Source organism: Mangrovibacter plantisponsor (assembly GCF_003182475.1).
GTDB classification, from domain to species: domain Bacteria; phylum Pseudomonadota; class Gammaproteobacteria; order Enterobacterales; family Enterobacteriaceae; genus Mangrovibacter; species Mangrovibacter plantisponsor.
Genome location: NZ_QGTS01000002.1, coordinates 325,420 through 383,090, shown reverse-complemented (window position 1 = coordinate 383,090; position 57,671 = coordinate 325,420). Strand labels below are relative to the sequence as shown.

The 57,671-nt window shown below is 50.3% G+C and carries 48 protein-coding genes, 1 tRNA gene and 3 pseudogenes (2 of these 52 only partly in view); 11 read left to right on the top strand and 41 right to left on the bottom strand.

Annotated features, from left to right (window positions below; genetic code table 11):
* From DES37_RS04415 to DES37_RS04400, 4 genes are all read left to right on the top strand, one after another.
* Nucleotides 1–77, top strand: the end of a protein-coding gene (locus tag DES37_RS04415) for a carbohydrate ABC transporter permease (protein WP_036112312.1). Its footprint begins 742 nt before the window's first position; the window shows 77 of its 819 coding nt (coding positions 743–819); its start codon lies beyond the left edge, outside the window; its stop codon occupies nucleotides 75–77.
* Between the two features lie 6 nt (nucleotides 78–83).
* Nucleotides 84–1,403 carry a glycoside hydrolase family 28 protein gene (locus DES37_RS04410; protein ID WP_425451685.1) on the top strand — a complete coding sequence of 440 codons (1,320 nt, stop codon included), beginning with the start codon at nucleotides 84–86 and terminating at the stop codon, nucleotides 1,401–1,403.
* A 115-nt stretch (nucleotides 1,404–1,518) separates the two neighbouring features.
* The gene (locus DES37_RS04405) at nucleotides 1,519–2,481 is read left to right on the top strand and encodes a helix-turn-helix transcriptional regulator (RefSeq protein WP_110024983.1); all 963 of its coding nucleotides are present in this window, start codon (nucleotides 1,519–1,521) and stop codon (nucleotides 2,479–2,481) included.
* Between the two features lie 116 nt (nucleotides 2,482–2,597).
* Nucleotides 2,598–4,745, top strand: coding sequence for a TonB-dependent siderophore receptor (locus tag DES37_RS04400; RefSeq protein WP_110024982.1), 2,148 nt, complete (start codon nucleotides 2,598–2,600; stop codon nucleotides 4,743–4,745).
* A gap of 64 nt (nucleotides 4,746–4,809) precedes the next feature.
* Here DES37_RS04400 and DES37_RS04395 read toward each other — a convergent pair whose 3' ends face one another.
* The 3 genes from DES37_RS04395 to DES37_RS04385 form a co-directional block, all read right to left on the bottom strand.
* Entirely contained in the window at nucleotides 4,810–5,661 is an 852-nt protein-coding gene (locus tag DES37_RS04395) for a 5'-nucleotidase, lipoprotein e(P4) family (protein ID WP_110024981.1), read from the bottom strand.
* A 228-nt stretch (nucleotides 5,662–5,889) separates the two neighbouring features.
* On the bottom strand, nucleotides 5,890–6,294 hold the full coding sequence (locus tag DES37_RS04390) for a DUF1090 domain-containing protein (protein ID WP_211320536.1): 405 nt from the start codon (nucleotides 6,292–6,294) through the stop codon (nucleotides 5,890–5,892).
* 49 nt (nucleotides 6,295–6,343) lie between these two features.
* A complete protein-coding gene (locus tag DES37_RS04385; protein WP_110025066.1) occupies nucleotides 6,344–7,783 on the bottom strand; it encodes an EmmdR/YeeO family multidrug/toxin efflux MATE transporter in 1,440 nt (479 codons plus the stop codon).
* A 208-nt stretch (nucleotides 7,784–7,991) separates the two neighbouring features.
* Here DES37_RS04385 and DES37_RS04380 point away from each other — a divergent pair.
* Nucleotides 7,992–8,067, top strand: a tRNA-Asn gene (locus DES37_RS04380).
* Between the two features lie 262 nt (nucleotides 8,068–8,329).
* Here DES37_RS04380 and DES37_RS04375 read toward each other — a convergent pair.
* Both DES37_RS04375 and DES37_RS04370 read right to left on the bottom strand, forming a co-directional pair.
* On the bottom strand, nucleotides 8,330–8,587 hold the full coding sequence (locus tag DES37_RS04375; protein WP_110024980.1) for a bacteriocin immunity protein: 258 nt from the start codon (nucleotides 8,585–8,587) through the stop codon (nucleotides 8,330–8,332).
* A 1-nt stretch (nucleotide 8,588) separates the two neighbouring features.
* Entirely contained in the window at nucleotides 8,589–9,266 is a 678-nt protein-coding gene (locus DES37_RS04370; RefSeq protein WP_110024979.1) for an S-type pyocin domain-containing protein, read from the bottom strand.
* A gap of 578 nt (nucleotides 9,267–9,844) precedes the next feature.
* Here DES37_RS04370 and DES37_RS04360 point away from each other — a divergent pair.
* Together DES37_RS04360 and DES37_RS04350 are read left to right on the top strand one after the other, a co-directional pair.
* Nucleotides 9,845–10,264, top strand: coding sequence for a bleomycin resistance protein (locus DES37_RS04360; RefSeq protein ID WP_064595502.1), 420 nt, complete (start codon nucleotides 9,845–9,847; stop codon nucleotides 10,262–10,264).
* 375 nt (nucleotides 10,265–10,639) lie between these two features.
* The gene (locus tag DES37_RS04350; RefSeq protein WP_110024978.1) at nucleotides 10,640–10,876 is read left to right on the top strand and encodes a hypothetical protein; all 237 of its coding nucleotides are present in this window, start codon (nucleotides 10,640–10,642) and stop codon (nucleotides 10,874–10,876) included.
* Between the two features lie 89 nt (nucleotides 10,877–10,965).
* Here the strand turns inward: DES37_RS04350 and DES37_RS04345 are convergent, their stop codons facing one another.
* The 17 genes and pseudogenes from DES37_RS04345 to yihU form a co-directional block, all read right to left on the bottom strand.
* Nucleotides 10,966–11,445, bottom strand: a complete 480-nt coding sequence (locus tag DES37_RS04345; protein WP_064594554.1) for a hypothetical protein — start codon at nucleotides 11,443–11,445, stop codon at nucleotides 10,966–10,968.
* A 245-nt stretch (nucleotides 11,446–11,690) separates the two neighbouring features.
* Nucleotides 11,691–12,002 (bottom strand): hypothetical protein, encoded by a 312-nt coding sequence (locus tag DES37_RS04340; RefSeq protein ID WP_064594556.1) that lies wholly within the window; start codon nucleotides 12,000–12,002, stop codon nucleotides 11,691–11,693.
* A 173-nt stretch (nucleotides 12,003–12,175) separates the two neighbouring features.
* Nucleotides 12,176–12,853, bottom strand: a complete 678-nt coding sequence (locus DES37_RS04335) for a DUF1963 domain-containing protein (RefSeq protein WP_110024977.1) — start codon at nucleotides 12,851–12,853, stop codon at nucleotides 12,176–12,178.
* Between the two features lie 380 nt (nucleotides 12,854–13,233).
* Nucleotides 13,234–14,844 carry a methyl-accepting chemotaxis protein gene (locus DES37_RS04330; protein ID WP_110024976.1) on the bottom strand — a complete coding sequence of 537 codons (1,611 nt, stop codon included), beginning with the start codon at nucleotides 14,842–14,844 and terminating at the stop codon, nucleotides 13,234–13,236.
* Nucleotides 14,845–14,954: 110 nt separating this feature from the next.
* Complete coding sequence (locus tag DES37_RS04325) at nucleotides 14,955–16,028, bottom strand: alpha/beta fold hydrolase (protein ID WP_110024975.1); 1,074 nt, start codon at nucleotides 16,026–16,028, stop codon at nucleotides 14,955–14,957.
* Nucleotides 16,029–16,614: 586 nt separating this feature from the next.
* A pseudogene (locus DES37_RS04320) lies at nucleotides 16,615–16,853 on the bottom strand (bacteriocin immunity protein); the annotation flags it as partial.
* Between the two features lie 305 nt (nucleotides 16,854–17,158).
* Nucleotides 17,159–17,416 carry a colicin E3-like toxin immunity protein gene (locus tag DES37_RS04315; RefSeq protein ID WP_110024974.1) on the bottom strand — a complete coding sequence of 86 codons (258 nt, stop codon included), beginning with the start codon at nucleotides 17,414–17,416 and terminating at the stop codon, nucleotides 17,159–17,161.
* A 7-nt stretch (nucleotides 17,417–17,423) separates the two neighbouring features.
* Nucleotides 17,424–19,031: pseudogene (locus DES37_RS04310) on the bottom strand (S-type pyocin domain-containing protein).
* Nucleotides 19,032–19,555: 524 nt separating this feature from the next.
* Nucleotides 19,556–20,248: a porin OmpL gene (gene ompL, locus DES37_RS04305; protein ID WP_110025063.1), complete on the bottom strand. Its 693-nt coding sequence runs from the start codon at nucleotides 20,246–20,248 to the stop codon at nucleotides 19,556–19,558.
* A gap of 66 nt (nucleotides 20,249–20,314) precedes the next feature.
* A complete protein-coding gene (locus tag DES37_RS04300) occupies nucleotides 20,315–21,736 on the bottom strand; it encodes an MFS transporter (RefSeq protein ID WP_110024973.1) in 1,422 nt (473 codons plus the stop codon).
* 41 nt (nucleotides 21,737–21,777) lie between these two features.
* A complete protein-coding gene (locus tag DES37_RS04295) occupies nucleotides 21,778–23,160 on the bottom strand; it encodes an MFS transporter (RefSeq protein WP_110024972.1) in 1,383 nt (460 codons plus the stop codon).
* A 45-nt stretch (nucleotides 23,161–23,205) separates the two neighbouring features.
* Entirely contained in the window at nucleotides 23,206–25,242 is a 2,037-nt protein-coding gene (locus tag DES37_RS04290; RefSeq protein ID WP_110024971.1) for an alpha-glucosidase, read from the bottom strand.
* 122 nt (nucleotides 25,243–25,364) lie between these two features.
* The gene (locus tag DES37_RS04285) at nucleotides 25,365–26,240 is read right to left on the bottom strand and encodes a sulfite exporter TauE/SafE family protein (RefSeq protein ID WP_110024970.1); all 876 of its coding nucleotides are present in this window, start codon (nucleotides 26,238–26,240) and stop codon (nucleotides 25,365–25,367) included.
* A gap of 100 nt (nucleotides 26,241–26,340) precedes the next feature.
* A complete protein-coding gene (locus DES37_RS04280) occupies nucleotides 26,341–27,234 on the bottom strand; it encodes an aldose-1-epimerase (protein ID WP_110024969.1) in 894 nt (297 codons plus the stop codon).
* A 68-nt stretch (nucleotides 27,235–27,302) separates the two neighbouring features.
* A complete protein-coding gene (yihS, locus tag DES37_RS04275; RefSeq protein ID WP_110024968.1) occupies nucleotides 27,303–28,544 on the bottom strand; it encodes a sulfoquinovose isomerase in 1,242 nt (413 codons plus the stop codon).
* 15 nt (nucleotides 28,545–28,559) lie between these two features.
* The gene (yihT, locus tag DES37_RS04270) at nucleotides 28,560–29,438 is read right to left on the bottom strand and encodes a sulfofructosephosphate aldolase (RefSeq protein ID WP_110024967.1); all 879 of its coding nucleotides are present in this window, start codon (nucleotides 29,436–29,438) and stop codon (nucleotides 28,560–28,562) included.
* 28 nt (nucleotides 29,439–29,466) lie between these two features.
* A complete protein-coding gene (yihU, locus tag DES37_RS04265; RefSeq protein WP_110024966.1) occupies nucleotides 29,467–30,363 on the bottom strand; it encodes a sulfolactaldehyde 3-reductase in 897 nt (298 codons plus the stop codon).
* Nucleotides 30,364–30,529: 166 nt separating this feature from the next.
* Between yihU and DES37_RS04260 the strand changes: the two genes are divergently transcribed.
* Entirely contained in the window at nucleotides 30,530–31,426 is an 897-nt protein-coding gene (locus tag DES37_RS04260; protein WP_110024965.1) for a sugar kinase, read from the top strand.
* A gap of 33 nt (nucleotides 31,427–31,459) precedes the next feature.
* Nucleotides 31,460–32,263: a DeoR/GlpR family DNA-binding transcription regulator gene (locus DES37_RS04255; protein WP_110024964.1), complete on the top strand. Its 804-nt coding sequence runs from the start codon at nucleotides 31,460–31,462 to the stop codon at nucleotides 32,261–32,263.
* Between the two features lie 53 nt (nucleotides 32,264–32,316).
* On the opposite strand, the gene DES37_RS04250 is transcribed toward DES37_RS04255, so the two are convergent.
* The 15 genes and pseudogenes from DES37_RS04250 to DES37_RS04175 all read right to left on the bottom strand — a co-directional run bounded on the left by DES37_RS04250 (nucleotide 32,317) and on the right by DES37_RS04175 (nucleotide 52,872).
* A complete protein-coding gene (locus DES37_RS04250; RefSeq protein ID WP_110024963.1) occupies nucleotides 32,317–33,354 on the bottom strand; it encodes a hypothetical protein in 1,038 nt (345 codons plus the stop codon).
* 164 nt (nucleotides 33,355–33,518) lie between these two features.
* Nucleotides 33,519–34,634 carry a zinc-dependent alcohol dehydrogenase gene (locus DES37_RS04245; RefSeq protein WP_110024962.1) on the bottom strand — a complete coding sequence of 372 codons (1,116 nt, stop codon included), beginning with the start codon at nucleotides 34,632–34,634 and terminating at the stop codon, nucleotides 33,519–33,521.
* Between the two features lie 106 nt (nucleotides 34,635–34,740).
* Nucleotides 34,741–36,090 carry a GntP family permease gene (locus DES37_RS04240; RefSeq protein WP_110024961.1) on the bottom strand — a complete coding sequence of 450 codons (1,350 nt, stop codon included), beginning with the start codon at nucleotides 36,088–36,090 and terminating at the stop codon, nucleotides 34,741–34,743.
* A 50-nt stretch (nucleotides 36,091–36,140) separates the two neighbouring features.
* A complete protein-coding gene (locus tag DES37_RS04235) occupies nucleotides 36,141–38,102 on the bottom strand; it encodes a YjhG/YagF family D-xylonate dehydratase (protein WP_110024960.1) in 1,962 nt (653 codons plus the stop codon).
* A 9-nt stretch (nucleotides 38,103–38,111) separates the two neighbouring features.
* On the bottom strand, nucleotides 38,112–39,020 hold the full coding sequence (gene dapA / locus DES37_RS04230) for a 4-hydroxy-tetrahydrodipicolinate synthase (protein ID WP_036112377.1): 909 nt from the start codon (nucleotides 39,018–39,020) through the stop codon (nucleotides 38,112–38,114).
* Nucleotides 39,004–39,810, bottom strand: a complete 807-nt coding sequence (locus tag DES37_RS04225; protein ID WP_051691460.1) for an IclR family transcriptional regulator — start codon at nucleotides 39,808–39,810, stop codon at nucleotides 39,004–39,006. The genes dapA and DES37_RS04225 overlap by 17 nt, the downstream gene beginning before the upstream one ends.
* Nucleotides 39,811–40,043: 233 nt before the next feature.
* Nucleotides 40,044–41,039 (bottom strand): alpha/beta hydrolase, encoded by a 996-nt coding sequence (locus tag DES37_RS04220; protein WP_245929979.1) that lies wholly within the window; start codon nucleotides 41,037–41,039, stop codon nucleotides 40,044–40,046.
* Nucleotides 41,040–41,523: 484 nt separating this feature from the next.
* On the bottom strand, nucleotides 41,524–41,826 hold the full coding sequence (locus DES37_RS04215; RefSeq protein WP_110024959.1) for a hypothetical protein: 303 nt from the start codon (nucleotides 41,824–41,826) through the stop codon (nucleotides 41,524–41,526).
* 9 nt (nucleotides 41,827–41,835) lie between these two features.
* Nucleotides 41,836–42,532: pseudogene (locus DES37_RS04210) on the bottom strand (RHS repeat-associated core domain-containing protein); the annotation flags it as partial.
* Nucleotides 42,533–43,173: 641 nt separating this feature from the next.
* Nucleotides 43,174–43,590: a hypothetical protein gene (locus DES37_RS04200; RefSeq protein WP_146211488.1), complete on the bottom strand. Its 417-nt coding sequence runs from the start codon at nucleotides 43,588–43,590 to the stop codon at nucleotides 43,174–43,176.
* 2 nt (nucleotides 43,591–43,592) lie between these two features.
* Nucleotides 43,593–48,158 (bottom strand): RHS repeat-associated core domain-containing protein, encoded by a 4,566-nt coding sequence (locus DES37_RS04195; protein ID WP_110024956.1) that lies wholly within the window; start codon nucleotides 48,156–48,158, stop codon nucleotides 43,593–43,595.
* 2 nt (nucleotides 48,159–48,160) lie between these two features.
* Nucleotides 48,161–48,580, bottom strand: a complete 420-nt coding sequence (locus tag DES37_RS04190; RefSeq protein WP_036112394.1) for a DcrB-related protein — start codon at nucleotides 48,578–48,580, stop codon at nucleotides 48,161–48,163.
* Nucleotides 48,577–50,502 carry a type VI secretion system Vgr family protein gene (locus tag DES37_RS04185; RefSeq protein ID WP_036112398.1) on the bottom strand — a complete coding sequence of 642 codons (1,926 nt, stop codon included), beginning with the start codon at nucleotides 50,500–50,502 and terminating at the stop codon, nucleotides 48,577–48,579. The genes DES37_RS04190 and DES37_RS04185 overlap by 4 nt, the downstream gene beginning before the upstream one ends.
* Before the next feature lie 382 nt (nucleotides 50,503–50,884).
* Nucleotides 50,885–52,180, bottom strand: coding sequence for a DUF1254 domain-containing protein (locus DES37_RS04180; protein ID WP_110024955.1), 1,296 nt, complete (start codon nucleotides 52,178–52,180; stop codon nucleotides 50,885–50,887).
* A gap of 209 nt (nucleotides 52,181–52,389) precedes the next feature.
* A complete protein-coding gene (locus tag DES37_RS04175; RefSeq protein WP_110024954.1) occupies nucleotides 52,390–52,872 on the bottom strand; it encodes a glutathione peroxidase in 483 nt (160 codons plus the stop codon).
* 350 nt (nucleotides 52,873–53,222) lie between these two features.
* On the opposite strand from DES37_RS04175, the gene DES37_RS04170 reads away from it, so the two are divergent.
* Nucleotides 53,223–53,678 carry a GNAT family N-acetyltransferase gene (locus DES37_RS04170; protein WP_110024953.1) on the top strand — a complete coding sequence of 152 codons (456 nt, stop codon included), beginning with the start codon at nucleotides 53,223–53,225 and terminating at the stop codon, nucleotides 53,676–53,678.
* A 118-nt stretch (nucleotides 53,679–53,796) separates the two neighbouring features.
* Nucleotides 53,797–54,534 (top strand): metallophosphoesterase, encoded by a 738-nt coding sequence (locus DES37_RS04165; RefSeq protein WP_110024952.1) that lies wholly within the window; start codon nucleotides 53,797–53,799, stop codon nucleotides 54,532–54,534.
* A 102-nt stretch (nucleotides 54,535–54,636) separates the two neighbouring features.
* Here the strand turns inward: DES37_RS04165 and alaE are convergent, their stop codons facing one another.
* The 4 genes from alaE to DES37_RS04145 form a co-directional block, all read right to left on the bottom strand.
* Complete coding sequence (alaE, locus tag DES37_RS04160; protein WP_245929975.1) at nucleotides 54,637–54,816, bottom strand: L-alanine exporter AlaE; 180 nt, start codon at nucleotides 54,814–54,816, stop codon at nucleotides 54,637–54,639.
* 122 nt (nucleotides 54,817–54,938) lie between these two features.
* A complete protein-coding gene (locus DES37_RS04155; RefSeq protein ID WP_110024951.1) occupies nucleotides 54,939–56,330 on the bottom strand; it encodes a formimidoylglutamate deiminase in 1,392 nt (463 codons plus the stop codon).
* A 24-nt stretch (nucleotides 56,331–56,354) separates the two neighbouring features.
* Nucleotides 56,355–57,131 carry an amino acid ABC transporter ATP-binding protein gene (locus DES37_RS04150; protein ID WP_036112424.1) on the bottom strand — a complete coding sequence of 259 codons (777 nt, stop codon included), beginning with the start codon at nucleotides 57,129–57,131 and terminating at the stop codon, nucleotides 56,355–56,357.
* Nucleotides 57,131–57,671: the 3' portion of an amino acid ABC transporter permease gene (locus DES37_RS04145; RefSeq protein WP_110024950.1), read on the bottom strand. 131 nt of this gene lie beyond the right edge of the window; only the last 541 of its 672 coding nucleotides appear in the window; its start codon lies off the right edge, out of view — the gene reads right to left on this strand; its stop codon occupies nucleotides 57,131–57,133. Before DES37_RS04145 ends, DES37_RS04150 begins: the two co-directional genes overlap by 1 nt.

The following is a 57,671-nucleotide window of genomic DNA, read 5'->3' as shown; positions in this document are numbered from 1 at the left end:
TTCTGCCGTTAGTGGCTGTGTTTCTGGTGTTCCAGCGCAAATTCATTAGCGGCGTAACACAAGGCGCGGTGAAATAAATGCAACTGACTTTAACGCTCCCCAAAGGCCACCCGGCCAGTTCCCCGGTAACCGGGATAATTCAGCAGGCCATAGATGAAGTAAACAACGCTGGCGGCGGAACACTGGTGCTCCCTCCGGGGCAGTATTTAACCGGCGCACTGGTTCTGCCTTCAAATTTCTGCCTGCATTTTGAGCCCGGTGCGGCACTGGTTGCCAGCAGCCAGTATGAAGATTACCTGGCGGGTGAAACCCTGAGTGTAGCCGAGCAATCCAACCGGGCGCTGATCTACGCCCGTAACCAGCACAACATCAGCCTGACTGGCCAGGGCCGCATTGATGGTAACGCCGATGCCTGGTTCTCTGCCACCAAAGACGCCATGGGCTACCGTATGCCTGCACAGGAGCGGCCACGCATTATTGTGTTTGAAGGCTGTAATAATGTGCGCCTGCAAAGTGTGCGGGTACATAACGCGCCGATGTGGACTGTTCACCTGGTTGCCTGTGAACAGGTATTTATCAGCCAGGTGGTTGTTGATAACGATATGACCATGGCGAATACCGATGCGCTGGATATTGACAGTTGCCGCTATGTGCATATCAGCGACAGCCATTTCAGTGCCGCCGATGATGGCATTTGCCTGAAAACCACTCGTAAACCTGCCCCACTGGCTGGCCCCACCCAACATGTCACGATTAGCGGTTGTACTCTGCGCTCCGCGAGCAGTGCATTCAAAATTGGCACGGAAACCGTTGATGATATTGAAGATATTGTTATGACCGGGTGCACCATCTACGACAGCAACCGTGGCATCGGGATTATCAGCCGTGATGGTGGAGCACTGCGCCGCCTGCGGTTCAGCGATATCACGTTTAACTGCCATCACGCTAACCCCTGCCACTGGGGGCGCGCAGACCCGGTGTTTATCTCCTGCCGCACGCGTGACCCGAAAGTGCCCCCCGGCACCATCAGCCAGGTCAGTTTTAATGGGATAAGTGGCACTGCTGAGGGGGCCATTAACCTGCACAGCGAGCACCCCGGAGGCATTGCCTGGGTACGGCTCAGCCAGGTTCAGCTTTGCCAGGTGGCATGTGGCGACCCGCAACAAGGCAGCTATGATATTCGCCCGCCCTGCAACCCCGAACGCCCTACAGGCACCGGGCTGGACAACGCATTTTTGATTAACCCGGCAAGCGGTGAGCCATGGGGTGTGGAACGTTACCCAGGCGGGATGCCGGCAATTTACGCCACTGGCGTGTTGCACCTGGCGCTGGATAACCTGTCCATTGAACGGCCTCACCCGCTCCCGGCTGGTTGGCACCCGCAGGCGGTTATACAATCATAGCCCTTCAGATAAATGCGAATAAGTATCATTTATTTTACTAAGCTAAAACACGAATGATACACTTGCTCCCTTCTGCGGCAGGCCAATGCCTGCCGCCAGTAACTGACAGGTGAGCATGAAAACGCAGCAACCGCTACCCCCGCAGCAACTGTTCTCCGTGGCGCATTTTCTCGACTTTGGCGCACGCTACAGTATTGATTACCACTTCCCGGGTCTTGGCATAACACCCGCGGCAAACTCTGCCCGCACCGTGATGCGCGGCTATGTGGATGAGCTCACCCTGCCATCGGGGATTCTTGCCACTTGCTCTGATTTACAGGTGATTGAACCCTGGCACTCCACGTCACTGGGGTGTGCACCGTTGTATATTTTGGTAGTGCTTGAAGGGAACGTGCAGCTAAACCTGAATGGCAAAGCCTGGCGAGTCCAGGCGGGTATGGCACTGGCGACCCACCTTGGGGAACAGCAAGTGTTGCGTGCCTGCCACCAAAGCGATGAGCGACTGGTGACTGTTTCACTGGCACTGCCAGCGGCAGGCGCTGCCGTCCACCCGGCAGTTGCCGCGCATGTATCCGCCTGGCAGCAACTGGGGCCACTCACTACCGCCTGGCCGGTAGCCAGTTATGTTCTGGGCGGGTTACGCCAGGCACTGCTGCACACCACCACGCCACTGGCCCGCCAGCTCACCCTGGAAGGCGCTTTGCTGCAGTTACTGGGCCAGCAAATGCATGAAAATGCCACCAACAACGCAAACCTGCGTGGCGAACGCCTGCGGCTGGAACAGGTGCGTATGATACTGGAAACCGCCCCGGAACAGCCCCATACGCTGGAGGCCCTGGCGCGCACAGCCGCCATGAGCACAGCCAGCCTGCGCAGTAAATTCCGCCAGGCTTATGGCGACTCGGTGTTTAATTACCTGCGCGACTGCCGACTGGCCCTTGCCCGGCGCTATCTTCTGGAAGGCGACAGTGTTCAGGAAGCCGCCTGGAAAGCTGGCTATGCCCATGCCACCAATTTTGCGACCGCCTTCCGGCGGCGTTACGGTATTGCCCCCAGTGATGTTCACCCGGTGCAGTAAGGCCAGGTTTTAGCATTGCGCATACACAGTCTGTCACCCGGCATAGCCCGTTCGGGCCATATAACCGTAATAATAATCACTTTCATTAAATAATAATTCAAGACAGGTTCAGATACATGGCAAGGTCAGGGGCATTCTCCTTTTCTTTACTGGCAGGCAGTATTGCCGCCAGTTTTTTCCCCGGCGCACAGGCTGCCACCACAGCGGCAGGTTCCCAGGAAAGCACCATAGTTGTCAGTGCCACAAATAGTGAGAGTAGTAACAGCGTGGCACCTTACACCAACAGCGCCACCAAATCCGCACTACCGGAAAACCGCACACCACAAACCATAGATACCATCAGCCACAGTGAAATGGCACAGCGCCACCCGCAGTCGCTCAATGAAGTGCTGCGCTATGCCGCCGGGGTTTCAACCGAAATGCGCGGTGCCACCACGTATATGAGCGAATATAAAATCCGTGGTTTTAATGCAGAGCATGAATACCTCGACGGGTTGCAACTGCCCTATAACGTGAGTGGCAACACCAAAGCGAATATCGACCCTATTCTTATGGAGCAGGTTCAGATCCTTAAAGGGCCATCTTCGGTGTTATATGGCAATGCTTCTCCCGGCGGGCTGGTGAATATTCAGAGCAAAATGCCCGAGAAAACACCTCACAACGAAATTGGCTTTAATACTGGCAACCGGAATTTAAAAGAAGGCTGGCTGGATTCCACCGGGCAAATTGCCAACAGCGACTGGGCATACCGGTTAATTGGCAAAGCCAGCGAAGGCGATGACCAGGCCCGCACCACCAAACACGAAAGCTACCTGATTGCGCCTTCTGCCACCTGGCAGCCTTCCGACCAGACCCGGCTAACTATTCAGGCGCTCTACCAGAACCAGCCCAGCCTGACTCCATCTAACCCGTTACCACTGGCTTACCTGCGCAGTGGCTATGCCTCGCGCCGGGATTTCGCGGGCGACCACTGGAATGGGTTTAAACAACGGGAAGGCATGCTGGGTTACACCTTTGAACACCAGTTTGATAACGGCTGGGGTGTGGTACAAAAAGCGCGTTATTTCAATGTGGATACCCACCAGCGCAGTATTTACTCTACCGGAGTTGGGGCCAGCAATACTCAGCTTTCCCGCTTTGGTTACACCACCGATGAAGACCTGGACAGCATCAATGTGGACAACCAGGTGAGCAAAACAGCCAACTGGGGCGACTGGCAGCACCACCTGTTAGCCGGGTTCGACTACCAGCACCTGAATTCCCATATGAAATACCGCTATGGCACAGTGTACCCGGGCATCGACATGCAACACCCGGATTACAGCCAGGTGACCAGTGACAACCTGGGGCTGTACACCGCCACGAAGCAACGCCTGAGTTATTACCAACAGGGCTGGTATTTACAGGACCAGGTAGTATTCGGCGGGCTGAACCTGGTCGCCAGCATTCGCTACGACAACTATCACTCCACCACTACCAATAATCTGGATAACGACAGCAAAAGCTGGGTGAGCCAGCAGCGTGTCACCAAACGCCTGGGCGCGCTGTACCAGTTCGACAATGGCATTGCGCCTTACGTCAGTTACTCCGAAGGGTTTTTGCCGGTTTCACCGCAGGGAACACTTACCGCACAGCAAGTTAAACCCACCACCAGCGAGCAACTGGAAGGCGGTGTGAAGTACCAGATAGCAGACTATGCCACCACACTGACCGCGTCTGTTTTCCGTATCCGGCAAAAAAACGTAGTGACTACCGACAACACCTACACTGCCGATTACCAGTTGAATTACTGGCAAACCGGGGAGATAACGTCGAAAGGGGTTGAATTAAGCGCTATCAGCCGCCCAACAGATAACATCAACCTGGTGGCAAATTACGCCTGGACCGACGCAGAAAACACCAAAGATGCGCTCTACCAGGGAAAACGCCCGACACAAGTGCCTGAGCATGCCGCCAACCTGTGGGCCGATTACCACTTCAGCTCCGGTAGCCTGAGCGGGTTAATGATTGGTGCCGGTGCGCGTTATACCGGTAAAACTGAAATCACCCCGGATAACAGCCTCCCGGCGCGGGGTGGCAATACACAGTACGATATGGCAGTAAGTTACGATATGGGGGTTATCAGCCCGTCTCTGGCGGGGCTGACGCTGAAAGCCAGCGGCCAGAACCTGACTAATAAACTCACCTGGACTTGTTATGACGCCAACTACTGCTGGATTGGGCGGGACCGCACCTGGCAGGTAGGTGCCAGCTACCAGTTCTGACAGCAAATAAAACGGGCCCGGCGCACAGTAAATGCACCCGGCCCGTTAATCATTATGCGGGGAATTACTGCCCGGACCAGGCGCGCAGGTTATTTTCGCGTACCTGCAATTTTTGCTCTGGTGTCAGTTTAAAATAACCCGGCGCCATGCCACTTTCCCAGTCGCCATACAACGGGTTCGGCAACACAATCAGCTCAGTGCCAAAGCGGGCATGGTTATCACTGACAAACTGGCGGCGAGCCGCGTTGTCTTTGTGGTATGTCGCCGCCCCAAAGTCATTGAGGTTGTCGCCAACATATAACACCACATGGTAGCCACTGGCTTTCACGCTGTCGAAGCGTGCCTGTTTATTCGAGCTGTCTGTTTTCAGCAACAGGGTTTTGTCATTAACGCCCGGGAAGCCCAGCGCTTCCATATTGGCTTTGGTCGCCGCGCTGTCTTTGGCATCACGGTTGGAAATATAGAACATCGTACCGCCATGGCTGTTCACGTAGCGGGCAAACTGTACCGCGCCAGGTACGGCCACTGCCTGTTTTGCCTGAGTCCACTCCGCCCAGGTTTTATCACTAAAAGGCTGCCCGTGTTTGGCCTGCCACGCACTGTATGCGCTGTTGTCCAGCATGGTTTCATCCAGGTCGACAATGACTGCCCGGCGGCCATGCACTTTATGGGCCGAGGCATCAAACGCCAGGCGCGCACTGTTAAAAGCCTGCCACGCCAGCGCCTGGTATTCACCAGACTGCTGGAACCAGTTCACCGCCAGCACAGACTGCCCGGCCAGTTGTTGCTGAGCGGTTTGTTGAATGGCTTGTTGTGACTGGGTTGACTGCTGTTGAGCACCTTGCTGTGGTGCGGCACACCCGGCTAAAGCCAGAATGATGGCCGCGCCAATACCCTGCAAAATCGGTTTTTTCATGGGGCTACCTTTATCCTTATTTTCGCCACGAGAAAGCACGTTTAGGTTATGGAAACACAGTTCAAAACTGTGCGCAGTTAACGTTAGCAATCTGTGCCAGGAAAACCAGTATGTTGTGCAGAAAATCCTGAAAAATCAGTAAGCATTTGTTCCAGAATGGCGGCAAACAGCACAACACCCATGGCAGTTTCCTGACACGGGTGTTGCGGGTTTACCAGAAAAGAGAGGTTACTTCGTGAGTTCCGCCCGGGCTTCAGCCAGTTCTGCCTGTGCCTCGGCCAGTTTGCGCTGGCGCTTGTTTATTTTATCTTGCTGGCCGGAAGCCTGTGCTTCCTGTAGCTCATGGGTTCGCACTTGTACTTCGCGTTCTTTTTGCTGTACTTTCGCCTGGCGTTTTTTCAGCAGGCCTTCGTCTGTACAGTGGTCTTTCACACTTTGCAGCGCTTCTTCAAGGCCCCTTGCCCGCCCGGCATTCCCCTGCTCCCTGGCATGCACTAATTGCTGTTCAATTTCGTGCTGCTTCGCGGCACAGCCGGTAAGTTGGCTGGTTGTGGCCTGCGCCAGCCCAGGGGCTGCAAGAGCAGGAACGGCCAGCATCATTGCGGCTACCCACGCGGTGGTTTTGTTACTCATTCTAAGCTCCTTATCGTTATTGCTTTACCGGCCAGTCATTGGCGACGGTTTACTGATTTTGTTCCGCAGGCTGCTGTTCAACCGCCTGCTTTGGTGGCCTGGGGTATTTCCACAGCCATTTGCCACTCGCCATACGCCAGTAGAAGCAGGCAGCGCGCACAGCCCAGTCGAAGAACATCCCCAACCAGACCCCGACCACACCAAACCCGAGCACAACGCCCAGCACGTAGCCCACCACAACCCTGGCGCCCCACATGCTGAACATAGAAATCCACATCGCAAAACGGGCATCGCGCGCCCCTTTCAGGCCCGCAGGCAACACCCAGGACGCCGCCCAGACTGGCATAAACAAGGCATTCAGCCAGAGCAGTATTTTCACCACATCTTTTACATCCTGCTCATGGGTGTAGAACGATGCCAGTAACCCGGCAAACGGCGCACTGCCCCAGGCAATAATGGTCAGCCCGAATGTCGCCAGCCAGAACACATGGCGCAACTGGCGCTCTGCCTGCCCTATCTGGCCTTTACCCAGCCGTTTACCAACAATAATGGTGGAAGCAGAGCCCAGGGCGTTACCTGGCAGGTTGATAATCCCGGCAATAGAAAACGCAATAAAGTTACCGGCAATGACATCCGTGCCCATCCCGGCGACAAAGACCTGAGTTAGCAACTTGCCGCCATTAAACAGGACAGACTCGATACTGGCCGGAATACCAATCCCCAGCACTTCCACCAGAATGCCAAAATTAAGTGGTTTGAAATAACTCTTCAGGCGAATACGAATGGCCGGAGTGAACCCCACCATCAGCACCCAAATAATGGCGAAGGCACCAATATAACGGGAAATACTCAGCCCCAGCCCGGCACCAATAAAGCCCAAACCATGCCAGGAGAAACAGCCGTAAATCAGTAAACTACTGATAATAATATTGAGGATATTCATACCGCCATTGATCAACAGCGGTATTTTGGTATTGCCTGCCCCACGCAATGCGCCACTGCCTATCAGGGCGATTGCCGCAGCCGGGTAACTCCAGGCGGTGAGTTGCAAATAGGTAAGCGCAAGTGCTTTCACCGAAGGAGCGGCTTCACCGGCAATCACATTAATAATGTGCTCGCCCATAAAGTGAATGACCACTGCCATCAGCACCGCAATAATGGTCATTAACACTAATGACTGGCGCGCTGCAGCCCGTGCACGCTTCCTGTCGCGTTTCCCCAGGCTGAAGGCCACCACCACCGTAGTACCGAGATCAACCGCAGCAAAAAACGCCAGAATAACCATGTTAAAGCTGTCTGCCAGGCCCACGCCTGCCATCGCTTCTTTACCCAGCCAACTAACCAGGAATGTGCTCAGCACACCCATCATCAGTACGCAGGTGTTTTCAATCAAAATGGGGATAGCAAGCGGCGTAACTTCCCGCCAAAACAAAACGCGATAACTCTTACGATTACGGTACCAGTGTGTTGCCACCACGCGCTGGTGCATTGCGGAAAGTACTTTCAAATTGGACTCACAAACAGAATGTTGAAACCCAGTTTTAAATGATGAGGGAGTATTCGTATTCCTGCAAAGGATTTTCGGGGTTATTTGTCTGATAATCCAGCGAGCTGCTGAGATAATCGCCACTTGGCGTGGATTTGGCGATTTAGGTTTGACAATTGTTTTTTCGCCGCTATGATTGCCTCCACACGATTCCTCTGTAGTTCAGTCGGTAGAACGGCGGACTGTTAATCCGTATGTCACTGGTTCGAGTCCAGTCAGAGGAGCCAAATTTGAAAAGCCTGCTTACGAGCAGGCTTTTTGCTTTTGTGGGCCTGGAGAGGTGTTCCGGGCTGGTTCCTGGAGCCGGTTAACGACTGTTGCAATTGGCTTATCAGGCGGAGATAAGGCATTACACCTTGTTACTTCAATAATGCATTGATCTTATTAACTTAAATCCAAAAAATGTATTGATGAAGGTTTATTGGGAGGTAATCATCAATAAAGCCGCGCACTCAGACGCGGATACATACTCATTTATAAGGCCAGAGACTAACTCTTAAAGCCCGATTTACCATGCGCTTGACGCCATTCTTTAACTTCTTTAACAACGCCTTCAGGGCTATCATCTTTCCCATCCTCTGGGTAGAAGATAAGGTCGGAGCCTGATGGATGTTCAGCAAGTCGCCTAAACTCCCTGACTCGGCGATTATCGTCCTCTTCTGTTGGCCCTTCAGCATTATAAATTTTACGAACTAAATCTAAAAATTCACTTTCTGTATAATCAGATAATAATTTTTTATCACCCATATTATTTACTTTGCCTCACTGAATGAATATCAATATGCCGTTTAGGTGAAGTTATGCCCATATTATCGACATTATAAACATCCCCACCTTTACTTATTGGAATAATATGATGGATTTCATAGCGCTCTCTTCCTCCGGCACGATCCTGTTCTCGTGTGAAAGGAGAGTTTCCATTGCGTATATGAATTTTGTTACTCCCCCGGAACTGGCTTGATACCTCAGGGTCTTTTGAAACCTCTAACCAAAAAGCCTTACGGAACTGGTCAAAATTTCCAAAGGTTCGCCCACGCAGCCTGTCAGCAATCTGACTTGGAACCGGGGAACCATTTCCTGTATTCGCATCCGACAACCAAATACCGCTAACTTTCTGGCCTTTCCCCGTGACCTGTCCAGCACTATTTCGAAAATATATATAAATCGGCGGAATATCCGATACTGGCAGGATAAGAATATAATCCGCAAATGTCTTTTCTTCCGGTGCCGGAGTGGTTGTCGCCTCAATACGGGTATTTTCCGGCAGCGGATCAACAATAACCGGGTTCGGTATCCTTTCCGGGTTCTGGTTGCCTGTATTTGACGGAACATTGACTCCTGAACTGTCTGGCGTCCAGATGATGGTGATACGCGGCTTTTCCTCTGTGGTGAACGTATACGCCTTCCCGTGCCCCCGCCACATCATACCAGCTCATCGTTTCATCCCCGGTCAGTATCTTTCCCCCGCAGGTAGTCGAATCGCCCACCCGCAGGTAAAACCCCGTCGCCCCCATTAGTCCGTTCTCCTGTTCTTAAAAACATGACCTGACCAAATACCGGAGGGAAGTTCACTGGTATATTGACGTCGCATTCCTTTTCCTTGTCATATTTGTGGTTAAACTGATGCAATACTAACCGATTTGCAGTTTGACTTAAAATCGTTGTTTGTTATTAGGTTAAGAAAATTGGAGGCGTAGCGACACATTCAGTTTATGGCATTTATGAAGTTATCATTTCTTCACTCATCTGGCTGAGTTCGGAAACGAATCCCCTGCAGTTATTGAGCATTCGTTCCCTGCCAAAATCACCTTCGATCTCTGTCAGAAAGTAATAACCGTTAGCCTTGCATGTAATTAAAATTGTGAAATTTCGCCTTGCCCGGTACCACTTAACTCCTGTTGATTCATTATCAGGGCTACCAGGCTCTGTCTCACATATGTGGAGTCACGAATCATACGCAGGTAATCTAATCTATTCGGCATGAGCCAAAAAAGAGTGGACATTATGACCGTTCTAAAAGAATCATATTGGAACCGTATGGTTCCTGAACTTACCGTAACAGATTTTCCTGCTTCCCTGCGTTTCTATACCGATGTACTGGGTTTTAACATTATGATAATGCGCAGCGAACCCGATTTTGCCTACATCAGCCTTGGCGAGGCACAACTAATGATTGAACAATACCATGAGGAAGGATGGAATACGGGAGAACTCATCAGGCCGTTGGGGCGAGGGATTAATTTCCAGATAGAAGTTGATGATATTGAAAATTTAGTGGCACGTATTCTTACTCACGAAATAACTTTGTATCGGGGACTACGCGATAACCACTACAACGTCGGTGAGCATATAGCCTGCCAGCGGGAGTTTCTTGTACAAGATCCAGATGGCTACCTGTTACGCTTCAGCCAGTACTTAGAATAAAGTATCCCTGCTCATTTCTGGTCAGACAAGCACAATACATGGTCAGCGAGAAGCGGTAGCTGGAGTGCAGGAGTCATCCTGAAATAGAATGGCGAGACAATTAAAGAGAGGCGCGGTGTTTACCCCAGAATTTATAAATGAAGAGCTCGGAGAGTTCATCCTTGTAGCCAACCACAACCTGGAATCCGAGGACCCTGTGCAACTCAGTATTGAGTATAATCTTGCCAGAATATCCTACGGGTTATCCCAACTTCCTGCTCACATTCGAACCTGCCAGGTTATTTATGATATCAGAGGGCAATCAATCCCTGACGCAGTTCTCGCTCTGGTCAGCCGGGCACTTGAGCATTTAGCCACTGTGGAGTTCAAACGCTGATGGGGCTTCAGTTAATTGTAAAAGCTGGCCGTAAGAAGATAGAAAAAGTGTTGGGTTCACTCACACCAGAATGTGAAATATTCCCCATTGCGGGAGGCCATTTTGGTATTTCAATTCCGGAGCAAAGCCTCTTGTTAGTGGGTGAAGATGTCGTTTTACGCAAACTGAGACAACTAACACGTTTTGACCTCTGGCAGGGATCCTGGCACGAATCTGAGCAGCGCTGGTTATGGTGAGTTTTTACTTTAAGCAAACAATTGAAGCCAGCCATCGCTCCCACTGCTGATTGCAGACTCCCCCGTGGCAGTGCCAGAAATGCTGCCACTTAATCGAGCTGGGGCACTGGCTCACCAATGTAAGTGTGTGTGCAGCAGCGGCAAGTCACCTGAACATCCTTCCCCGTAATCGACGGATTGACCTGTTGCAGAATTCCGTTCCCATCAACAAACAGACCTGGATAAAAGCTGCTCTCACCAATACAGACCAGTTCCCTACGCTGATGTTCATGCAATGCAACTAACCAGAATACCGGTTTGGTGGTATCAAGACGTCCACATACTTCGCTGAATATATCATCCCAGGATTTTCCAATCTGTTTGATCAGAAAGTGAAACAATGGTGTGTAGTCCCTGCCACGTTTTTGCCTGCCATGCATTGTCTCGCGCTTTGCCTGTAGCTCTTCACCCACCTTTTTACGATTACGTTCCCAGCGATACTCAGCACCAGGATTATTAGACCTATGCCGCGTAGTCGTGTTAACACTGCGATACAGCTTACTGGGCTTGTTAAGTTGATGAGTACGCATAGCCTACCCCTTGCATCCATTCTTTTGTTAGTCGGTAACGCCAGCCGAAGCCAGCTTCAATAGCTTGTGGCGGCATAAACAATGTTCACGCTTAAAGCAGACTTATTCTGCTGGAATACCGCCCCACAGACAACAGCCCAAAGTCCGCCCTTGTCATAAAACAGTTAGTCCGGTACCTGCAGACTATATTCGCTACCGGCACGAAGCAGCCCACAACAACTATTCCTGATTACCAAGAATGAGATTTAGTCAAATGTTGCAGATGGCTTTTCGTTCTCTGGTGACCAATAGCCACCACTGCCATGATATGTTTCAGCGCCTAATACAAACTGAGTACCGCAATGCTTACATACAAAATGATAATCAACTATATCACCCCATATCATCTTTTCAGCACACTCATTAAAAGTATATTGGTTCCAATCATCAGTTGCTTTGGTCTCGGTCAGAATCCCTTCATTGAGCGCATGCTTTGCAATACGAATAGCCTTACGTAAGTGTTCAGGATGACGGATGACGTATTTGACACATAGATCCTGGCAGTGTTCACAACTCATCAAAAGATCCCTCCACAATAATGATTTCTTGTCTAGGTTTAACCCGCTCACACAGTATTACACATGGTAATTGTTTCCTTCCTGAAAGACATTAACTATGTCCGCTCTGGCATAGAGCTACCAGGCAGGAAAGGTGTCATGTCTGCTCAGAGCAAGGCTCGGAAGTTGAACTTCTAGTAAAACTGACACGAAAACGTCCAGAGCCCCTCTGGTGACTTGTGAAAGTAGCCGATACCATTGTCTGCCCACATCCAGCTTACTTTTTCTTCTGACCCAACCTGAAAGACAAAATCTTGAATCCCCACACCATGCTGTATCTCCATCGGATATCCTCCGACCTTGGTTCCACTGTATCGGTTAAAATCACCATAGAAGCTGTCACTTGCCTCCTCATCATCATTTACGTCAGACAGATCAATAATGTCCCAGGCATCCTCCCATCCCGGAGAATCATCATTGACACTTAACCATCGAACCGGAAATGCACGATATGGAGTATCAATTACGGGCAATAACTCAAGCCCCTCAAGGGTGGCATATTCTCGTATTAGCCAACCCTCGCCATGAGGTTTATCAAATGGATGACTTTCCATATTGTGATAAAGCACCAGAAGTGCGACCCCCTTCAATTGTTCAGGAATCACGGGAAGCTCATCTATACGAATCTGAAGAAGCGGAAACATCGGCTGCCCCTGCCAAACTGGCAACCCTTCATCAGGTAGAGAGACTCCTTTCAAAAACCAGGATGTAATGGGATCTGCAGTGGGACGAAAACCACCGACTTGTGCTACAGATGCAGGACGTAATTTGGATCTGAGTTCTTCTAAAACTAACGCACCCTTGGGTTTCATAACCGCAACCTTGTGTATGCAAATACTCTTTGGATTTTGAAATAGTGAAGTTCTTATTCTATATCGTAATTATTAGCCAACAGACTTACATATTCCTGAACTTCCTCTTCAGAAGAGTAGCGAGGGTCCGCTCCTGGCACGGAGCAGACATTCAGGCTCTGGCGGAAGCCATTTTTTTAGCTTCGTAAATAAACGTTTCCATCTCTTCCAGAAAGATGCGTCTTTCGTAGCATGAAAAAGAGAACTAATGGGTTACACCGGAATAGAAGACTTCAGCAGTTTGCCGAAGCGGTGGTGTTCCAGCCTCAGACAATTAAATAGGGCGAGGTCTCCCCCCGCCCTATAATTATCTGAACATAAGCCTGATGAATCCAGTTGTATCAGCTGGCAAGCAGCCCCAGCTTTAATGGCTCGCTGGTTAACAAATGGCTGTCCTGTTCTGTATCAACCCGGAAGCGTGTAACAGATTGCTGTAAGTGCACCACCTGCTCCTGTAACGAACTGGCGGCAGTTGCCACTTCAGCAACCAGCGAGGCGTTTTGTTGGGTTACGCCGTCCATCTGGTGAATAGCAATGTTGATCTGCGAGATACCGCGAGTCTGTTCGCCAGACGCCAGCATCAACTCATCCATGATCTCCACCACTTCTTTAACATCCACCATCACTTCACTCATGGTGCGGCCGGCTTCTTTCACCAGGCCGGAGCCCTGTTCAATGCGGCTCAGGGAGTCATCTATCATGGTGCCAATTTCTTTGGCGGCAGTGGCACTACGTTGGGCAAGCGTGCGCACTTCAGAAGCCACCACAGCAAACCCACGGCCAGCTTCGCCTGCTCTGGCAGCTTCTACTGCAGCATTCAGTGCCAGCAGGTTGGTCTGGAAAGCGATACCGTCAATCACACTGACGATGTCACCAATTTTGGCTGAGCTCTTTTCAATAGACGCCATTGTGGACACCACTTCAGATACCACGTTAGCCCCACGTGATGCCGAGCTGGATGCTTTTAACGACAGTTCATTGGCTTTTTGCGTATTTTCTTCATTGTTTTTTACTGTCGCCATGATCTGTTCCATGCTGGAAGCTGTCTCATCAAGCGAAGCGGCCTGCTGCTCAGTGCGGCTGGACAAATCAATGTTGCCAGAGGCTATTTCTTCCACCCCGCTGCTAATCGCATTCGTACCCGTGTGAACACCACGCACCATGTTTTCCAGCCCGTCACGCATACGCTGCACAGAGGAAAACAGCCTTGCGATTTCATTTTTTCCCGTCACATCAATGCGCGCCCGCAAGTCGCCTTCTGCGATACGGTCAAAGACAGAAATCACTTTATTCAGGGGATTCACAATCAAACTGGTCATCACCGCCCAGGCAAGCCCCGCCAGCACCAGTGCGCAGGTGATAGAGAACCAGAGCACATACTGCATGCGCCTTACACGGCTGTTGGATTCGTCGTATGCGGTATCAATGCTTTTCAGTTTATAGGCAACGAGTGCTTTCGATGCCTTATCAAACGCGGCATACAACGCGGTTGATTTCCCGGCAGACTGGCGGTATTCATCCAGTTTACCGGCTTGCAGAGCTGCAATACCCGGGTTGATAAACTCGTTCATCAGTTTTTCACGGCTGGTAGCCATTTCGGTGGCAATTGCCTGTTCCTCTGACGACTGCGGGTATTTCAGGTAGTTCTGCCATTTAGCGCCAGCAGTTTCAATTTTACCCCGGGCCCGGTCCAGTGCCACTTTGGCTTTATCGGTTTCGCCTTTTCCCATTAATGATTCATACAGGCGTAAATCAAGGCGACCACGTAATAACAATTCAGAACTTTCATTCAGGGAAACAAGGCCAGGTAACACTTCGGTATCCACACGGGCAAAGGATTTATTTCCTGACTGCAAAGCAAATAAACCCAAAACGCCGACAAACAATAATAAAGCCGTCAGTGAGAGAATCATCAAACTGAGCGCTGTGCGGATCTTTATTTTTCGAAACATAGAGTTTTCCCTTTTGCCAATATCATAATGAAATGGAGTATGGTGTTGAAAACCGCATCTTTAATAAAATGCAGGGCATAACTGAAATAATGCCCTGCTGGTTGTGTTAGTTATTGCTTGTCGTGCCTGGGAATGCTGGCTAAAAATGTTTTTAGTTTTGCACTGTAAAATTTAGCCAACATCATGGTGCCGTGGCCGCGGGTTTCGGTGCTCGCCGGAATAAGGAATAACTGAGCCTGTTTTAGCTGTTTGATTTCACCCGCCAGAATTCCTGTCTCAACCGGGTTACGCTCGTCGTCCGCTGAATTAATAATCAGCATGGGTGCGGTAATACGGTTAAGGTTGGGCAACGCATTGTAATTTGCCGAGGAACCCCAGATATAAATGAAGTCATTGGCATCTGCAGTAACAGGGGCCGCCAGGCGCTCGTCTACCAGTTTATCGGCCAGCGCGCGAGTTGGGGCCTGGTGCTGGTAAGCCAGCGTACCGCCAGTGGTGGCAATGCTGAACATAATATTTGCGGTCTTAAGGGCAGGAGGTTGCTGTTTATAATTCCCTTCAGCCCAGGCGGGATCATTTTTAACAGATTCGATCAGCATGCGGCGCATCATCCAGTTGCGACCGGAAAGCTCATTAGGCTGGGAAGCCATCGGTACCAGGGCATCCATCATCGACGGATATTTTTCGCCCCACAACCAGGTTTGCATGCCTCCCATGGAATACCCCATGACCAGGCGTAAATGAGAAAGACCTAACCCTTCTTTAATTAAACGATATTGTGCTGTCACCATATCGTCATAATCGTAATGCGGGAATGCCATACGTAAACCATCAGAAGGTTTTGATGATTTTCCAGAGCCGATACTTTCCGGGATGATAATAAAGTATTTGCTGCTGTCCAGAGCCTGACCCGGGCCAAATAATTCACCAGCAAAGCCCTTTGCTAACAGTGAACGCACTGGCTGATTAGTTCCGTGAAGCAATAATACCGCCGGTTTACTTTTATCACCAATCGTATAGTAGTGAATACGCAGATTGTTGAATTTATCTCCACTATTAAAGGTGAACGTTTTTGCAGTCCAGTCGGCTTCTTTGGGGGTTGGGAATGAGGTTTCTGCTAAGGCTAAAGATGACAGAGTTAACAGAATGGCACACGCGATACCTGATAAAATATGTTTTGACATAATAACAGCTCTTAAATTATGTGCAGGTTGTAGAGCTCCGATGGTAATTTCAATTCAGAATAATCCCAATAAAAATCAATGAAATCAGCACAATAAAACACGATGTTCTTTTTCTTTGTGTTTTAACGAGATGTTTTTAAGCCAGTTTTACTTATGCTGCTATGTTGAGTGAAACGATTTTCTTTTCAGGTGGGCGAATAGCGGCAACATATGGGAAAACGAGTTGACACCGTAAAAGTGAATAATAAAGCAGCACCATGCCACTTTGGTTAGTGACGACATCCTGAAGGACAAGAAAATACCGTCGTTTACCATACCAGGACTCAGGCCAGGTTCGCCTGATAAGCCAGTTTGAGTTTTTTGTAGGCGAACAATTCATAATCAATAAGCTCTTAATACGTTTTTCCCAGGTAATTTATTAAAGTATCAATAAGGCGCTGTCAGATTAACATGTGATATAAGCACGAATAGCTCAGCCGCCTGCTTCCCGCCTGAAATATGAAATTAAAACACCCAAGAGAAAGTTTACCCAGGGGATTATCCATTAACATGGCCTGCTGGCAGGTAAGATTCCATGCACCAGAAACTAAACCTTAAACCCGGGTTTACCATTTTCCTGCCGCCATTCTTTAACTTGCTGAACAATACCTTCGGGGCTATCATCTTTCCCATCCTCTGGATAGAAGTAAGGTCAGAGTCAGATGGATGTTCAGCAAGCCGTCTGAACTCTTTGACCCGCCGGTTATCGTCCTCTTCTGTTGGGCCTACTGCATTATAAACTTTATGGACTAAATCTAAAATTTCCCGCTCTGAATAATCAGATACCCCCCACTCATATTATTTACTCTTTCTTGTTAAAAAACATTGCCATGCACATGTGTAGCTATACCAAACATTACCATAATATTTTGACGTCAGTATATAAGGCACTTCCTTACCGTTATATCCCAAATCATAATAAATTTTTATTGCGACAGGAGTACCAATATCACTCAATTGAAATTTATTAGCATGGACAATAATTCCTTGACAGATTAGAAGATCAGCACACCATCAAGCTATCCCTATGTAGTCTCAATTCCATTTAATTACCAGACTCAGCCCAAGAAGACCTGATCGCACACTTGTGATTACCATTTATCTTTATAATCAAACGAAATAAAATAGTCATAAGACGAGAAGGTAATGCGATGAGTAAAATGAGGCTGTAAATATCCTACCCAATTAGTTTTTAATTCGAAAGAACCATTATTTACTATATCTTTAGTTGGTAAAGCCAAGCAGTCAGTCATAATACTGGCATCATCACCAAAATCAATTGAGTACTCTTTACCGACTCCCAGTTCTGTTAACTTATCAAACCATTGTAGTCTGAGTTTTAATCCCATGTTGTCCTCACAAATAACGCTTAATGTTTCGCCCTTTTACTGCAGGCTTCAATTGGTTACCAGTTTTATAATCTACCGATCCAAGGTGTTCACCATCACTTGTACGATACACTTCAAGTTCACTATGCTGTGAATCCTACTCATATATACGCCTTCCTTTTGCATCAATCCAACGTTCTCGCTTGCCCCCTCCTCCTTGCTTAGGTGTTTTAGGCTTAGCCTCTGACAATCCAGAGATACCAATAATCTCACAGGTTTCAGGAGCCAGATGATAGTCATGTCCATTTTGGGGTAAGCCATTACGTGGCTTGCTCAGATAGACATAAACCGGCGGAATATTTGGCACAGGCAGGATCAAGATATAATCCGCAAAGTGTTTTTCTTCCGGTGCCGGGCTGGTTGTTGCTTCAATGCCTCTGTCTTCTGGCAGTGGTTCAACAATAACCGGATTAGGTATTCTTACCGGGTTTTGGTTGCCTGTATTTTGAGGGGTATTGATACCGGAACTGTCTGGCGTCCAGATAATGGTGATGTGCGGTTCGTCTTCCGTGGTGAAAGTATACGCCTGGCGAGTATTGCTCCACGCCATATAGCGCACTCGCACGCTGTCCTTACCCGGTGGTGTATGCCAACCATGGGGCACCATATTCCCCCGGTTGTCTGGCTCCCAACTATAGCGCACACGGCTGGGGGCTTCCTGCATTTGCTCCAGCCGCATACGGTCAATAAAATCTTGTTCCCCACTATTCAGTTTGCCGGGGTACATACCTAAAAACAGGATTCCACCCGGGCCATTAAGTGCAACCCGGCCAAGGCCAGTCAGTGCGGAACCTGGTGTTACCGCCCAGGTTCCGGGTAGCGCTGCTCTGCCCCCCAGCAACACCAGTGGACTGGCTCCGGCTATAGCAGCCCTGGCATTTTCGGCACGTTCTGCTGCTGTTTTTGCGGCCAGGTAGTCCATTTCTTCATGGTTACCAAACCACCATTTATATAAAGCACTGCGTTTCTTTGGTGCCGGAATATCTTCCGCAGATTTCTTTTTCCTGGCGGCCTGAGCATATTGGGAGGGTTCATTATCTGTGCCCGGATCAGCAAGGAACACGGCCCGGTAAAAGGCCATTTCGGAAAAGTTGGTATGGGGCTCTGGTGCTTCGCCGGCATCATTGCAGCCCTCTCCACGCAGGTAGGATTTGGCGAACACCCGGTTGCGATCCCGCTCTTCTGCCAGCCGTTTTTGCTCTGCTTCCTGTTGAGCCTTGCGTGCCGCCAGCTCTGTATTAGCGATTTGCTCAGGAGATGGCCCCGGGCCCATCCACTGGCCGACGGGGGCAATGATCCGGTTGCTGCCGGGCGGGCAGCCACACATCACTACGCAACGGTCTACCGCAACCTGAACCCCCATAAAGGTGCGCTGGTACTGTTTGGCACCTTCAATAACCTTGCCTGGCTTCCCGCACGCCGGACATGGCGTGGTTCTGTCCCCCTCGCGTATAACACCAAAGCCATAGATATTCACCTGGTCGAGCGGAATGGAGCTAATCAGCCGTGCGCCGGTTGTTGTTTCATCGTTACTAAGGGCCATTCCCAGGCCATCGACATTAGGGCGGTACCCCATTACGCCCCACCGGGCGCAACAAGGAAAACTGCTGGCATTGCCACGGCCGCGCTCCCTGCAACAAGAAAAAGCCGCTGATTAGTGCTGGTAACCGCAGCGCCGTTATTCATTAAATTCCCTGACAGCGTGATAGCTTTTTTTCTTCCCCTGCCAGCCTTTCTGGCGCCAGTTCATTAGTATATTGACGGCTCATTCCTTTTCCTTGTGGTATACATTTTTCCTGGCGGAATATTAACTTAACTATTATTTTATTTTAAAGTGACTCAGGTCATGAAACTGGGTTATTTACAAAACACACAACGCTATTTTAGTATTTATCGTTACTTGCCTCAGAAAAAAACATCGAAAATCATTTGGTTATAAAAACATAAATGCAGAGCAATTGTTCATAATAAAAAACAATAGCGGCCAATAGCTATTTTTACCAAAACCTGTCGACCTGTATTGAATAGAGCAACACAGCCACAGGCAACATCAACATTGTGGCTGTATTGTTATTAAGGCAATAAAAGAGGATTCTGCAATCAGAAGAAATACTTCACCCCAAGGCGAATCTGGTTCTGTTCTCTGTGGTAAGGCTCTGCGTATCGGTCCAGCCAGCGCAGTTCAAAATAGGGTAACCAGTGCTGGTTAACCCGGTATTTGAAAGTATTGGTGATCTCCCAGTGGTGGTCTTTACCATTACTACTGTGAAAATCATTCAGCCGAATGAAGTAGTGGGGTTCAAAAGTATAAGAAAATTTATCGGTAATAATAAAATTCCAGTAGTTACCAATCTCGTAGGTGTCGTTATTATCCAACTTATTGTTTAAGTCAACTGTGCTGTAGTTATTATGGTTATACCTGTTACGCACTGTCAGGTTAAACCAGGGAGTAAACTTATAGTTCACATCCAGATACACCGCGCCACTGGAACCAATACTTTTATCGGTAATCAGCCCGCCGGGTTGAACCGTTAACCGTGGCGTGGGCTTAAAGAGCGGATACCACCCTTCTATTTCATTATAGCCATGTTTTAACTCATCTTTACGCCGTAAATTATAAGTATTGGTTAACATAATACCGGCACCCATATCAAAGTTATAACCCACCCGTAGCATAATTTCTTGCTGGTCATTAGCCAGGTTATACGCTTCTCTGTTTTCTACATAAGCACCTGCATAAACAGAGGTTGATATTGCAGAGGATAATATCATCATTAATTTTATTTTGTTCATCATATTCTCATTATTTCAGGTACAGAAAGCCGCCACCCATCAGGATGGTAATGGCGGCGGTTATTATCAGATGTTTACGGTAGAGACTTTTTCTTTACTGTTCAGGTTTTCCTGTTCCTCGGTAAATTTCTTTCTCTGGCTTAACTCTTCAATAATACTGGCAAAACGTTGCTCATTAAGTTTATAAAACAGGCTCATGGTGAGCGCGGCAATCACTGCCAGACCTCCGGGCCAAATAAACATGAGCTGACGTAACCCCATCAACGTGCCGCTGCTTTGGGCAATATTGGGAATATAACCAATCTGGGTAAGCATTATCCCAGGCAGGAAACCAGCCAGTGCTGCGGAAATTTTGCGCGAAAAAGTATACCCGGTGTACACCGAGCCTTCGGCACGAATGCCTGTTTTCCACTCACCGTACTCCACGGTATCTGGCACCAGCGCCCAGTTCAGGCTGTTCACAAATGCGGTGCCGAAAAAAGCCACACATGAGAACGCAACAAACAATACCGAAGTGCTTCCCCAAAAGAAATTCAGTAAATCCCCTGCGGCCCATAAAAACAAGCCACCAAGGTACACTTGTTTTTTACCAAAACGCCGGACACTGGCTGGCACTAACAACACCCCTATCAGAATGCATCCCATGCTGAAAAACCCCATCCACGACAGCAAATGAATATCATTCAGCACATATTGTGTGTAATACACCTGAATCGCCAGCTTGATATTAAATGCCGCCAGAGTACACAAATTAGCAATGCACAGCACCAGCAAGGGCGGATTATTAAAGATAGCGCAGAAGGACTTCAGAATTCCCGGTTTATGTCCTTCAGGTAACACCTGAATATAGCGCTCTTTCACACCCCGAAAGCACCACCACATGCTGAATAACCCGCACAACGAAAACAGCAGTGCAGTCAGCAAATACCCCGCAGATGACGACCAGGTAATCAGTGATTTAATAGGGATAAAGGCAACAGTGCACAGCAACAGCCCCAGCGTGGCACCGCCCTGGCGCCAGGCGGCCAGTTGCGCACGCTCATGGGGATTTTTGGTTATAGCCGGAACCATCGCCCCATAAGAGCAGTTCATCAGGCTGTAAAACAGGCCAAATAGCATAAACAAAGCTGTCGCCAGCACAGTTTTAACTACCAGCGGGAATTCTGTGGCTAAAAACTGTGCGGTGGCAACCAGTGCAACAGGAAATGAGGCATATAAAATAAACGGCCTGAATTTTCCTTTTGCCCCGATATTGCGCCGGGAATCCAGTAATACACCAGTAAACATATCTGTGGCCGCAGTAAAAAACTTGGCAACCAGGAAAATAATCCCTCCGTAATAGGCGGGCATCCCAAGCTCATCTGTATAGAACTTCAATAAATACAGGGTGCCAATACACAGCATCAAATTTGAACCAAAATCCCCCATTCCATAGGCAAATTTTTCCCGCAAACTCAATTTTAACGTGAGTGCATCATAATTGGACATAATCGCCTCGCATAACGCCCCGCAGGGCGTTATCTCCAGGTTTAAACGGTTTGTTTTCTGGCTTCAATTTCTTCCACAATTCGCACATACATTTTTTCGTTCAAATTGTAGAAACAGCCCATGGCAATAATGGTGATAACCGCCAGTGCGCAAGGGTAAATAAAGATCAGCTGGCGTAACCCTTCGATGGTATGCGCAGACTGTGCCACGTTCGGGACATATTCTATTTGGGTAAGCATCCAGCCCGGGAAAAACCCGGCCAGCGCCTGCGACACTTTGCGAAAGAAGGTAAAACCGGTGTAAACCGTGCCTTCTGAACGCACGCCGGTATGCCACTCACCGTATTCCACGGTGTCGGAAACCAGCGCCCAGTTCAGGCTGTTTACAAAGGCAGAGCCAAAGAACGCCAGGCAGGAGAAGGCCACAAAACTGACAGAGCCACCGCCCAGGAAATAGTTCAGTAAGTCGCCTGCCACCCAGATAAGCAGGCCGCCGATATAGACCTTTTTCTTACCAAAGCGCCGGACCATGCCCGGCATCATAAAGACCCCGATGAAAATACAACCCATACTGAAAAAGCCCATCCATGACAGCAGGATTGGGTCGTTCAGTACGTACTGGGTGTAATACACCTGGATTGCCAGCTTCACATTGAATGCACCCAGAGTGCAGAGATTGGCGATGCACAGAATAAACAGCGGGCGGTTACCGGCAATGGCCCGGAAAGATTGCAGCAACCCGGGTTTGTGATGTGCGCTGGCATGCCGGGCTTCTGAGTAGCGCTCTTTCACTCCGGCATAACACCACCACATAAAGAACAGGCCGAACAGGGAAAACAGCGTGGCGGCAAAGATATAGCCCAGTTGGTCGTTGCCCTCTATCAGGTTCATTACCGGAACAAAACCAACAGTACACAGCAATAACCCCAGTGTCGCACCACCCTGCCGCCAGGCAGCCAGGGATGCACGCTCATGCGGGTTTTTGGTGATTGCCGGCACCATGGCGCCGTATGAACAGTTCATCAGACTGAAGAACAGGCCATACAACATGAACAGTACCGTTGCCATCACCGTTTTACCGGTGACTTCAAAGGGTGTCCCAACGAAGTTGGCAATTGCCAGCAGGGTTACCGGAAAAGCAGCATAAAGCACAAAGGGGCGAAATTTGCCTTTCGTGCCAATGTTACGCCGTGAATCGAGCAGAATACCGGTACCCATATCGGTAAATGCGGTAAAAAACTTGGCGATCAGGAAAATAATCCCGCCGTAAGTGCCGGGTAACCCCAGTACATCGGTATAAAACTTAAGTAAATAGAGCGTACCAATATCCAGCAGGATATTAGAGCCTAAATCGCCCATTCCGTAGGCGAGTTTTTCTTTAAAGGGCAAGCGCAGGGTTGCCGGATTGGCATCGGGTTGAGTCATTATTGTTCTCCATGTGCCCGCAACTTACGCTGCGGGCAAACCAACTCAGATAGTGCGTAAAGAAGCAAACAGTGGTGCCCACTCACTTTGTGCCCGCCAGAACACGGGCGGTTTGCCGAGTGGGGCCGTAACCGTCACTTCACCACCCCGGCAGGTTTCCCCTGTCCACATGTTCACCCAATTGTCTTCTGGCAAGTACAGCGACCATTCATCACGCCCCTGCTCATAAACCGGGGCCACCAGTAAATCCTGCCCCAGCAGATACTGGTATTTCAGGGTGTAAGTGTGGGCATCGTCTTCGTAATGCAGGAACAACGGGCGCATTACCGGTAAACCGGTGGCCGCGTTTTGGGCCACAGCCTGGCGTAAGTAAGGCTTCAGTGTAGTGAAAATGGTCGTCATGCGCGCGAAGTGCGCAATGGTTTCGGCGTCGCTGTCAAACTGCCAGTTATCGCCCGGGCGGTTGCCCTCATGGGTACGCATCATTGGTGTGAACGCGCTGAAATCACACCAGCGCAACAGCAACTCTTTGCTGCGCTTCATGTCAAACAGTGTGGTGTAACCACCAATATCGCTGTGGTGCAGGCCGTGGCCGGTCATCCCCAAAGAGAGTGCCGCAGGCACTACAGAGGCCAGGCCATCATCCAGGCTCCAGTCCACATTCTGGTCACCGGCCCACATCATGGTGGAATAGCGCTGGCTCCCGGTATACCCGGCACGCATGAAATACATCAGCTCACCGAGCTTGCCGGTTTCCTGCAGTGCTTCGTAATTACATTTGGCCCACAACGCAGGCCAGGCATTGTGCATAATTTCCGCGCTGACACCATTGTGCAGGAAGGTGTCTGTCGGCAGGTATTCGCCAAAATCCGCCATCCAGCCACTGCAACCCAGTTCAACCATGTTGGTCTTGATAACGTCTTTGAACCAGGTGTAAGCCTCCGGGTTGGTGAGGTCGACAACGCCACCATAAAACTCGCCGAACTCTACCAGGTAATCGCCACCCGCAGCGTCTTTTGCCAGGTAACCCTTTTGCGCCGCTTCAGCACACAGGTCTTTATCGCTGGCAACATAAGGGTTGATATAAGCAAGAAATTGCACGCCCTCTTCTTTCCACTGCTTAATGCGGCTGTCCAGTTGCGGGTAATTGTCGCTGTCCCACTTCCAGTTCCACATCACGCGTTTGCCAAAGGAAGTCATGCGGATGCCGGACCAGTCCTGAGCCCAAATGCCATTCACTTTTACGCCAGCCTGGCGCAGGGTATCGAGCTTCTGCTGGCATACATCAGTACCGCCCTGAATACCCAGTGTGACACCGTCATACACCCAGTCGGGTAGTTCTGGCTGGCGGCCCAGCAAAGCGGTCAGTTTTTCCAGCAATGCGATATAAGAATCGGCACATTCAAAACGCAGTGTCGCCTGGTTTTCCCACAATGCTAATTCGTGATAATCCGGTGCGCTGAAATCGAAATTCATGTAGCAGCTGCTATCCACATGGCAGTAATACTTCTGAGTGCTGACAAATGTTGGCTGTGGAAAAAAGGTCCAATAATAATCGCCACCGGCATTTTCTTTGCAGTCTGCCTGCCAGGTGACATAGCTGTTTTTATTGCGCCCAACACCCTGTTCACTGGTCCACAACGGGAAAGGTTTGCCACGTAAATCAAAATAAGAGAACTGTTCACCGCAACCATAAATATGGTCTTCCGGGTTTGCTGCCAGGCGCAGCCAAATGCGGTTATGTTGCTGGTCTTCGTTATGCAGGTTCAGCACCAGCCGCCCTGCTTCATCCACCCCAATCTGCAGGGTTGCCCGAATACTGTCTCCCCGGCTGAAATCTACCAGCCAACCTTCGGGGCACTCGCGTACCCTGGCCTTACTCAGTGCGATTTTCTCATTCAGCTTATCTTTAATGCTGAAGTTACCGCGAAACATATCAATATCGGCGGCACCACACCCCACCCACAAGCAAGGGTTTTCAGTATTGTGTTGCAGTATCAGGCGTTGCTGATAATACACACTGAATCCCTGGGAAGATTGGGTTAACTGAACCGCTGACAGATACGGGTTTAACCTGCTCATTGATAATATTCTCCATGTAATCGGTAAATGCAAAAATATAAAACCTTATAATATCCACCATAAAAACCGGGCTATTCTTTCAGCAAAAACGCCATTAACAGCCCGGCACAACACTTAATTAATTACTTCCCCTCCGTTGCGTTTCGCAGCGCAGAAATTCGCTTACCAAACAGAGCCTGCAATACAACTAATAATGCAAAGGGAGGCACAAGTGCAGCCAGTGCAGAAATGCCCAGCGCGCCTTTAATTAACATAGCTCCGGAAGCAATCAGCAATATAAACACCAGCACCCGGAAAACTTTAACGGAAATATGTTTATGAACATATTGCCCAACCAGGGAACCGAGGATCATCGTTGGAATACAGAACAACACCAGTTTAACAACCGAAATAGTCAGAATTCCGCTGGTTGCCAACCCGCCGACAACAGCAATATTGTTCGCAGTAAAGAATGCGTTCAGAGTCCCCCTAAACGCTGCCGGGCCTAAATTACGCAACATGCCGTACATCACCACTGGCGGGCCATTGGTTGAGAATGCTGCTCCCAATGCACCACCGATTGCACCCAAAGGTGCGGCTATCCAGCGCTTGTCATAAACCGGTAACCGGGGAATAAACATGCTGTAGAATGAATAGAGAATAAGGAAGCCCCCCAGTCCCATCTTCATAATATGGTCAGGAAGGTATGAGAGCGCGTACAGCCCGACAGGAATACCTAAGAATGAGAATGCAATCAGTACTGCGGCCGAACGCCAGTCGGTTTCTTTACGCGATAGCCAGGTTGCATAAATTGCCGTTGCGGTGCCTACAATCACAGATAATGGCGTTGCCATTTTTACTGGCAACATTAACGTAATTAGCGGCATGGTAGTTAAACCGCCACCAAAGCCTGCACAGATCCCAACGAACGTATAAAGAAACATTAATGCGATGACGATACAGACAATATTCGTATCCAGTACCAGGCCATCAGGGGTAATGATATTAAAGAAATCCATAATATTTCCTTTATTGATTCAATTAACCCATAAGAAGTTAGTTACGTAGATCATAAAATCAGCAAGGCTGTAATCTGCGTTCTTCACATAGTTAATTCACTTAGTAAAGTTGTTCTTCGAAAATATTAAAAAACAGGCAGTATTGCTGGCCTGGGGATAACTCAATCAAATTAATTTTTGAATTGAACGCATCGGGCGGACAACTCATCGGCTCAACAGCCAGCCCCTGGCGGTTTAATTTTTCACCGCTATAAACCTGTATCCATGGCTGGTCTGAACGCATATTTACTGAACGGCCCAATTGTGCGTCAATGAGCTTCATTTCCCATTGTTCGCCTGATGCCCTGAACGTATGGTCAATCTGTTGCTCACCAATTTGCCTTGCCTGTGAATAATCCATATGCAGAGCAGCAGCATCACATATATCCCCTCCTTGTGTGGCGATCACCTGCCTGGCAGGTAACTGCAATAAGCACTTATCGACAGGCGTTAAATTGCAGGTCAAATAAGGGTGAACACCTGCACCATAGGGTGCTTTCTGGTCGCCACAATTTTCACTGATAATACGCACCGACAACCCTGAGTGCTCATTTAACGAATAAATAGCCTGAACCATTAAGGAAAACGGATAGCCGTAGCTCGGTGGCAAAAACAGCGCCAGAACCACTTTTGTGGCTGATAACTCACTCACCTGCCAGTCACGCCAGGCGACAAGTCCATGAATTGCGGCTCCAGAGGCAGGCTCATTCACCGGTAACTGGTACGCCTGCCCGGCATATTGATAACGCCCTCCGGCAAGGCGATTCGGCCAGGGCAGCAACACTTTTCCCAGGTGTGCCAGGGGCATCACGCAAGGGTCATGGGGAATCACCAAATGGCGTCCTTTACAGGTAAATTGTGCAAGCCCGGCGCCAACAGAAACAATTTGCGCCCGGTAATCGCCTGCCACCAGCGTGATAGTTTCACCACCACTGTGCCTGGATATTTTCTGCATTTATGAAGTCCTTATAAAAGAACGGCATACCAACAATAAATGTACAGATATGCCGCAGGTTCTTCGTTTTATCTTGCGTTAATATCCAGCAATCCAGCGGCTACTGCTGGTGCCAGGCCAGGTGCGAGTGGAATACGCGGAATAACCAGGCAGTGCAGCAAGTGGTAGATATCCTGCTTACCATCCCAGACTTTGGTCGTCACTTTGTTATCCGCATCTAACTCCTGCCACCAGGAGCCATTCTCGTAGTCCATCAGGTAAGTAATGCAGTAATCCCACCATTTCTGGTACCAGGTTTCATACTGCCTGTCGCCCGTTACCACCCATAAGGCATAGGCAGTGCCCATCGCTTCCACTATGGGCCAGCGCACACGTTCACGGACAATCGGTTTGCCTTCCCAGTCCACGGTATAAACAATGCCGTCAGCGCCATCGGGTGCCCATGCGTCACGCACTGTTGCGTTGAACAACCCTTTGGCGTCTTCCAGCAACCAGGCAGGGGGTTGCTCACTGCGGGCTTCAAGGGCTGCATGAATGTGCAGCATCAGGCGCCCCCACTCAATCCAGTGTCCCGGTGTGCCGCCATAGGCGCGGAAGCGGTGAGCAGGGTTATCTTTGTTGTAATCGCGCAGAGGTTTCCAGTTAACATCAAAGTGTTCGTTTACCCGGTATTCATTATTTCTGGCGACATCATGAATAATGACTGAGGCGACCCGAATAGCGCGGTCCAGCCATTTTTTATCATGAGTGACATCGTAAACAATCAGGAAGGCTTCCACCGCGTGCATGTTGGCATTACCACCGCGGTAGTCTTCTGTTTTACTGAAGGCCTCGTCCCAGGATTCCAGGCACATTTGCTCTTCTTCGCTCCAGAAGTATTTCTCAATCACTTCGATGGTGTAGTTGAGCAGTTCACGGGCTTGTGGGTGCCCGGTTGTAACCGCACTGGCAGCGCCAAGTAAGGCAAAAAAGTGCTGATACCCTTGTTTTGATGCATCAATAACGCCTTCATCATTCACACAGGCATACCAGCCACCGTATTTTTTATCACGCAAAGCGCCGTTCATCGCTTTGATACCATGGTCTACCAGGGCATATGCCCCAGGCCGCCCCATTGATGCAGCCACAGAGTAAACATGGAGCATACGCGCAGTGATCCACAGGTGGGTGCCTTTATCTTCCTTGATTTGCCCCTGGTTACCAAGCCAGCCAAATCCCGTCGGCACCGCAGACTTTTTGCCAAAATCGAAGATACGGTCCGTTTCTTGTTCCAGCCAGCGGTTGTGGCTCAGGGTATTAAACCATTTCATTCTTTTTCCCTCACATTAATGGCGTTTCGCCATCATTTCATCGACGATTTCACCCAAACGTTGCAACTTGGGTACAGAGATATCCCGCAGCATCAGTTCGGTATCCGGCAGGCCAATTACCGACGACCACACTGCCCGCCCGGCCAGGAAGCCAGAGGCCCCCGCCGTCATCGCCACGCGTACTGCACGCGGGAACAATTTTTCGTCCACCCCGGAAGAGAGGATCACCCATGGCATATTGATGTGTTCATTCAGGCGGAGTGATGCATTAAGCAGTGCCTGCTGTGGCCCTTTGCCATACAGCGGCATTTCAACTTTGTAGAGGTCTGCCCCGCTGTCACCAAGCTCTTTGGCGGCATCAATAATGGCCTGCTCTCGGTTGAAGTTGTCGCCGCAACGAGGTGGGCGTACCACCGGTTCAATAATGCTTACCAGCCCATTGCTGTGGCACAATTCATTGAATGTTCTGACCATTTCCAGGCGCTGCTGTGCGTCTTCATCGCTGCGCCAGAGCACCAGCAGTTTTAACGCTTTGGCACCATCACGTTTCACGGCTTGCGGGTTAACGGATTTGTCGATTTCTACGCTGTCGACCGGAATGCCGTTGCCGGGAATAAAGGCATCTGCCGCCACAATCGTGGCGCAGCTTTTGGCAACAGCCTGCTGTTCAACCACCTGGCGGTAGCAAAATTGCTGGTCGACCAGAATGGCCGAGGCATATGGCGACAGGATCTTCGCCGCGTTCACTTTAAAATTTGTCAGTACGCTGTCTTCCACGGGGGAAGGCACGCCTGCTGCCGCGAACATTAAGCGCATTGCCTCGCGCTGGTCTACTGCCAGCATGGCAAAGCCGCCTGACGGGCGAGTAATATCGTTAAGGGTGAAACTCTTCATGCCATTTTCCTTTACTGTATTTAAGCCATTACATTTTCTGTTTCATCGCCAGCCCGGCGCTGTTACGTACCTGTTCCAGCAGGGCTGTCCAGTCCTCACGGCCGCGCCCGGAAGCACGCGCCTGGTTATAAACTTCGCGGGAAGCAGCACCAAGCGGCATCGGGACGTGTAACTGGTTGGCTACATCCAGTGCGATGCCTAAATCTTTGTGTGCCAGGTCAATCATAAAAGCGGGAGAAACATCGCCTTTGAGTACTTTGTTCGGCCAGGTGGTAGTGAAATGGCCTTTGCCCGCCGGTGTGCCGTTCATCACCTTCAGTGCCACATCGAACGAAAGGCCCAGAGCTTCGCACAACACAGCCGCTTCAGCAGACAGCGCATTCAGGGCTATGCTCATGTAATTGTTGATAAGTTTTACGCGGATCCCCATTCCCGGGCCGCCTGCGGGAATTAACTCGTTGCCCATCGCCATTAATACCGGCGTGGCGCGTTCAATTTGTGCTGATGTACCACCGGCCAGTAGCAGTAAAGTCCCAGCCACGGCGTGGTCTGAAGTGCGCCCCACCGGCACATCCATCATGCTGAAACCCTTTTCGCTCATGGCAGCAATCAGCTGGTCGGTTTGCAGTGGGTGAATGGTGGACATATCAATCACCAGGGCTTGTGGAGACAGGCTCTGGCACACGCCTTGTTCACCAAACAACACGCTACGAACCAGGTCACCGTTTGGCAGCATGGTGATGACAAATTCGGCTCCTTCCGTTGCCGCCGCAGGGCTGGTAGCGGCCTGCGCACCTTTTTCCACCAGGCGCGCAATGGCTCCCTGGTTGATGTCAAACACATGGAGCTTGTGCCCTTGCTTTAACAGGTTGCCCGCCATGGGCGACCCCATTTGCCCGAGTCCAATAAATGCGATAACCGCCATAACACTCTCCCAAGACATTTCTGTCACTTTTTGTCATTCATGATTGGTCATTTCTGTCTGTTTGTGATCTTATTTGTAATTTTTGGTCAAAAAATTGACAGTCATCACTTTTTAAACATTTCGTGAAATTAAAATGTTCGTATCTGAAAACAGCTAAGGAATGACCATGATTCGCATTGCTTGTGTAGGTATCACCGTGATGGACCGGATTTATTACGTGGCAGGTTTACCAACTGAAGGCGGTAAATATGTAGCGAAGCACTACACCGAAGTGGGCGGTGGCCCGGCAGCGACTGCCGCAGTAGCTGCGGCAAAACTGGGGGCTCAGGTCGATTTTATTGGCCGCACGGGTGATGATGACACCGGGAAAAGCCTGCTGGCGGAGCTCGAATCTTTTTGCATCAACACCCGCTATACCCGGCGTTACAGCGCAGCAAAGTCCTCGCAATCAGCAATTCTGGTGGATGCTCAGGGTGAGCGGATTATTGTCAACTATCCCAGCCCGGATCTGCTGCCAGATGCCACCTGGCTCAGGGAGATAGATTTTTCCCAATGGGATCTTGTGCTGGCAGATGTTCGCTGGCATGAAGGCGCTAAACACGCTTTCACTCTGGCGCGCCAGGCAGGTGTTATGACACTGCTGGATGGCGACACCACACCGCAGGATATCAGTGAGCTCGTCACGCTGAGCGACCATGCGGTATTTTCTGAACCAGGTCTGGCGAAACTTACAGGCATTACGGACACCCACCTGGCACTCAAAAAATCACAAATGCTCACAAGCGGACATGTTTATGTCACCCGCGGGGCGCAGGGCTGCGAATGGCTTGCTGATAACCAGTTACAGAAGCAGTCTGGTTTTTCGGTAGATGTGGTTGATACCACAGGTGCTGGTGATGTATTTCATGGTGCTCTGGCATTCAGCCTGGCATCCGGGCTCGCGCAACCAGAGGCAGTGCGCTTTGCCAGTGGCGTGGCAGCACTAAAATGCACCCGGCCAGGAGGGCGTGCGGGTATTCCGGATTATGATCAAACATGTTCTTTTTTGTCACTTGCTGTATAAAATGACAGAACTATGGTTTTTCGAGGACATTTCATGAGTCTTACTGAACTGACCGGTAACCCGCGACACGATCAGTTGCTGATGCTGATTGGTGAACGGGGTTATATGAATATTGACGAGCTGGCAGGCTTGCTGGATGTTTCCACGCAAACCGTGCGCCGTGATATTCGTAAACTCAGTGAGCAAGGGCTGCTAACCCGCCATCACGGCGGTGCAGGCAGAGCGTCCAGTGTGGTAAATACTGCTTTTGAGCAACGCGAAGTCTCCTGGACAGAAGAAAAAAAAGCCATCGCGCAAGCGGTGGCTGATTATATTCCTGACGGGTCTACCATATTTATCACCATTGGCACTACGGTTGAGCAGGTTGCCCGCGCACTGTTAAACCACAACCACCTGCGTATTATCACCAACAGCCTGCGTGTCGCGCATATTCTGTATAACAACCCACGCTTTGAAGTCATGGTGCCAGGTGGCACATTACGCGCTCATAACAGCGGTATTATCGGCCCTTCAGCCAGTGCATTTGTGGCTGATTTCCGGGCAGATTACCTGGTGACCAGCGTGGGTGCGATTGAAAGCGATGGGGCATTGCTGGAATTCGATGTAAATGAAGCCAGCGTGGTGAAAAGTATGATGGCGCACGCCAGGCAAATTCTGTTGGCCGCAGACCACACCAAATACCATGCGTCTGCTGCGGTGGAAATAGGCAATGTCGCTCAGGTAACAGCCCTGTTCACTGACGAATTGCCCGGACCGGCACTGCAAAATTTACTGCAGGCTCAGCAAATAGAAATTGTCCAGGTTACGCCTGATCAGGATGACAACCCGGACACATAAGTAATACTTCACACTTAATCTGGCCTGATATTGTGCCGCCCCAGGGGGGCACATTACTCTTCACGCGCCAAAATAGCCGCCAGGTGCTGCTCAAGGTGGTTACGCTGCAAATAAGCCGTTAATTCACGTTCCCAGTTCTTGCCATCGCCCAGTATGGCGCGGCTGTGAGTGGGAGCGTACAGGTAACGGGTATCGTACAGGTTGAGCAGTGACTGGTTCATGGCATCAATATTGGCACCGGTTTTTTTGCATTTTTCTTGCTGAATAGCCAGTGAGCGCAGCACCCGCTCGCGGGACTGTTCATTTGGTTCCCAGCTCTGTTCACCCAATTCACTGAGCACCAGAAACTGTGGCTGAATACCTTCCACAATGGCCGCCTGCAGGCGGTCATGCCCGTCGAGAATAACAAAGGAAGCCAGGCCGGCAATAAACCACACCAACACTGGCGGAAGTGCACCTTCCCGGCTTTTTTTACGCCACCATTTCACGCGGCCACTGTGCAAATCTACCGGGTAGCGCGCCAGCAACAGGTGCCCGCCCCACCACCAGTCAACAAAGCGGACATTCTCCGGGCTTTGCAGGTCAGGGAAATCTTCGCTGTACAGCGCCCAGGGCACAGAAATATTGGCGCTGCTGGCAGGTGTTGTAAACCGCCATTGCCCGAATGGCACCGTTTGGTTGAGCGTATAAGGTGCCTGTGGTTTCACTGCCTCCATTGGGCGTAATAACCAGCGGCGTGGTGGCAACAACGGCGTGGGCGCTTCCATAAGCTGCCGGGCAAAATAGCGGCACCAGCCGCTCAGCCACTGGCTTTCGCCTGCGCGTTTGGCACGCTCCACATCGGCAGAAGTAATGGCAGGCAACAACAATTCCTGCGCGGGGTGTTCGGCGTTAAACACCAGCCAGACACCGCTGTGGTCTTTCAGCATGGTTGCCCAGAACAGGGTTTGACCATTGATTTGTAACGCCATGCGGCCGTTATGCCCGCTGAGCATCTCCATCGCCGGGCCGCTCCCTTCACGAACCTGCAATTCCAGCCCCTGCCAACGGTCTTTCTGGTCAAGAAGATCCTTCCACCAGTAATCTGTCATCACCCTCTCCTTTTGCTTTGGGGAATTCTGAGCCGGGAGAAAATACCATAAAGCTGAACCTCGGTTCTCCCCTATAAATTGGCAGGCGGGGAATCAGCCGCTAGTGCTGCGCAATAAAAAGCCTGCACACTGGCAGGCTTATGTGGGTAAATACAGTTACTGGATTATAAAGCAATAGCGATTTTTATCCCTTCCTGGCGAATATTCACTTCCATTGCTTCTGCCAGTTGCTCCAGTTTAAAACAGTGGGTGACCAGTTTTTCAATCGGCAAACCGATACCCGTGGCACGGCGAATAAAATCCATGGTTTCCGGGTAGTCCTGCAGGCTGTAGGCCCATGACCCAACGGCAACCACTTCTTTATTACACATATCGAAATGGGGGTTGATGGCGCATTCGCCGTTATTCACAAAAAAGCCCACTTCACACAACCCGCCGCCGCGCCGGATAAATTTCCACAAGTTCGCCGCGGCCTGGGGCACGCCGGTGCACTGAAAGCCAAAATCAGCGCCCACGCCCCGGGTTAATTCGTGGACTCTGGCGGTTAACTGTGCCAGTTCAGGGTAATCAGCAATATTCACCAGGTATTCTGCACCGAGTGATTTAGCGTATTCCAGCCGTGCCGGGTTGGCGTCCATGGCAATAATGTGTTCAATACCATAAGTGCGCAACACCGCAATTTGCAGTAACCCAATCGGGCCACATCCCTGCACAATGACATGGCTGTTAAACTTCAATAACTGGGTTGATTTGGCGCGCTCCAGTGAATGCACAACCACGGCAGCCGGTTCAATCAATAAGCGCTGCGCAAAACTCATGTCATTAACCACGAAAAAGGTACTGCGCGGGCGTAATACCAGGTACTCGGCAAACCAGCCATTCAGGCGATAATGGCTGTCATCGGGCAATAAACCATACAGGCCAAGCTGCTCACATAAATTCCCCCTGCCAGGCAACTCAGTACAGGGGGCGCATTCCCCACAAGTCAGCACGCTGGTGACAATGCGGTCACCACACACAACATTGTGCCCGGCAGAATCCTTGCGGATATTTTTGCCCAGTTTAACAATTTCCCCGGTACCTTCATGGCCGAGTACCACAGGGGCAAGGCCGAATGGGTCATGTTTATATTCGTGGACATCGGTTCCACAAATACCACACCCTTCCACTTTCACCAGAATTTCATCGTCGGTAATTTCAGGAACCGGGAATGACTGCATTTGAATATCTCGCGGGCCAGTTAATACAGCTGCCCGGGCATATTCCGGAATTGTATGCATAAGATGTTCTCCAGATAATGGCTATTTACCCCTTGCCAGAAAGCAAGGAATATACAAATTCTGTTTTGCTAAAAAACCACGCTGTTTTACTGACAGGTAAATATAATTACAGCACCATATTCAGCATTAAAATAAACACCAGGCCAGATATTGACACCAATGTAGACATAAGTGTCCAGGATAATAATGTTTCTTTGGTTGTCAGGCCGAAGAAATCTTTAATCATCCAGAAACTGGCATCATTCACATGCGAACAAATACAAGAACCCGCACCGGTTGCCAGCGTAATGAGTGCTAAATTGGCGTGGCTGTAGCTTGCCAGTAACGGGATCACCAGACCAGAAGTTGAGATAGCGGCAACGGTGGCGGATCCCAGGCAAATACGCAAAAATGCTGCCACACACCACGCCATAATAATGGGGTTAATATTCACACCAGAAACCAGGGTTGAAATATAAGTGCCCACGCCGGAATCAATCAGCACCTGTTTAAATGCCCCACCGCCGCCAATAATCAGCAACAACCCGGCAATACCGGCAACCGCCTGGCCACATGAGCCCATCAGTTGGTTGATATTTTTGCCCCGGCTCAGCCCCATGGTGTAAATGGCAACCAGTAAAGAAACCAGCATGGCGATAGTCGAGTTACCGAAAAACAGCACAACATTGTAGAAAATACCGGCATCGCCCGATGCTTTCAGGTGCATCATTTCAATTACCGTCACCACCGCCATTAAAATAACCGGCAGCATGGCGGTGAAAAAGCTGATGCCAAAGCCCGGCATTTCTTCTTCTGTGAAGTGATGCGTGGCACCCAGTGAAGCCAGGTTGCCTTCTTTGCTGAACGCTTGTGGGATCAGTTGCCTGCACACTTTATTCATTAACGGGCCGCACAAAATAAGCGAAGGGACACCCACAGCAATGCCATACAGCAGCACTTTGCCTACATCTGCACCGTATTCACGGGCAATCACTGTTGGGCCTGGGTGTGGCGGCAGAAAACCATGGGCAATTAATAACCCTGCCAGCATGGGTACACACATAGTCATTGGCGAAATTTTGGCTTCCCTGGCGATGGCAAACAGAATTGGCACCAGCAGAATCAGGCCGACTTCGAAAAATAATGCAATGCCCACTATAAATGCAGAGCAAACCACTGCCCAGTCGAGCCTTTTGGCACCAAAATAATTTAATAAGGTTAATGCAATACGTTGTGCGCCACCGGCATCGGCTAATAACCGCCCCAGCATAACACCAAAGCCAAAAATAAGACCAATATGCCCCAGAGTACCTCCAAGCCCGGATTCAATAGTGGACACAACTTTATTCAACCCCATACCACTGGCAATTGCGACACCAATAGAAACCAGTATTAATGAGATAAACGTATTTAATTTAACTTTAATTGTCAGCAATAGTAGTACAGCAATACCTACTGCTATGATTAACAGTGGCATAATATCCTCACATGTCAGGTAAGATGTTAGTGGCCAGAGGCCACTATTATTTATTTATTCATATATTCTTTTAATGCTGTGGTGATTTTATCAACGTCATAAACACACCCACGCCATGTTCCGCCACTGACAGCCTGTAGTGCGGCCCACAAACGCGTGTCATCCGGTAATTCCGGGTCTGGCCCTAATCCGGGGTGAGCCGGGCGCGCATTCAGCACACCGGCGGCTTCTTCAGGCGTGGCGCACAATTTCTGCGCACTTTCCCCAAGGAAATTCACTTCTCCCAGTAAATTGCGGCAATCAATCTTTATTTCCACAATATCACCAGTGCGCAGCTTGCCTACCGGCCCGCCAGCCAGTGCTTCAGGGCCAACATGCCCAATGCAGGCACCCGTAGAAACTCCGGAGAAACGGGCATCGGTAATCAGTGAGACTTGTTTGCCATAGGAAAGGTGTTTCAGCGCACTGGTCACCTGGTAGGTTTCTTCCATGCCCGTGCCGGATGGCCCGGTACCAATAATAACCAGAATATCGCCTGCTTTAACCTGCTCATGCTTGATGTCATAAACTGCGGCTTTTTCGCTGAGGTACACTTTTACCGCGCCTTTATGGTAATACAGGCCGTTTTCATCAATCACGCTGGCATCAATGGCGGTTGATTTAATCACAGAGCCTTCTGGCGCAATATTCCCTACCGGGAATGTGATGGTGGATGTTAACCCACGCAGGCGTGCCTGCTCTGGCGACATAATGACGTCATCCGGCTCGACCTGTTCCTGCTCACGCAGAAGCGCTTTGAATTTACTGCGCCGCTCTGAATGTTCCCACCAGTCAAGGTTCTCTTTCAGCGTATGGCCGGTTACTGTCATGACATCTTCATGGAGTAAGCCCAGTTCCCGCAAATAGAGCATAACTTCCGGCGCACCACCCGCCATAAATGCGCGCACAGTGGGGTGATAAACTGGCCCATTGGGTAACACACTAACCAGCCGTGGCACCTGGCGGTTAATACGGATCCAGTCATCCACATCCGGAATTCGGCAACCGGCCTGGTGGGCAATCGCCGGAATGTGCAGTAGCAGATTGGTCGAACCGCCAAACGCCGCATGAACCATCATGGCATTTTCAATTGCTTTATCCGTCAGGATATCTTTAGTGGTAATACCCAGGCGTATCAGGTTCAGCGCAGCAGCAGCCGAGGCCCGGGCAATTTCTGACCATACGGGTTCCCCCGAAGGTGCCAGTGCCGAATGAGGCAGGGCCAGCCCCAACCCTTCGGCCACCACCTGCGAAGTACCTGCGGTACCCAAAAACTGGCAACCACCACCAGAAGACGCACAGGCAGAACACCCCAGGCGGCGGGCACTTTGCAGGGTCAGTTCACCATTGGCAAACCGGGTGCCAATAGTTTGCACTTTTCCGTTATCTTCGCCATTCAACGCAGGCAGCGTTGCGCCCCCCGGCACCAGTACCGTGGCTTTATTATGCTGCGAAGCCAGCGCCATCATGGTTGCCGGCAACCCCTTATCGCAGGAAGCAACCCCGATAATGGCTTTTGCATTGGGCAAAGAGCGAATTAACCGGCGCATCACCATTGATGCGTCATTGCGGTATGGTAGTGAATCAAACATACCTGTTGTGCCCTGAGTCCGCCCGTCGCACGGGTCAGAAACATAGACGGCATAAGGTAATGCATGCTGGCTTTTAAGTTCCTGCGCTGCGGCCCGGAGTTGAATGTCCAGCTCGTAGTGCCCCTGGTGCAATGCCAACGCAGCCGGTTTACCCTGAGGCTCACGCAGCCCACCCAGCGTGCTGAGTAACAACACACTATCCTGGTCCAGTTCTTGTGGAGCCCAACCCATCCCGGCGTTCATGGTCATACCAAAAATATCACCACTCGGGCGGTTAATAAGCATGTCGGCAGTGAGCGGTAATTCCCCCTCAGGGCCTTTAGCATGTGTTCTTACCTGGTAAATCGCATTATTTTGAGGATACAGTTCGGTAAATAACATACAGCCACCTTATTGTTTTAACAGCCCCTGAGCCGCCAGTAATTCACGCACTTGCTGTTTTGCTGTTTCCGTTGCTTCCATTACCGGCGGGCGGCACCAGGTGTTGACTGGCAGGCCCACACACTGCATTGCATATTTAATTAATGAAATAAACGGTGTTTCCAGTGAATACAGGCCAGGTAATTGCATGAGTTTTTTATTCAGCGTAACGGCCTGGGCATACTCGCCTTTGCAAAATGCATCATAAATACCTACAGATAATTCGGGTGCGAAATTTGCACTGGCGGAAATTGCCCCATCGCCACCTAATAGCAAGGTATTAAATAAGTGGTCATCATAACCGCAGAATACAGAAAAATCGGGACGAACTTCTTTTACAGTATTAATCATGCTGCGCAAGTGGCCAACGCTGTCGATGGTATCTTTAATGCCAACAATATTGCTGTTTTGCAACACCAGTTTTTTGACGATTTGCGGCGACATATCCTGCCCGGTTAAATCCGGGAAGTTATAGATAATAACCGGTAAAGAAACACTGCGGGCAATTGCACTGTAGTACAACTCAATATTTCGTTGTGCCACTTTCCAGTAGAACGGGTTGATAGCAACCACCCCGTCAGCCCCGATTTTTTCTGCATGCTGAGCCAGAGCGATGGCTTCTTCCATTGATGTTGAACCCACGCCAATTAACACGGGCACCCGCCGGTCTACCGCACTCACTGCAGCCTGAGCAAATGCCATCCGCTGCCCGGTGCTCATTTGGCTGAACTCGCCTCCAGTGCCGAGGTAAAACAGGCCATCCACACCACGGGTTATCAGAAAATCCGCCACCTGTTTAATTGCCTCATGGTCGATATTGCCTTCAGCATCAAAGGTGGTAGAAACCGGAGGTATAATGCCTTTAAACTTTGTAATCATAAACACTTCCCTTATTACTAAAACGCGGTTGTTTTTTAAAACCAAGCCCTTCAGATATCTGTTCTGAACATTGCTTCAACAGTGATAAGTAATGTTCTTTTTTCTTTCCTGAGAAAATAAATGGATTACCGGATAACGAAATCACGTAGTTTACCCGGTGGTACAAATCAAATATCGGCATACTCAAACAAACTGCGCCATATGCAGATTCTTCGTTATCTATTGCCCAGCCACGGGAGCGCGTTTTCTGCAGTTCGCTAATAAATGCTTTCTTATCAGTAATCGTGTTTTCGGTATATTTTGCCAGCGCCAGCGTTCCCATAAAGTAGTCAATTTCTTCTGTGGATTTCCATGCCAGCAAGGCCTTACCCAGCGCAGTAACATGTAACTCCAGTTTTTTGCCAATCCAGCTTTTACGGGTGGGTGCCGTGCCTGGGGTTTCCACTTTATCTAAATAGATTGCGTAGCCATTCTCAATCGTTCCCAGATGGCAAATGAGCCCGCTTTGTGCCGATAACGCCTGCATGGGCCGTTTGGTCACTTCGAAAATATTTTTTCTGTGCAACGCCTGGCACCCCAGCTCATAATTTTTAATTCCCAGGGTGTATTGCCCCTGGCTGTTTTTAACCAGAAACCCGCACTCCACCATAGTATTCAGTAAATTCAGCAGGCTGCTTTTTGGGTACTGAAACTCCCGGAGCAATTCCATAAACCCCACAGCACCGATATAGGCTATGTAGGTCAGAATTTTTTCTGCACGGATTAATGATGTACACCCGGTCCTGCTCATTGGTGGCTCCTTCTGGTTGAAAGTGAGTCTATCGGCATCAATTGCAGCAAAATACTGCCAGTTCAGCATGCTGAACCAACCACCTGGCGTAATGTGAGCAAGCCCAAAGAAAAGGGATTCGGACAAAGAAAATACTGGGAAAAAGCAAGAAAACCGCCATCAGAGCGAGTGCGGCCGGGGTTGGATACAAGAAGATGGGTACTGGCTGGTGCCCGGGCACCAGCCTTAGTGGCTTAACCGGCCAGAGCGGTACTATTAGTACAGGTTGTGGTGGTGGGCGTGGTGACGGGTTGTTGTGCCATTTGCAACAATGCACTGTGGAAAGAGGCATTAAATACCTGGCCGTGAGTCAGCCCCGGGTAAAGCCTGGCGCTGGCATTAACCCCGCGCGCACGTAATGTGTTTATCGCCTGCTCTGCCTGCTTCATTACTAAAGCAGCATTCACCGGAGCATTGCTGTCTGTTGCAGGAGCTTTGCTTCCGGTCCCTTCCATATATTCCAGTTGCTTGTGGCAAAACTGCCCAGGGGTGAGGTTTACCAGGCGTTTCAGCACCGCAAAGTTATCCCGCTCCAGTGACGGGCTGGCTGAGTAGTAATAGCTAAAAAACCGGGAAGTGAGATAAGTATCGATAACAAACAGCCCGCCAAAAGAGTGCCCCCACAAACCGCGTGCTGCCGGGTTGATGTGAACCTCTTTCTCCATGGCTGGTGCAATTACGTTTTCCAGCAGGTGGCGAAACTCGGCACTGCCGCCACCTTTGCGGCCAAAGCGCGTTGCGCTGGCTTTTACCGGTTCAGGCGTGCTTTCTGGCGGGGTGTAATCCCAGGCGCGGGCGGTTAAATCAAACGGTAGCCGGGTCTGGTAGCCAACGGCCACAATCACAGGCGGGTTTTTAGCGGAAAGTTGCTTGAGAAATGCTTCCGACAGGCGGTCCATCACCGCATTGCCATCCAGCATATACAGCACCGGGTAACCCGCAGGTGGCGGCGACTGGTTGGGTATGGCAGCCCACACTTTATAGTGGCGCTGCCCGTCTGCCGAATTGAACTGCTGCACGTTGAAGTGATACCTGCTGGAGCCTTTATCGGCAATGTTTTCCCCCAGCGGTTGCATATCTGGCCTGGCGTAGCCACTGGCAGCGGGAAGAAGAATGAGCAACAGAGCCACCCACAGTGCCGAAAACAGTTTCGTTCCCGGGTACGGTTTTATCATTTTCCAGCCAGCCATACAGTGTGCCCCACGCTTTTATTGGCGACGACAGCAGTTCTTGCTCGTCAAAAGAGAGACAATTTAATGCGAATGATTGCTAATTTCAATATGGCGTTTATGATGGATTACCAGCTAAAGGAGCATGGTACAGAGATGCGGGTCGGCAAATAACAGGGGTGTGCGTTAGAGGTGATACCGCCAGGCAGGCTCGTTCAGAGGGAGGGGTTGTGCCGGGGATGAAGTAGCATTACTCATGTGTTCCAATCAGAGCTTTATGTTGCGCCAAACCAGCACTCTGCATGAAGGGCTTACACCTTGCCGCCTGTGTTGCTTCATTTTTATGTACGATGTACTGGTCTGTGGCCGACGCTTGCGTACCGGCAGATGGCTGAAAATCCGGCAAACTCAAAAAATGTGGAACTAATATGGGTGTACTTACAGTTCCACGGAGCGAACGATAAAATAAAGCCGGAAGGATCGTTGGGATCGCTTCCAGCTATTATTAGCTTAAACAGTCAATGACTAATGCATCTAATTCAATCCAAGCATCTTCTAATCTGAATGCGATTTCAGGCTTATTTTCTTTTCCATCAAAACTCACATATGCATTTCGTACCATTTGTGGAATAGTATATAAATAAAGCGCCAACTCCCTGTCAATAAAGTCATTTTCTTTCAATTCAATAGACAATTCACACAAAGACGATATTAACCCCTTATAAGCATCTTCATTAAATGACATATTGGTTCTAACTTCATCAACAAAGCTGTTTTTTATGATCTTTTCTTTTATTGCTTTCAACATATTTTTCTCCTATAAAAATCCAATTATCGCTTCTGAAGGCATTTCTCCAAAGATCAATATCTCTTGGTGGGATGCTGCTACATTTCGGGTGAATGGAGTTTGCAAGTGTTCCGCAGTCTTTTGAGCGTTTGATACATCTAAAATCTTATCACTCGGAATTTTAGACAGATCTATCTTAACAATTGGATTTGCTGCTTGAGTTCCACCATGAGTAGCAAAGTATTCTGCTGTTGATTGACTTCTAGTTGTTGATATCCATGGATCACGCGAGTGCGGTGCTCCTGCCACATGTTGAGTCGGAGTCGTTCTATGGTATGGAGTGGGTCTTGATATTCCGTTGCCTGCGCGGATACTATCTGCTTGTTCAGGAGTCACCGCTCGATGGACAATATTACAACCAGCCAACCCCCACGGATCCACCCACGCCAGCGGATTCGGCACATAACTGTATAAGTTTATCCCACCCGCCAACCCTATCGGGTCTTTCTGTGTATAACACGCGCCCGCCGGATCGTAATACCGGAATGTATTATAGTGCAGCCCCGTTTTACCCGGCACTTCCCTGTGCCGGGCCCTGCGGGACCACGCTTATGCGTGGTTCCAGTCCGTTCCCGACGGACTGGTCACGATCCAGGTACTGGCCCTGGAACCGCAGGTTCTGCGCCACATGCCAGTGCGCCCCTCCGCTTTCCTGCTCTGTACAGCCGCTGGCTTGAAGAGTTGGCGGGCAGGTGATAACCGTGACCATTGAAGAGGATTAGCTGATTATTGAGCAAGCTATGGTGTTTTAATTAATAAAGAACCACTAAAAATAAATAAATTGGAAAGGAAATCTTTCCAGTTCATAGTTTTAATATTTAACAAGATTAATAAGCTCATCAAAAGTCATGTCAACATTTGGATAATAACAATCATCAATGTAGTATTCTATTAATATATATCCAGATGAAAATCATAGCAATGAAGATAAGATCTAATCTAATCCCATTTTTTCTTTACCCAGCATACTGTTAATAATATTTTTTAATTTCATCGCTATTAGATATTAACTCAATTAATGCATCTAATGAGCTTTTTAATTTCACACCAGACTCCCAGTTATATTATTTGAAGATGAGAGACTGTGCTTACTCAGCCTTTTGAGTAAAAAAATATTTCATTATTTTTGTTGCCGCCTCATCAATATTAATTCATGCATCTCTGGTAAATTTACATACCAGTCACTTACCATTCGAATAGAGAATATCTTCATCTAACGGTTCATTAATGTACTTGGTTATTCTCTTTGGCTATTTTTTAAAAATCTAGAAATAAAAAAGCACCAGAGAGAATATCCCAAGATTAATATCAATTATCCATCATATCAAGGGATAACTGGGCAGCATCCCGTATATCTTCATTTTCTGAGTTTAGTGATATCTCCAGGCCTTTTTTTAATTTAGAATCAGAGAATGCCGCTGATACTTGGGTAACCCAGTATCTGACACTGTCAGCTATAGATGGATTTTCCAATATTTTTTTTATTTCTAAAACCACATCATCAAAATGGCATTTATAAAAAACATCTTCTACTAGTTGATATACACCCCAACCATCACCATTACCATAAGATGTAAGAAATAGCGATATTACTTCCTTATCAGGATTAGCAATGAAGAATTTCCTTACCTCATCATATTTATCAATGAGTTCTTGTGTTAAATCACAATCATCAGGCATTGGCTGATGGTTACGTAAAAAAGACAACGCTTCATTTCTATTCATATTCATTGCCCTAAACTTTTCCATAACTCTTTATTTTGTCTAATTAACTCAGACAACTGTCTATTAATAACATTTTTACTATATTCGGCATCACCGAGTATTTTCCTCAGATCAACTATATCTCTTGCCAAAGATTGTCTATCTGTTAATCCCTTCACTAAAGGTTTTTTATATGTCCAAGTTAGCTCGTGAAGATCTTTACGCATGTTTATCGTTATACCTCGACCATGCGTTGTCGGACTAACAGCATTCTGAATAGCATGATGCGGAGTATGTGTTGGATTAAGACCGCTTTTTATATTTGCGCCACGAACCTGGTTATATGTGCCAACGTATAAGTCCTCACCTGGCTTCGCTAAATTACATGTGCTTAAGCCAAGCGGGTCGATCCAACCTAATGGATTCGGCACATAACTGTATAAGTTTATCCCACCCGCCAACCCTATCGGGTCTTTCTGTGTATAACACGCGCCCGCCGGGTCGTAATACCGGAATGTATTATAGTGCAGCCCCGTCTCTCGATCCAGGTACTGGCCCTGGAACCGCAGGTTCTGCGCCACATGCCAGTGCGCCCCTCCGCTTTCCTGCTCTGTTCGGCCCCAGGCACTGAACACGCCCCGCCAGACACGGCGACCTTCTTCATCCGTCACCTGCTCCGGCAGGCCGTTCAGCCCTCCGTGGTACCAGTACAGGCCCGCCACCGCATTTCCCTGGCTTTCCACCCGGACCAGTGGCTGGTAACTCCCTTCTTCATACACATACTGTACTGCGGCGCCCGGTCGGGTGTTGTCATGTTCACCCACCAGTTGCAGACCGCTCCACGCATAACGAATTAGCGTGAATGTGTCTGTGTCTTTGTCCCTGTCCTGGTGCCGTTTCCACAGCCGTTTCTCTGTCCGGCGCCCCAGTGCATCGTAGCGGTATTCCGCACGGCGCCACACCGGGTCACCTTCCAGCTCCACCGCACTGATGCGCTGCTCTTCATCGTACGTAAAGGTTTGTTTCACGCCACGACGCGTGTCGTGCCGCGTCACCATCCGCCCGAAACCGTCGTATTCCCTTGCCACACCCTCCAGGCGCTTCAGCAGGTTATTCCACACCGGATGCAGTGTCGCGTCCGTCCGGTTATCCGCACCGTCGTACCAGAAATGCTCTTCACGGCCCGGTTGATGGCTCTGCGTCAGGCGGCCTGCCGCGTCGTAACCCCACAGGCTCTGGCGGTACTTCTCGCCCGGGCCAGTCGGGGCACCGTCGGTCAGCATCTCGCGGATTATCTGGTCTGCACGGTCCCACTGGTAACGCCGCTCATACACCAGTTGCGACCGGGTACTGTCTGCACAGTGCTGCCGGGTCACCCGGCCCACCACATCGTATTCCGTTTCCAGCTGTAACGGCCCCGCCGTGCGCGACGTCTCACGGTGCAGCCTGTCACGCTGGTAACCTACCAGGCTGTGGGTCTGCCCGCCCAGCGACAACTGCATCTCCAGCAGGTGCCCGGTGCCGTAACGCAGGTACTGTAACTGGCGGCCATCCGGGTATGTGGTGGCACGCAGATTTCCCAGTGCATCCCGGTCGTGCAGATACGTGCCGTCTGCATTTTCCTCACTCACCAGGTCACCCAGTAAATTGCGCCGGAAAACCAGCAGCTCTGTCTCCTGCGGCTCGCGCCCGGTAACAACCGACTGCCGCCAGGCCGCATACGGCATACGCCGGATTTCTGTCGCCAGGGCACTGTAACGGTATTCCGTGCGGTGTTGCGCCGTTTCACGCGCCACCAGTCGCCCCACGCCATCATACTCAAAATTCAGCACCTGCGGGGCCAGCGTACTGCCCGCTTCCGGATAGCGGGTCTGGGTCACTACCTGTTGGGCGGCATTGTAACGGTACTCTGTCCTGCGCCCTGCGTAGTCAGACTCACTGCGCAGCAACCCTTGCGGGCTGTAATCAAAACGCCACTGTTGACGGTTGCCGTTGGTCAGCGACAGCAAACGCCCTTCCGGGCTGAAGTCAAACCGGGTTACCTGGCCTGCCGGGTTCACCGCTTCCGTCACCTGGCCGCGGGCATTAAGCACCACATGGCTTTCCAGCATGCCATCCACACTCTGGCCGCACAGCAGGCCCGCGTGATTGTAGTCAAACCGGGTTTCACGGCCGTCGGCTCGCCGCCAGGCTGCCAGGCGCGATGCCGGGCTCCAGCTGTATTGCTCCGCATTGCCCTGCGCATCAGTGGTCTGAACCAGCCGCCCGGCGGCATCATAGACCCAGTGGCTCTGGTGACCCGAGCAGTCTTCTTCCCGCACGCGCTGCCCGCGCCAGTTCCACCAGAAGCGGTGGCTGTTTTCCAGCGCATCAGTGCGCCGGATTAAGTCGCCCTGTTCGTTCCATTCAAACCGGGTTACACCTTCCTGCGGGTCAGTAACGCTGATGACATCCCCGGCCACATTGTATTCATATTGCCAGACCGCACCATCCGGCAGCACTTCTTTCACCGGGAAGCTGTACCAGGGGTGCCAGGTGGTTAACGTCGCTCTGTCCAGCGGGTCTCGCACCAGCGTTTGGTTGCCGCGTTCATCCCAGGCAAACTCCCACACGCCACCTTCCGGCTCCGTCAGGGTCAGCAATTGTTCCGTGGCGCCAGACCAGGTAAAACGCCAGTCTCCACCGTGGGTATCGGTATAGCGGGTAATTCGGGATAAGGTATCCCAGTGGTGGTTGCTGGTGACCCCGTTATCATTGTAGAGCCGGGTGTAACGGGCGGCTTCGTCGGTGTCGAAGTGCCAGCTTTCCAGTTGGTTGCCCTGATCATCGCACACCTGCCAGGCACAGACTCGCCAGAAGGGTGCTCCGGGCAGCGTACTCGCCTGCCACTGGTAGTGCAGCGTCAGGCCCGTCGCATAGGCGTGCCAGGCCAGCATACCGCTGGCATCATCCCAGCCAAAACGGCGGGTCACAATACTGTCGGCATCGGCGACATGGGTTAATTGCCCACGGGCGTTGTACTGGTAGGACACCAGCAAATGCCGGGTTCCGTCATAAACCTGGTACACCGCGCCCAGCCGGCCTTCCGGGATCCCGTCCGGGAAATCGGTATAATCGAGCTCAACATTCAGCTCTTCGTTGTCACTGGAAATCCGGGTCAGCCGCCCCTGGTTATCCCAGTCAAAATAATGGACGTTTTCGTGACGATCATAAATAGACTGGATACGCCACTGATTAGGCCGGGTCGGGTCCGGCTCATAGAGCTGGAACTCGCCCTGGTCTGTTTGCAGGATCATCGCGCCATTCGGGCTGCAAAACAGCTTCAGGCCATCTTGCTGGAAGAAGATAACATCGCCAGGGTTAACCTCCCCCATGTCCATCTCACGCCCGGACATATCCTTATAAATCAATTGATTGTTTGCCAGGCGATGCAGCCGTGTTTCAAAGGGCAGCATCCAGCCCTGGCCCAGCATGCCGGTGGCGGTATTGCGGCTGTGGTAAATTCGTTGCCAGTACAACGGGATCCGGTCCTGGAGGACAAAATCCCGTTCTTCGTCCCCGGCCAGCACTTTTGCACCGGTGGCAATATTGACCGGGTGCGCGGTTTGCGCACTGCCGACAACCGCGGTCGCCACCGCCGCACTCATAACTGTTCCACCAATATTTTCAAGCATCGCGCCCATCAGCGGGCAGGCAAAGTCTCTTCCCATTTGGCGCAGGATCAGGCAGCTAATCCCTTCTTTTAATAACTGCCGCAATAGCCCTATGCCAAGCGAGCCAGTAATCACCCCGGCATAATAGGCCAGCATATTTTTACCGCTGTGAATATCACGCACGGTGACCGTGTCCCCGCCAATACGGACACGCGGGTTTGCGGCCAGTTCAATAACGGCTTCACACGTGCTTTTATCACCATTGCGCGCAGCAGGCTGGTTGTTGATGAGAACCTTTTTGGAGCCCTGGGCAATAAAATTACTGGTGGTGATGGCGTGACCTTTGGTGCAGTTCACTCTGTCTTCTGGCATTGCTGTCGCATAAGGGCTGGCACTTTCCACCACCGGTTGCGCCAGGCTTTCCCAAACGTTGTAACTGAAAGATTTGGCATCCTCAAGCAGGCCATCAACGCCTTCTTTGCGCACTGTGTCTACCAGGGCACCCATCGGGTTCATTACGATACGCGCGGTGTTTGCCACACCCACCAGCAGGCCCAGCCCAAGCCCCAGCCAGTCTGTGCCTTCCTCGGCGGCGCCAGACTCTAACCAGGCCCGGTTAACGGTTCCGGCGGCACGGGCTGCCTTTTGCTTCATGATCTGTACATTATGGGAACCAGAGGCAATAAAAGCATCAGGCGACCCGCGGGGGAAAAGGCCGCCAACGAAGTCACCGGCCGCATTGCTTATCTCGGTTAATTTACCGCTGACCATCAACGCGCCAACGGCAACGGCGACAAGAATGCCGCCAATGCCCGTTGCTGCAAGAGCGATCGCCCCGGCAACAACAGCGCCTTCCACAAGACCACTGACAAAGTCCGCGATAGCGGAGCTGTGCCTCAGTGGGTCATTCATACGGGCCGCAAGGTAATCCGTCACCGTTATGCTCCAGGTTGAAATCCATCTTTAATCGCGGCCCAGAATGCATCAGCGCTGGCATCGAAAGGCGTGATTCGGGTGAGAGTCATCACCATCAGGTGATCCTGGTGGCGCAACACAGCAATGCGCTCATTTACTCTCGTGGCCTGGTTATCGAAGCTGAGAGCAACTTCCCGGGCATCGAGGCCCGCCACCTGGGTTGGCTGGATCTCCCCCAGCACAACACGTTTCATGGTGCGCTTAATTTTTGCCAGTTGCTGGTTAAGGTAGTTTTCCTCGTCGCCGGGTTTCACATCCCAGGCGCGGGTAATCACCAGTGAAGCACCTGCATCGTCAAATTTAAGGATGGTGATGCTGTTATCCTGGCCGGCTTGCGGCAGGGTAAGCGTCCCTTCAGAAAGCGTAAATACAGGCTGACTCATGCGTTACCCGTTCCCTTTTTAAACACAGCAGCAACCGCTTGCTGGATATCATTAATCGTTGGGTTTATCGCCGTATTTTCTGACGGCGTTGTCAGGTTAAGATCCAGCATGCCGCGCGTATTAATTTGCCCGCCGCCTGAGGCGTTGATGGCAAAATCTGAGCACAGCAGTGTGACCTGCCCTCCCGCCCCCAGCACCAGCGCAGAATTGCCGGAAACCAGCCTTATCTCGGTATCGGAGGCCATCACCATTGCGCCCTTAACCAACTGGGTATAACCACCGCCCACCACTTCGTTCTGAGCTAACTGTGTCGCCTGGGTATGTGCACCTTCCACGGTGCCGGTGTAATCCTGTGTCACACTCACTGTCCGTGAGCCACCCACGCTGTGGGTTTCGTCATTCTTGACCAGGGTATCCATATTGCGCTGCGCCTGAACCCAGACCTGTTCTTCGCCGGGTTTATCTTCGAAACGCAATGCGTTAGCGGTGCTGGCAGTGCCGTCTTTCGAGCGGCTGAGAAAACCCATTTGGGTCGCAGCGGCGGGTAATGCCCAGGGGGGCATACTGGCTTCGTTGTAAACACGCCCGGTAATAATCGGCCGGTCCGGGTCGCCGTTAATAAAATCGACCACCACTTCATCGCCGACGCGGGGAATTTGTACCCCGCCATAACCCTGGCCTGCCCAGGCACTGGAAACGCGAACCCAACAGGAACTGGTATCATCCCCTTTCGCCAGGCGATCCCAGTGGAATTTCACTTTTATCCGGCCATATTTATCAGTCCAGATGCTCTCGCCTTTGGGGCCAACAACCCGGGCTGTTTGCGGCCCAAAGGTACGCGGCCAGGGTGTTTTTTGGAGCGGGCGGAAAACCACCGTAGAGGGGATAACACTGAAATCAATACGGTGAATAGTGTTGTTATCTTCACCACTGGCATAGCGGTTTTCTTCGAAGGTGTACTCTGCCGCCGTGACCAGGTATTCGCCGTTATCATCAAAAAAAGCCGCGTTCGTCAGTTGGAAGGTATTCCCCGGCACAATACCAATGGCGGTTGCCGTTCCAGCGATTTGCTGGTGTTCAACTTGCCAGCGTTCCTGGCGAATGCGTGCGTAAAACTCACCATGCCCATGTTCGACAAAGCGCCCGGGCCAGTCGTACACGTCGATGGCTCCCGGTGCAGGCGAGGCCGGGTTTTGTCGGCTCTGGAACAGCCAGGCATTGGGTTTGCGGAAGTCATAGTCGTCCAGGCTGTACAACCCCGGGGTAACGCAATCTTCTATAGCCCACTGCCCAATCCCTTCTTCGTCGGTACTCCCGCCTGACTGAGTCTGGTGGTAAGGGATAATTTCATAGCCCGTGAACGGTGTGTTTTGGGTCGCGGAATCGGTCAGGATCAGGGTGTGTTTATCTGCTTCGTGGCGGAAATGCCAGGCTATCCCTTCCAGCTCCATCAGGCGGCAAATAAAGTCAAAGCTGCTTTCCTGGTACTGAACGCAATAATCCCAGACTCGGTAGCTGCCAATCAGTTTGTCTTCAAGATTGACGTTGTACTCACCCAGCAGGGTTTTCACAATTTGTGGAACGGTTTGCCCCTGGAAAATACGCAGGTTGCGGTCGCGTTTCATGGGCCAGAGGTCTGGCTCCACCGTCAACTGGTAGACCGCGTAGCGTGTGCCAGAGAGCTCTACTGCGCTCACGGCCACACGGGTAATTTTGCCATTGATATAACGGTCTGTAGTCAGGGTTTGAGTCGGAATGGTTACTGTAACGGGCTGGCCCAACAGTTTGCTGCGATCCAGACGGGCATCCGTCCCCAACAGTTGCAGATTTAAAGCGAAAGATTCAGAGATAGCTTCCCGGCCAGAAAGTTTCCAAAAGACAAGTCCATCCGCCGGTAATTGAACAGTGATGCGATTGAGCATAAATCGGTTCCTGGCATCCAGATGGGCGCCATTCCCGGCCCCCTGATGAAAATAATGATGCAGATTTATGGGGGAGCTACCGCACGGCCCCAACGATGAAAGATAGGCATTATCTGATTCAACACAAATCGACACACTAGGAATTATCTGAATACAGGTGTATGTATTTGAAAGGATTTTGAATGTTAAGAGTTGAATGCCCCGGCAAATCAGGTTTCCCTATCAGGGCAGGCCTGTGCTTTCCTGGTTTTTTCCTTTTATTGCCAATATTGCGATTATTGTGCAGTTATAGAGTCTTTCTCTTTATCACCCATATTTTGGGCACTTATTTAACTGCTGAGGTTTACTGCAGGGCCTGTTATTACAGGCCCTGCCCGCCGGCTTATTTCACCACTTCCACTACCGGGAACTTATATTCCCCCTCCTGAATGGCTTTGCTCGGCCCGTACATACGCATAATGATATAGGCGTCTTTTTCAGGGATCGGTAACCAGTTAGCGTTTTTAGCATCGCCTTTGGCGCTAAGCTCAATGGTATACATGCCGTCCGGCCCTGGCTTAAGGGTGCGGTCGCCACGGCTGTGGCGGTTAATGGCATTGTGTGCCATCAATTTGGTATCTGTGGCATACACCGTGAATGACCAGAACTGGCTGACATCCGGTGCCTTAAAGTGCATACGGTATCTTTTCCCGTTGGCACCATTAATATTTTGCCCGTCAGAACCTTTCACCTCCTGTAAGTAAACAGATTCATCTGGCGGCAGCCCCCATTGCCCAAGATAGGTTCCTTCGGCAAACAGGTCGCGCTGGCCATTTTGTAACTGTTCACGGGTGCCGAGTAGTTTCCCGGCATTTTTCATTTTTGGTGCCAGTTCCGCCAAATACGCCATCCCCAGTTTTTCACCCCGTTTGGCGGCATCCAGTTGTTCTGGGGTGAAATCTTCCTTGCAGGGAGCCAGGCCAATATCCTTATATTTATCCAGCCATTTTTTGTCCGTCGTGCCCATGTCGCCTTCACACAGCACAAAGTTCACCCGCTGTAACCAGTTGGTTTTTGCCGGATCCGGGAATGTGCGCTCTTTTGGTTTGGGCCCGGGCACACCAAGGTAAGCTGAGAGCGTGCGAATATTCCAGTCATCCATGTAATTCAGCGCCGTTTTTTCATCTTCTTTCCCGGTCGCCATGATACGCCCCATCAGCTTGAGGAAATCAGAATCCACCCGAATAACCTCGGTCACACTGGCGGGTACTTCACCTTTCCATGAACGGGAGGCAAACATAAAGTGGCCGCCTTTGGTACCACGCAGGCGGGAACCAATCATTGACGTGGTGTAATGCCCCATATCCATGGTGTGCAAAATCCAGTAACGCCCTTTATCCATATCCGGAATACTGACAATAACCGGTTCCGCCGCAACATCAAGCCAGCCCATTAAATGCAGGGTGTCGTTGTTAATGGTTGGGTGGTCGGTGTAGGTATCATCAGCAATGTGGCGAATGTTCTGAAAACGGTTCAAAGGTGTATCGGTCTTGATAGCCGTTTCATAAAAGAACTTGTACGCTTCATCCATCGAATACGCATAAATAAAGGCATCTTCAGCATATTTATCACTTATTTGTTGCGCACACGCAGCGCCACTTGCCAGAAGCAAGGCCAGAGACAACAGAGTTTTTTTCACGCTAAATCCCCTTATATGAGAGAACGAATTAAGCGTAGCTAAATATCTTACTTTTTGTGTGGGATTAAGGATTGTTTAAGCTGCAGTAATATTTGCAGGTTAAGAGCGCCTAATGATGCAGTGTGAATATTGAGTAAAGAGCAGGAGCCAGCTTCACACAATGTTAGCGGAAGCTTTCTGAACATAAATGGCCCGAACAACGGGAACACTTAGATTTCAAGTGCGGAAAGAATTGCGGCTTCCATTTTTTCTGGGGTGGTGAACGGAGCAAAACGCCGGAGTGGCTGGCCGTCGCGCCCAACCAGGAATTTAGTGAAGTTCCACTTAATTCGCCCCCCCAGCACACCGGGCAACCCGGCTTTCAGGTAACGAAACACCGGGTGCGTGGCAGCGCCGTTGACCTCTACTTTTGCGAACATCGGGAAGCTCACACCGTAGTTGATATGGCAGGTCTGAGCAATTTCGTCTGCGCCGCCGGGTTCCTGCTTACCGAACTGGTTGCAAGGGAAACCGAGCACTACCAACCCCAGCGCGGCATACTTTTTGTAAAGCGTTTCAAGGCCTGCATATTGTGGAGTAAAACCGCAATGGCTGGCGGTATTTACCACCAGAACCAGTTTGCCTGCATAGTCGGCCATAGAGATGGGCTGGCCACTCAGGCTGGTCGCAGTAAGTTGATAAAAGCTAGTCATGTCTGGTTCCTCAAAGCACAACCCGTTGGGCGGCAATATTGCCATACAGCGCGTAACCCAGGATATAAGAAGTTCTCTTCTCTGCAATCCGTAATACCAGCCAACACAGCCATTACCGGCAGGTGAACTAATCTTGTGCGCGTAATATTACTTTAATTGTATCGATAAACAGCCGCAGTGCGACGGGCATATACCGGTTTTGTGGAAAGGAAAGCGCAATGCCTTGAGACGAAATAGCCCAGCCGCCCCGCAATGTAATCAACTGCCCACTTGTCAAAATAGTGTGATTTTTTGCATTATCAACTTCATTACCGATTTGAAATCATTTTGAATCAGGAGCCTTGATTTAAATGCTTAACCCAGTAATCCGCCCAGCACAACCAGCAGATGTATCTGCTATCGAAAACATTATTCAGGGCGCATATTCGCATTACATAGAACGTATTGGACGAAAGCCAGCACCCATGAACTGTAACTATCAGGAAATTGTCAATACAGGTGATGTATGGGTTCTTACTAACCAGGGAGAAGTTATTGGCCTCATCGTTCTGCACAGGGAATCAAACTATGTGTCTGTTGGCAGTCTGGCTATAGATAAAATGTACCAGGGCAAGGGGCTGGGAAAGAAATTATTAGTCCATGCTGAATTACATGCCCGAAACCAGAATGTTAATGAGCTTCGGCTCTATACAAATGAAAAGATGCACGAAAATTTGCAGATCTATTCGAAGCTTGGGTGGCAAGAATATGGCAGAGCTGAGCAGAATGGTTACAAGCGGGTTTTTATGAGGAAAATACTCAGTTAATCCAGAGAACTCGCTCTGAATATCTCCGTAGCCACCCATTGAGTAACTCACAGAACAAAACGGGCATGTTTTCATCACTATAAAGCTCCACAACTCTGCAGAATCCTATGAGGTCTTTATGCTGATAGCGCAGGTTTCCGATATTCACGCTGCACCTGAAAATGATCACCTGCTTCGGTTCGACCAGGCTCTAACCTGGCTTAAGCATCTGCAACCAGACATACTGGTACTTACAGGCGATCTTACCGATGGTCACTGGCATGAAGGTTACAAAAAGATAGCTGCACGCCTGAATCAGCAAAAGTACCCTTCGTTGATCTTGCCAGGTAACTCAGATGACCGCTGTTTGATGCGTTCGGTTTGGGGTGAGAACAGATGGGCGCACGATCCCCAGGGAGAGGCCCTGCACTTTATCCACGATGCAGGGAATATTCGCCTGATTGGTCTGGATTCATCAATTGAATCTGAGGATTACGGCAGTGTGGCAGGCCACCTGGAATGGTTAGATAAACAACTCAACGCTGCAGGCGACACGCCGTCATTGTTGTTTTTGCACCATCACGTATTTGCATCTGGCATACCGACGTTAGACGAAACAATGTGCAGGGATCTGGCAGAGATGGAGGATTTGATTAAACACTCCACGGGCAGGCTAATGGCCATTTCAACAGGCCACGTCCACAGACCCATTTCAGGCCTGTTTGCAGGCATACCTGCTTACATTTGTGGATCCGTTTGCCCGGCTAACCCTGCCTGGTTTGGCACAGTAAATGTTCCACCGGCTAATGACCCACCCGCGTTAATGATCCACCACTTCACCAGTAACTCCCTCGCCTGCCATCACATTTGTGTTTAATGGCGAGCGTTGAAGTAACACGCGCCAAAGCAGCTGACTGGCCGCTCTGTGCCAGGAGCGGAAGTTGCTTACATCATGCTATGTTAGTTTGCTGGGAGCAGGTCAGGCAACCGGAATCATCAGCACCGCACCGATAAGGCGCGCATGGCATACCTGGTCCCAGGTCATTCCAGCGATAAAGCGTTCATTGAGAATACCCGTGGTGGTAAAGAAGAGAACCAGTGCAGTGGTGTCTGCAATAAATGCCCTTCTTCGTGAAGCTTTTTCTGTACTGGGTGGCAAATAACATCTCCCAATCTGTTGTGGTGCTTTAGCTGAAATGCCCGTTCTCCGTTAATGGCTTAAGTGGAAGCGAGAAACATACCGCTTATCTTTCACAGCACGCTGAGTCACCATTGCGCCCTTTATTCTGACGTGCAGGTTGCAAGAACAGCCTGGCGAATAGCAGCGATATCAGCTTGTTGAGCCAACAAGGGTGTACCTGCCGCCTGGTAACGCTGTATTCCCCTGGTCCATACCCGCCGGATGGCAGATTGCCGTGAACTGGCAAAAATATGGGCCGCAAGAATATAGTCTGGCGAAAGCCCCGCAAGAGCAGGATTGTCTGCATCCAGTTCAATAAAATCAGCGAGCATGCCTGGCTGAATACCTGAAACGAGCCGGCCAGAAGCCTGTGCCCCACCCTGCAACGCGTGGCGATAAAGATAACTGGCGACATCGGGTTCGTTATCACTGCAACAGATATTGCGCTGCTGATGCACAAGCCGCTGTGAATACTCCAGTTGCAGTAACTCCTCTGCCGCGTTCACGGCAATGTGGCTGTCTGAACCAATCCCCCAACGGCCGTGGTGCGTTTGCCACTGGCGATAATCAAAAATGCCATCGCCAAGGTTCGCTTCTGTCGTTGGGCATAGACCAATAACCGCCCCAGTCGCCGCCGCTTCGCTGTATTCCTGTTCATCCATATGGGTGGCATGAATCAGGCACCAGCGAGAATCCACATCAAAATTATCCAGCAACCACTGTACCGGGCGCTTCCCGCTCCAGGCAAGGCAGTCATCAACCTCTTTTTGTTGTTCAGCAACGTGGATATGAACAGGTGCAGTGGCATCGGCCGCAAAAATATGTGACAACACCGCCTGCAAATCATCAGGGTTGATTGCACGTAATGAGTGCGGTGCCAGCCCCAGTTTTACGCCCGCCGCCTGGCACAAACTGAATAACTGGTCCCAAAAGGCCAGGAAAGATGGCTTATCGTGGGTGAAACGGTACTGATGCGCTTCTGGCGGCAAACTACCAAAACCACTGGCCTGGTAGAGCACCGGCAGCAATGTCATGCCAATGCCTGTGCGCTGAGCGGCACGAACCAGTGCGGCACTCATCGCAGCAGCATCATGATAGGGTTCACCGCCAGGCTGGTGATGGACATAATGGAATTCACAAACAGAGGTATATCCGCCAGCCAGCATCTCGTTATAAAGCTGCGTGGCGATAATTTCGAGTTGTTCCGGCGTGATTTGTTGAGCAAAGGCATACATTAATTTCCGCCAACTCCAGAAGCTGTCTGCCGGGTTCTGGCGGTATTCAGTCATGCCAGAAAAAATGCGCTGAAAAGCATGAGAATGAAGGTTCGGCATTCCTGGCAGCAGCCAGCAGGCAGACTCAGCACTTTCAGGCCGCGTTGAGTTGGGCTCGACTGCCGTAAAAACCCCTTGGTTATTCCATGAAATCAGTACATCCCGTTGCCAGCCTTGTTCAAGCCAGGCATGGCGGGCAAAAATCTGCCTGGTGCTCATACGTAATTCATCTCCGCTCTGGTGCTATTGCCGTGTTAATACCGCATTGAGAAATTGGCGGGTGCGCTCATTTTGCGGCGCGCCAAACACCTGCTCAGGCGGGCCTGCTTCCACAATACCGCCGCCATCCATTACCACGACGACATCAGCCACTTCACGGGCAAATCCCATCTCATGGGTTACCACCATCATGGTCATACCTTCACTGGCAAGCATCTTCATTACCTGCAGTACCTCGCCAACCAATTCAGGATCAAGTGCCGAGGTGGGTTCATCAAACAGCATGACACTGGGCGACATAGCCAGAGCGCGGCTGATGGCGACACGTTGTTTTTGCCCGCCGGAAAGGTTGCCCGGCATGGCTTGCGCCTTTGCTGTCAGCCCCACTTTATCCAGCAACTTCATTGCCTGCTTCTGCGCTGTTGCTTTATCAATTTTGCGCAACATCACTGGCGCGACACACAGGTTTTCCAGAACAGACAAATGAGGAAACAGGTTAAATGACTGGAACACCATGCCAACTTCTTTGCGCAGTTCGTTTAACTGCTTTTCTGGCAGTGGCTTACCATTCGTGATTAAAGGCGTTCCGCACAAGGTAATATTGCCGCGCTCTGGCAATTCAAGCCCGTTACAGCAGCGCAGGAAAGTACTCTTACCCGAGCCACTTGGCCCAATAATGACAATCACCTGGCCGCTGAACACATCGAAATCAATTCCGTTCAGCACCACATTGTCACCAAACCGCTTGTGCAGGTCGCGAATACTGATTTGAGGTTGTGGGTTGGCGTTGTGATTCGACATTACTGCTCCCCTCTCTGGTGATGCCGTTTTTCAAAGTAGCGTAATGCCGTCACGGTAATGCTGGTCAGTACAAAATAAATCACCGCAATAACCAGATAGGTTTCAAGGTCGCGGTAGGTATTACTGATGATGGTATTACCCTGCTGCATTACATCGTGAATGGTAATTAACGAAACCAGTGCAGAGTTTTTAATTAACGCAATAAATTCATTCCCCAACGGCGGCAACATGCGTACCACCGCCTGGGGAAGAATGATTTTCATCATTGCCTGTTTTGATGACATTCCCAACGACCGTGCCGCTTCATTCTGGCCCCGGTCAATGGAGGTAATGGCGCCGCGTACAATTTCGGAAACATAAGAAGCGGAATAAAGACCGAGCCCAATCACGCCACAAAAAAATGACGGCAGCATGACCCCGACTCGTGGTAGCCCGTAATACCAAATAAACAGCTGCACTAATAATGGTGTACCACGGATCACCGCAACATAAGCGCTGGCAATACCATAGACAACTTTTCGCTGTGGGTTAATTCTGGCA

Bases quoted from the DNA above. Each gene is read 5' to 3' on its own strand.
- DES37_RS04405 (WP_110024983.1), top strand. From the start codon at position 1,519: ATGAAAACGCAGCAACCGCTACCCCCGCAGCAACTGTTCTCCGTGGCG.
- DES37_RS04400 (WP_110024982.1), top strand. From the start codon at position 2,598: ATGGCAAGGTCAGGGGCATTCTCCTTTTCTTTACTGGCAGGCAGTATT.
- DES37_RS04395 (WP_110024981.1), bottom strand. From the start codon at position 5,661: ATGAAAAAACCGATTTTGCAGGGTATTGGCGCGGCCATCATTCTGGCT.
- DES37_RS04390 (WP_211320536.1), bottom strand. From the start codon at position 6,294: ATGAGTAACAAAACCACCGCGTGGGTAGCCGCAATGATGCTGGCCGTT.
- DES37_RS04385 (WP_110025066.1), bottom strand. From the start codon at position 7,783: ATGCACCAGCGCGTGGTGGCAACACACTGGTACCGTAATCGTAAGAGT.
- DES37_RS04375 (WP_110024980.1), bottom strand. From the start codon at position 8,587: ATGGGTGATAAAAAATTATTATCTGATTATACAGAAAGTGAATTTTTA.
- DES37_RS04370 (WP_110024979.1), bottom strand. From the start codon at position 9,266: ATGATGTGGCGGGGGCACGGGAAGGCGTATACGTTCACCACAGAGGAA.
- DES37_RS04360 (WP_064595502.1), top strand. From the start codon at position 9,845: ATGACCGTTCTAAAAGAATCATATTGGAACCGTATGGTTCCTGAACTT.
- DES37_RS04350 (WP_110024978.1), top strand. From the start codon at position 10,640: ATGGGGCTTCAGTTAATTGTAAAAGCTGGCCGTAAGAAGATAGAAAAA.
- DES37_RS04345 (WP_064594554.1), bottom strand. From the start codon at position 11,445: ATGCGTACTCATCAACTTAACAAGCCCAGTAAGCTGTATCGCAGTGTT.
- DES37_RS04340 (WP_064594556.1), bottom strand. From the start codon at position 12,002: ATGAGTTGTGAACACTGCCAGGATCTATGTGTCAAATACGTCATCCGT.
- DES37_RS04335 (WP_110024977.1), bottom strand. From the start codon at position 12,853: ATGAAACCCAAGGGTGCGTTAGTTTTAGAAGAACTCAGATCCAAATTA.
- DES37_RS04330 (WP_110024976.1), bottom strand. From the start codon at position 14,844: ATGTTTCGAAAAATAAAGATCCGCACAGCGCTCAGTTTGATGATTCTC.
- DES37_RS04325 (WP_110024975.1), bottom strand. From the start codon at position 16,028: ATGTCAAAACATATTTTATCAGGTATCGCGTGTGCCATTCTGTTAACT.
- DES37_RS04315 (WP_110024974.1), bottom strand. From the start codon at position 17,416: ATGGGATTAAAACTCAGACTACAATGGTTTGATAAGTTAACAGAACTG.
- ompL (WP_110025063.1), bottom strand. From the start codon at position 20,248: ATGAACAAAATAAAATTAATGATGATATTATCCTCTGCAATATCAACC.
- DES37_RS04300 (WP_110024973.1), bottom strand. From the start codon at position 21,736: ATGTCCAATTATGATGCACTCACGTTAAAATTGAGTTTGCGGGAAAAA.
- DES37_RS04295 (WP_110024972.1), bottom strand. From the start codon at position 23,160: ATGACTCAACCCGATGCCAATCCGGCAACCCTGCGCTTGCCCTTTAAA.
- DES37_RS04290 (WP_110024971.1), bottom strand. From the start codon at position 25,242: ATGAGCAGGTTAAACCCGTATCTGTCAGCGGTTCAGTTAACCCAATCT.
- DES37_RS04285 (WP_110024970.1), bottom strand. From the start codon at position 26,240: ATGGATTTCTTTAATATCATTACCCCTGATGGCCTGGTACTGGATACG.
- DES37_RS04280 (WP_110024969.1), bottom strand. From the start codon at position 27,234: ATGCAGAAAATATCCAGGCACAGTGGTGGTGAAACTATCACGCTGGTG.
- yihS (WP_110024968.1), bottom strand. From the start codon at position 28,544: ATGAAATGGTTTAATACCCTGAGCCACAACCGCTGGCTGGAACAAGAA.
- yihT (WP_110024967.1), bottom strand. From the start codon at position 29,438: ATGAAGAGTTTCACCCTTAACGATATTACTCGCCCGTCAGGCGGCTTT.
- yihU (WP_110024966.1), bottom strand. From the start codon at position 30,363: ATGGCGGTTATCGCATTTATTGGACTCGGGCAAATGGGGTCGCCCATG.
- DES37_RS04260 (WP_110024965.1), top strand. From the start codon at position 30,530: ATGATTCGCATTGCTTGTGTAGGTATCACCGTGATGGACCGGATTTAT.
- DES37_RS04255 (WP_110024964.1), top strand. From the start codon at position 31,460: ATGAGTCTTACTGAACTGACCGGTAACCCGCGACACGATCAGTTGCTG.
- DES37_RS04250 (WP_110024963.1), bottom strand. From the start codon at position 33,354: ATGACAGATTACTGGTGGAAGGATCTTCTTGACCAGAAAGACCGTTGG.
- DES37_RS04245 (WP_110024962.1), bottom strand. From the start codon at position 34,634: ATGCATACAATTCCGGAATATGCCCGGGCAGCTGTATTAACTGGCCCG.
- DES37_RS04240 (WP_110024961.1), bottom strand. From the start codon at position 36,090: ATGCCACTGTTAATCATAGCAGTAGGTATTGCTGTACTACTATTGCTG.
- DES37_RS04235 (WP_110024960.1), bottom strand. From the start codon at position 38,102: ATGTTATTTACCGAACTGTATCCTCAAAATAATGCGATTTACCAGGTA.
- dapA (WP_036112377.1), bottom strand. From the start codon at position 39,020: ATGATTACAAAGTTTAAAGGCATTATACCTCCGGTTTCTACCACCTTT.
- DES37_RS04225 (WP_051691460.1), bottom strand. From the start codon at position 39,810: ATGAGCAGGACCGGGTGTACATCATTAATCCGTGCAGAAAAAATTCTG.
- DES37_RS04220 (WP_245929979.1), bottom strand. From the start codon at position 41,039: ATGGCTGGCTGGAAAATGATAAAACCGTACCCGGGAACGAAACTGTTT.
- DES37_RS04215 (WP_110024959.1), bottom strand. From the start codon at position 41,826: ATGTTGAAAGCAATAAAAGAAAAGATCATAAAAAACAGCTTTGTTGAT.
- DES37_RS04200 (WP_146211488.1), bottom strand. From the start codon at position 43,590: ATGAATAGAAATGAAGCGTTGTCTTTTTTACGTAACCATCAGCCAATG.
- DES37_RS04190 (WP_036112394.1), bottom strand. From the start codon at position 48,580: ATGAGTCAGCCTGTATTTACGCTTTCTGAAGGGACGCTTACCCTGCCG.
- DES37_RS04185 (WP_036112398.1), bottom strand. From the start codon at position 50,502: ATGCTCAATCGCATCACTGTTCAATTACCGGCGGATGGACTTGTCTTT.
- DES37_RS04175 (WP_110024954.1), bottom strand. From the start codon at position 52,872: ATGACTAGCTTTTATCAACTTACTGCGACCAGCCTGAGTGGCCAGCCC.
- DES37_RS04170 (WP_110024953.1), top strand. From the start codon at position 53,223: ATGCTTAACCCAGTAATCCGCCCAGCACAACCAGCAGATGTATCTGCT.
- DES37_RS04165 (WP_110024952.1), top strand. From the start codon at position 53,797: ATGCTGATAGCGCAGGTTTCCGATATTCACGCTGCACCTGAAAATGAT.
- DES37_RS04155 (WP_110024951.1), bottom strand. From the start codon at position 56,330: ATGAGCACCAGGCAGATTTTTGCCCGCCATGCCTGGCTTGAACAAGGC.
- DES37_RS04150 (WP_036112424.1), bottom strand. From the start codon at position 57,131: ATGTCGAATCACAACGCCAACCCACAACCTCAAATCAGTATTCGCGAC.